Raw genomic sequence first — 57,671 nt, 5'->3', positions numbered from 1 at the left:
GAGAGTTACTGCATTGTTTGGTTATGAAAAAACAAAACCTGTCTCAGAGGCGTGGTATAAATTTACGGATCTACCTAGTGAAGATCAGTATCAATTTTTCTTGGATTCGGGACCTTTGAGTAATTTGGATCAATATTATAAAGAAGATAATGTGTTTTGGACGCAATTAAAGGAACACCCAAATTATGATGACTTCTGGCAAAAGAGAGGAATTATCCAACATTTAGAAAATATAAAACCAGCCGTCATGACCGTAGGAGGGTTATTTGATGCCGAAGATTTATATGGTCCTTTTGAGACGTATGAAAATATAGAAAAGAGAAGTGAAAACTACAATATAATGGTTTTTGGACCATGGAGTCATGGCGATTGGGCAAGAACTAAAAAACGTCAAGCAATTGGTAATATATACTTTGGAGATGATATTTCGCAAACCTTTCAAAGAGATATAGAAACAAAATTCTTTAACCATTTTTTAAAAGGTCAAGGCGATGAAAAAACAGGCTTGCCCGAAATTCAAATCTTTGATACCGGAAAAAAGGAGTGGAATGCTTATAAGAGTTGGCCTCCTGAAGGTATAGAGAAAAAGACATTTTATCTTTCGAATAATGAATCGCTAACGGCTACAAGTGGTACTGATTTTTCAGAATTTGTTAGTGATCCCCATAAACCAGTTCCATATTCAGAGGATATTAAGATGGTGTTTACGCCTAGAAAATACATGACAGATGATCAGCGATTTGCAGCCCGTCGTCCTGATGTGTTAGTTTTTGAAACTTCTGTACTTACAGAGGATATAACCTTGTCTGGCGAAGTCTTAGCAAAACTAAAAGTAGCTACAACCGGTACAGATGCGGATTGGATTGTGAAATTGGTGGATGTACATCCTAATGATGTAAAAGATACTCAGGAGACTCAGGAATATTTAAAAATGGCCAACTATCATATGATGGTACGAAGCGAAGTGATGAGAGGGAGATTTAGAAATGATTTTAGTAAGCCAGAACCATTTATTCCTAATCAAAAAACAGATGTAAACATAAAGCTGCAAGACATACATCACACCTTTAAGAAAGGGCATAAGATACAGGTACAGGTTCAGAGTACATGGTTTCCCTTGATTGATTTGAACCCACAAACGTATGTCCCCAATATCTTTAAAGCAAATGAATCTGATTTTACCAAACAAACACATAAGATATATCACGATTCGACAATAGAAGTTTCAATTTTGAAGTAACTAAATTAACCCTAATAATTGATATCATGAACAGAATAAAAATCAGTGTATTACTGTTTTCTTCTTTTCTTTCGGTCATCAGCTGTAAAGAAGAAGCAAAAGAATCAGAAAAAGATGTAGCGTCAATAGAACAAAGTATCGAAGACCACTCTAAAAACTTAAATGACTGGTTCGAAACCCAGTTTAAAGAAGAAGTTAGTAGATCTCCTATGACGCAAACATATTTGGGAATCAAAACAGAAGATTATGGTAAATGGGATGATATTTCTTCGAAAAGAGAAGCAGAAGACCTGGAGTTAGCAAAAGAGCGTTTGGCTTATTTAAAGGATTCTGTCGATATTTCTAAATTAAATGATGCTACAGCCCTTAGTTATAAGTTGATGAAACAGGATCTCGAAAACGAGATAGAAGATTTTCAATATAGGTTTTATGACTATCCTGTAAATCAAATGCACGGAATGCAAGCAGAAATCCCTGCTTTTATGATCAATATGCATAGAATAGAGAACAAAAGTGATGCAGAAGCATATATCTCTAGACTAAACGGTATGAAGGATATGTTTGCTCAAGCTATCGAAAACATGAAGATTAGAGAAAAGAACGGAATTCTTCCTCCAAAATTTGTATTTGCCAAAGTACTTGATGATAGTCGTAATATAATTACAGGACGACCCTTTGATAAATCTAATAAAGAGAGTACATTGTTGGGAGATTTTAAAGGAAAGATTGAGAAATTAGAACTCTCTGATGAAGAGCGTAAGGGATTAGAAGCTAATGCAGAAAAAGGTCTTGTAGAAGGAGTAAAACCAGCTTTTGAAAACCTTATCACATTATTAGAAGAACAACAACAAAGAGCCACTACAGAAGATGGTGCTTGGAAATTTCCTAAAGGTGATAAGTTTTATAACAATGCCCTAAAGCGAACGACCACCACGAATATGACGGCTGAGCAAATTCATGAGCTTGGATTAAAAGAGGTAGAACGTATTCACAATGAGATGCGTGATATTATGAAACAGGTTAAGTACGATGGTACTTTACAGGATTTCTTTACCTATATGAAAGAAGATAAAAAATTCTATTTTGAAAATGATGACGAAGGCAGGGCAGCATATCTTAAACAGGCAGTAGGGTTAATTGATACGATGAGGTCAAAATTAGACGAGCTTTTTATTACTAAACCAAAAGCAGATATTATTGTCAAAGCGGTAGAACCTTTTAGAGAGAAAAGTGCTGGAAAAGCTTTTTATCAAATGGGTTCTCCAGATGGAGAGAGACCAGGGACATATTATGCCAACTTATATGATATGGAAGCAATGCCTATATATCAAATGGAAGCTTTGGCGTATCATGAAGGTATACCAGGACATCATATGCAGATTTCTATTGCACAAGAGTTAGAGAATATTCCAAAATTCAGAAAATTTGGAGGATACACAGCATATGTAGAAGGATGGGGATTATATAATGAATTTTTACCAAAAGAAATAGGAATGTACAGTGACCCATATTCTGATTTTGGTCGACTAGCCATGGAATTATGGAGAGCCTGTAGATTAGTTGTAGATACAGGGATTCATAATAAAAAATGGACCAGAGAACAAGGGATTAAATATTATACCGATAATACTCCTAATGCAGAAAGCGATGCTATAAAAATGGTAGAAAGACATATCGTAATGCCAAGTCAGGCAACAGCATATAAAATTGGGATGAACAAAATCCTTGAATTAAGAGAAAATGCAAAAAAAGTACTTGGCGAACAATTTGATATAAGAGAGTTTCATGATGTAGTATTGACTAATGGAGCAGTACCGCTTACTATACTAGAAGAATTGGTAGCAGATTGGATCGCAAGTAAAAAAAATGCAGAACCCAAAAAAGAAGTAGGCTCTTAGCATTGTAAATGTTGACACTTTATAAAAATAGCTTGTAGCATAAATGCTGCAAGCTATTTTTATAGAATTTAATGTTACTTTTAGTCTAAGATTAATATGCCAAAGTAATCTGGAACATGAAATTGAGGAGCATTACTCATTGTACTATTCCAGCATCCAAAAGTGGAGTTGCTCATATCACTACTCCATTTTTTATCTGTGTGATCCACATTTGAAATTACTCTAAACATATTTAATCTATAGATATGATTAGGAGTAGGATCTGGATATTGTAACAGCTTTAGTGGAAGTTTTAAATACCCTTTCCAAATGTTATTTTTTACATCTTTTTCAACGTTATGCTTTATCCCCGATGTTCGAGTATCGATTAACTCTAATGCATAATGATGATCACTTTTGTATCGATTGGTTACTTTGCCTAAAAATAAAGCATTGTTAGGGTTTAACTGAATTTCAAGATAATTTTCTCTAGCTTCTTTTCCATTACTTATAAATAACTCAAATACTTCTTGTGTGAATATTGATGAATTGTCTTTAGTGTAATAATTTTGATTCAATCTTGGATTGTTTCTGCACTCAAACTTTATCTCCAAAAAATCAGCATCATATTTGAAGGATACCAAAGTTTCTTCTTCTATGGGGTTACCTCCAACGGAATGTTTAAAATGTAAATCGTCAATTTGAGTAAATTTCTCTTTACTCACCTTAATTGTAGGGATGTCTATACTATTGTTGTTATAAGTTGTCTGTCCTTGCTTTGTGTTGGCTATGTGTTTTTCTTTACAGGATAGCGACAAGAGAATAAACAATGACATTATAATTCTTCTCATTAAATGTTGTTTTGTGTCAAATTTGGGTAATAGAATTCTGTCTATAAGGAAACTATACTATAGTTAAGTTTTACGGTATTAATAAGGAACAGAACACTATCATAGTTTTAGTACAAACTTTTTTCGTTCTAACCAACCTGTAAAAATAACAACTACTATAGCAAAACCGAAAGATACTAGTAAACCAACTATTGAAGAATTTAAAAAATCGGGCAATTTGATATTTGTACTATTACGGATGGGGTATATAAAATAAGGAATCATATAGCAGGTTAATGTAGCCGTCCCTGCAGGGGCAATTATTTTTGCCCAATTCACTTGTTTTTTTACATCCGTAATGTAATACAAAATAACAAATACAAGAAAACCTATCCCAGTACATATAGCCAACCAGGATGGGGTTTCTTGTATTTTAGAAATACCCCAATATGATCTAGTAAGTAAACCATAAATTATATTAACAATTCCTAATACAATCAAAGAGATATAGCATTGTTTGATATTGGTTTTGGAGAATTTTTTAAATAATAAAGTAGCTACAATACCTGCAGCTGTAAATGCTGGTATTGTACCCGTGTATAATGTTGAAAAAGTTCGAATAAAGTTGTTTTCAAATGTGACTGTACTAGTATGGTTTACGATAGAAAGAACGTTAAAAACGAGCCATACTACAATCATTACTGTGATATCTTTTTTGCTATAAAGGTAGATGAGCGCATTGATAGCATAAGCCCATCCAATTAACCCAAGAATCCCCCACCATTGTGTTTTCATCCAGGTTTCTCCCTGGGGACCACCTTTGTATATAGCAGCTAGAAAAATTAGTATTACAAAACCTAAAATTTGAAAATAGATATGCCATTTTTTTGGAACAGGGCTTTTTTTCCAATTCATCCAAATTAGCACAACAGCAAAAGCCATTAAGACGCACCAGATATATTTACCAAAAAGAATGCTTTCATGATGCGCGGTTTCATAATTAACCATATAAACACCAATAATAATTAATGACAAAGAGCGTATAATAATGTGTTTAGCTATACTGTTTTTGCTATCTTTTTTTGCAAGTCTATTTTCTATAGCAAAAGGAATACTAAGCCCTACAATAAATAAAAAGAGAGGGAAAATAATATCAGAAAAACCAAGATAATCTTCGCTAGCATTGGCATGAGTAAGCCATTTAGGAACCTCAGTAAGTGTCCAGAAATCATTTACCCATATCATTAAGACCATTGTTAAAGCTCTTAAAATGTCTATTGATGCTATTCTCATTTTTTTTTGTATCTATATAAATTAGTATTCAGATTTTATTTAGCCTTATTCTTTTATGTACTCTGTATGAATAACTTCTTCTAAAACTTTCCAATGTGCATCAGTCATTCTATTGGGGGTGAATAAGCATATCCCAGTAGCTCCATTTTTCATAGATTCACTAATTGCAGCCTCTAATTCTTCGGGTAATAATCCATGATTTTCTGGATCGTCTTCTTTAGACTTGTTTTCTGGTTTTGGACAGATAAATAAGCCACTGTATATAGGCTTTTTATTAGAGATAGTGGATACTTCTTCTTTCGTTAGTTTACCAATCCATTTAGTATCCCCTAAGTAGAAATCATTATAATTCATGGGATAGAAAGCATCGAGGTTCCATTTATCCCATTCTTGTCGAACGAGTTTTTTTGCTATAGAATTAGGTCCTGGAAAAACAGCAGCATTAATAACTTTATTTTTGTCATGTACCACATCTGCCAGTCTATTGACCATTTTTGTTATTAAATCATAACGAAATTGCTTCCATCCTTCGATTTGAGAAGGGTCTTCTACATTTTTGATATCTATGCCAGACGACTCTTTGAAATCATGAACACATTTATCACAATAGCAATAGTCAAATTGGGGGTATTCTTTGTCCATAACTAAGTCGTATTTTTCCCAAAGACCTTCGGCAAGGATCACATCTGGAAAACGAATATAATCTAGATGTACTCCGTCTACTTCTTCAATTTCGGCAATGCTACTATATAAATTTTCCAAAAAATTATAAACTTCCTCCTTGTTAGGACAGAGGAATTGATAACTAGATACATACGCGGGTTTATCAAAAGCCGATTCACCTTTTCCGTTTATAGCATACCATTCTGGCTTTAACTTTGGATTGGTACGTTGCACCATGGTAGGGATCCATGTATGGAATTCCATACCCACTTGTTTGACAATTTTCCCCACTCTTTTGTAGACTGAAGGATCATGACCAGCAGAATACATTAAACCATCTATTCCTTTGTTTTTGAGATCTTGGAATTCAATTTTTAAATCTTCATCTGTAGCATCTTTAGATAATTGCATCCATGCATATAGGGGGATTTTATAAGGGGTAGTTGCTACCTCTTTTTTAACTTCATTTTTGCAAGCAGTTAACAAAAATGTAATGGTAAGAAAATAAATTATTTTTTTCATAAAAATTACTTTTGACAAAATGTATCAGAAGTAATTAAAAAAAAACTATGATTTAAATTTTTTTCTACCAACCACGTATTTTAGGCGAAGTACAACCTGTTTTTTGGTATATATGAATTGAGTGTGATAGATATTACTTTATATAAAATGATATAGTGAGACAGAAAAGAAGATCTTTTATAGTAAAAGCTTGTTTGTGTTATAGAACCTGATGGGTTTTAAGAAACCCATCAGGTTCTATAGTTTATTCAGAGTCTAAGTTTTTCCATTTGTTTAGGTTGATCACCAAGAAAATACTGGCAACAATCATTAGTGCAAGAATGAGAATTTCTGATATATTAGAAATTTCATGTAATAGTGCTTCAAGAAAATGATAAATGTTAAAAACACCTAGCAGAATTGCCCAGACAAAGGATGTCCATTTAAACCATTTTTTAGATACTTCTACAGTCAGAATTCCAAACAATAATGCAAATCCTTCAAAGAGTATTCTATATACATGATGAATGATCGGAGTCTCACCAGTTGCTCCTTCCATCATTAGGCTATCGTTATAGTATACGCCAAATAATCCATATATATGATGGATAATAAATCCTAATGCAATGAATATCCATAAAATGATGATTTTTGTTCTCATAGGTATATGATTATAATTTTTTTTTATTGATCTATTACTTCTTTCTTCGGCAAGTTCTTTTGCTCTAATTTCCTTTATTTTTTTATATAGATCTTTTGGATGTTTTCTTTTTGATTTTAATGCTATAAATAGTGCTATTGCCGAGAGAAAAATCCAAAAAAGATCTATTAGCAGAATTTCATATTCTTTGTTGAGATATGTATTCCATATCCAGTTTTCAGAAAAAATACCGTTAGCTATTGGAACAAGGAATCCAAATACACTTCCTATTAAAAGTGTATATTTATTAGTAAAATAATTATCTCTTTTTAGTCTAAAAAAAGCAAAAAGTATAAGCCATAAGCCAAAAAATGTAGCGTGGTATATTGAGTATTTTTGAGCTGCTAAATCTAAGGGGAGTATTTTTGCAAGAACAAATGAAAAGGCAATTACGGGAAACAGAGTCAAACAAATCGCCATATAAATATGCCCCACTCTTAGGTTGTAGAGTTGTTGTTTGGCAGGAACCTTCTTTTTGTTTCTGCTTTCTAACCATATTAATACTCCTGTGATGATTACGAAACAAGTGATAAATGCTAAAATGGAGTAGATAATCTTTAAAAAGACCCCTCCATAATTACCATAATGCATTCGTCTTAATGTTAGTTCTACACCTTCTAGGTAATCATCTTTGTACGGGTTTTTAATAGATACAATTTGATTTGTTGCTACATCGTAGACTACTCGACCATTACCAATAAATTTTTCTTGGGCATTTAATGATCCATCTACTTGCAATTTCATATTTGTCGTACCATAATTTTTTAGAGAAATGATAGAGGGGGTAAAATTATCCCATTCTGTAGAAGCTTTTTTGATGAGCGTATTTATCGTATATACTATATCAGATTTTTGGGCTAGGGGATAGGTTCTTGAGAAAGGTCGTAAATCCTCCATCAGTTTTTCCTGATCATTGTCATATAAAAAATTAGCAGGGATTAGCAATAAAATTGTAAGACAGATAAAGCAACTGGTTACGGCATATACAAATTGAAATGGCAGACCAATCATCCCTAATACGGTATGAGCATCTGCCCAAATATTTTTTAATTTAGATTTGGAACGGAAAAGATAAAAATTTGGGATAATTTTTTTCCAATGGATAATAACTCCAGTGATGATGGCAAAGAGAAAGAATAAGGCAATTAATCCAGATAAATATATTCCAATGTTGGGGATTTGACTAAAGAAATGTAGTCGATAGATAAACTCACCTATATGATAATTTTGGATATAGTCCGAAGTTTCAAAAGTGGAAGCATCGAGATAGAGGTATTCGAAATTTTTGGCTGTTTCGGGAGCTAAACTATCCTTTGAAGCGGTCATAGAAATGATAATCTGTTGCCCGACTTCTGGTAACATTATACTAATGTCACGCCCATAAAGCTCATAGTTTTTCTCTTTTAAATCTGTAATTAACGAATCATAATCTAATTTTTCAATATTTTCTTTTTGAACAGGAATTCCTTTTTCCCAAATGCTAATCTCATCTTTAAATAGTGCGAATACGCCACAAAAAAAAATGATGTATAAAGCAACGCTAATAACAATTCCACTTACGGTATGAGTGTGAAAAATTACATTGTGATTTCTTTTATTCATGTTTATACAATTGGATAGATTAGTTTCCCATAATAAATCATTACTCCAAAAATGAGAATAAGGAGTGTATATAAGATCCAAGCTTTCCAGCCATTTTTAAATAAAAATGGTAGTATGAGTAATACTACCCATAGAATAAAAATGCTGTAAAGCGACGTTATCAAAACAACTTTGTGATTAGTCCATATGGCTAGAGCTAAATGTAGTGTTGTAGATACAAAATAACCACCCAAGATACCAGAAGATACTTTAGCGAATTGTTGCCAACCAGATGACGTTAAATGTTTAGGATTTGCAGGCATAATTATATAAAGGATAGTTCTAGGGTTAATAGTAGTAATAAGAAACCTATTACATGCAGATAGTTGAAAATCTTAAGAGGAGACATTAAAATGACTAATCCAAGAATAATCATGACAAGTATTAACCAAATAAAAATTCCGGCAACCGAGCCAAATATTTGTAAAGTTATTAGTAATGAAATTATCATTATCAGTACTCCAACCCATTTACTGGGCATGATGTTTTTTTGAGCCCATTTTTCTATCCGAAAATCGGAATTTAGGATTGCTATTTTTGAAGTGTTATACAAAAACATAGATCCAGAGAAAATTAAAAATACAAGTAATGCTATCATAATATTTTTTTAGTAATGTAATAACTCTGGATAAGGGGAATCCAGAGTTATTACAGAAGAAATTGGCTAAAACAATTCTTCTTTGAAAATTTATTATTTCTTTATCTAGTTGTTTCTGGTTTTTTGAATAACCTCGGTTTCTTAATGTGAATTAATGACGGGTGATTTTTTATGTTCATTGATTATAAAATTGGTTCTATATCGGGTTCCATTCTTTTGGTTACTTCTTTTAAAATAGTATTAGCGGTATGATACTAACATTTTGTTGGTCTTCAATTTGTACTTTGAGTGTAATACTCAGTACTATTGAGCTTATTAATCCAAGAACAATAAAATTGAGACGCAAATAGGTTTTTATTTCTATTAATTTAGATTTATTAAAAATAATATTTTCGCAAATGTAATATAGAATTCAGTAAATAAAAAACTTATTTAAAATAATTCTAAACAATAATTTATTTATGGTTGTGCCGTAAAAAGAAGATGAGTAAAAGGAAGTGTTTTACTAAGTTGAAATGAAGAATTTTAAGAATAAATGAACTACCATTGGCTAAATTCTGTAAGGAAATGATGTTCTTTTTGTAGCTTTATAATAATGAAGAGTTCAAAAATGTCTTTTATGATTAAAAAAACGAGACCATATTTCTTTTTAAGTACTACTGAAAAAAAGAAAGGGCAGTAGGAAAAGTTAATACCATTCAGGATTAAAACGCTAAGGCATGGAGAAACAATATTCGATAGGCTAGTAGTTATAGCAAGGGGGAATTAAGCAAATATACTATTATTAGCATTGTTTAGAATTTAGACAACTTTACTAGCAAATAAATTTCTGTATATTACATCTTCAAGTACTTCAGGTTTATACGGTTTAAAAATATAATCGTTCATTCCCCAAAGGGTAAACTTTGTTTTTAAGCTTTCATCTATTACTGCTGTATGGGCAATAATAGGAACTTTACTATTAATATCTCTTATCAGTTTTGTTACTTCAAATCCATCTTTGTCAGGCATATTAATGTCCATTAAAATAGCATCTATTTTCTGGGTTTTTACAATCTCTAATACCTCTTTCCAATCTGTAGAAACAATAGGTTTGATATTAAAATTAACCAAAATACGGGATGCTACTAATAGGTTTACTTTATTATCATCAACTACCAAAACTGTTATGTCAGTATCTGACTGGTTTACTTTTTCTATGTAAGTGGCAATTGGTATTTTAAAATCAATATCAAAAGAAAACTTAGAACCTTTGTTAATATCACTATCTATTTTTATTTCGGATTTATATAGTTTTAACAAGTATTGAGTTATATAAAGACCAACACCAAGCCCCCCATAAATCTTATTGATACTTTTATTACTATTGTAATTGTTAAGTATATTATGCTGCTGAATTTTGGAAATTCCTATGCCGTCGTCAATAATTTCAAAATGAACAACAATATTTGATTTATTTTCAATTATAGTCTGTGTTTTTATTTTAACCTTTCCTCCTCCAGCAAACTTAATTCCGTTTCTAATTAAATTACTTAAAATTTGAACAAGCTTGTGAGCATCTCCGTAAACTTGTTGGGATAAACATACATTATTCTCATAATTTAGTTTTACAGAGTTTATTTGAGCTGTACTTTCTAAGGATTTAACAGTAGTAGAAACACACTGTTCTAAATTAAACAATTCATCATTTAAAGCAAGGGTATTTTTATCAATCTCATTAACAGAAACTATATTATCAATTAAAGATAAAAGTTCATACCCTGAATATTTTATAGCTTCAAGTTCTTTGTTTTTATCTATAGTATTTTTATTAAGTAAAAGCATACGTGTAAGCTCAATAACAGAATAAATAGGCGTTCTTAATTCATGAGACAATACAGAAAAAAAACGCTCTTTCTCTCTCTTAGCATGGATCAAATCTGTATTTTTAATTACTAATTCTCTATTAAGAACTCCCTTTTGTTTTTTGGATTGGTATAAATAGATTCCTAGTAAAAAAAGCCCACAAGAGAGTATGCTTAGTATTATAATAAAGGACCTTTGCGTTTTTGCTAATTTGACACTTTGCTCGTTTTTAATCTTATATACATAATTCTCATGTTCCTGTTTGGTAAGTTGCTTTTTCAATTCTGAATTTCTAGCATAAAAAAGCTCTATGTTTTTTATAAACCTTTTGTTAACTTCGAAAAACTTAACTTTATACTTGCCATATAACTTCTCATTCCCTAGTCTATCATATAGCGTCATTAAATGAAAATAGATACGGTTCAACTTTTCGTTATCTTGATAACGCAGGTAAAATGCCTCTGAGGTTTCGAGATACGATTTGGCCTGTTCATAATCTTCTGTTTCTAGATAAGATTTACCTAAGATTAATGAAATCACGTATGAGTTGTTATCTCTTAGATTTACAAATTCATAATCTGTTATGTTTTTCGAGTTAAAATACTTTAGATCTTCAAAAAATTTTTCCCCATAAAAAATAGCTTCTTTATAATTTTGTAAATCATAACTGTAAAATACAGCAATCTCATGTAAAATTTGAAGTGAATAGTAATGATCCGTTTTCTTAGCTAAGTCAACACTTTCTAGAAGCAATGATTCCATTTCCTTAAACTTCTCTTTATACCTATAAAATCTAGCAATATCTTTATTTAAATCTAATACATTTTCAAATCTTTTAATTTTAAAGAAAAGAGCTCTTGATTTAAAAAAATAATCTTTAGCTAATGTATCATCGCCATACGTTAATTGAAACTTGCCTCTAATTTGGTAAATTCTAGCAATTAAAAAAGTATCTTTAGTTTTACGAGCAATATTTTTTAACTGGCTAATTTGGGAAAACACATGTTGATAACTAGCTCTTGTATTAATTTTAGACCGAACACTATCAATTAAAACATCTACTTTATCGTATTGTTCGTTACTTTGTACAACTAAACTGTAAGGAGTTGCATTGATCTCCATGCTAAAAAGATGTATAATACAACTTATATATAGTGAATGAACCAAACAAGTCTTCATTATGGTCGTTTTATGTATAATTACTTACAAACCTTAGTTCGACGTAAGAAAAGTGTTTTTTAAATAAAAAAGCAGAATGTTTAGTGCGTTAAAGTATTTATATCCAAAATTTTGAAATAAAGCCTGCTTATAGTTTATATAGATAAAGCTACTAATATTTTTTGTTCCATTGATGGTTTTTGCCAAGTTTTTGATCCTGCTTTATAAAAGAGATCCATTTCTAATGGAAAAAAGAAAGGGACACTTTTAAAAACGTCTTTTAGTGAAATACTAACTATAACGGTTTTATTTCATGTTAGTGATTTTAGAATTTTCAACCACTTCTATATTTTTGTATACAAAAGTATTTAACAAAAGAATTTCCTAGCACGGTTTCAAATTCCATATTTTAAACCATGATAAAGAAGAACTTCTCAGTTCTATTATTATTCGAGCCAATGTAGATGATAGAACTCTAGTTAAAGAAAACAATTTTTTAAAAGAAATAGTCTAGATAATCGTTATCCTTTTTGGTTGTAACTTAGTTTATTTATCCATTTAAGGTTCTAAATTGATAGAAAAACCGTTCGATAAGTCTAAGGTCTTCTGTTATGATTTCTACAACTCCTCTCATTTCTTGCTTAAAGGGAATTTCTTTATTATAGGTAGTAATTAACTTTTCGGGTAATTCTACATCAATAAGATATAGTCCATCTTTGTCTGGTAGAAGAGAGATGTGTTTCACCTTGCCTTTTAGAGTACCAAATTCGTCATCAGGGAAATTCTCTAATCTAATATTGGCAGTTTGCCCAATCTTTATTTTACCGGAATTCTGAGAAGGAGCTTTAATCTTTGCTAAATATGAGGAGTATTCTGAAGGAATAATGATAAAAACAAGGTCTCCCGAAGACACTGTTTGGTTCTCTGTCCAGAAATTAAGAAAAGATACGCGCCCTTCTATATCTGATTTGAGGACATATTGTAACTCCCAATCTTTGATACTCTTTTTTAATTGTCCAAAAGATTGTAGTACTTTTTTAAACAAATTAATCTCTTCTTTTCTTTTGTTTATTTCGGTACCTTTTGAGGTTTTGTTGGCATTACTAATGCTCTCATTGATTTGTGATAGTTGTACGTCATTATTTTCATAATTACGTTTTACTTGTAGATAATCTAGTTCTTTACTTTCATATTCCTGAGCAGAGATAACTCCTTTGTCGAATAGGTTTTTTTGACGTTGTAGTTCTTTTCTTTTAAACTCCAATTCGGTTTTACCAAGTCTTTTTTGTGCTTTTAAACTTTCTAATCTTCTGTAGAGTTCTGATAAAGATATTTGATTAGCTATGGCTTCATTAGAAAAAGGCTGTAGCTCTTTGTTTAATATATATTCTGAATAGCTATTTTCGAATAAAGCAAAACTAGTTTCTATATCTCCTAAAAACAAGACGGGTAGATCATCGATGGGAAAAGTAAACGATTTATTATTTACCTTCATGGTGTCTACAATTGATTTGAGTAGAAATACATCTTTATAATTAGCACTACTTTGTAATATTGCCAAAGGAGTATCTTTTGGGACTATTTGATTGTCTTCAATTAAAATAGACTCAATTTTACCACTTACCTTGGCGTATTCTTTTTGTGGAGGTATTCTGGTTGTTATTATGGCTTCAGCGGGTATGACATCAGGGTACTTAACCAACCAGGAAAGGAATAATAGCATAAGGGCTAAGATCAAAATTAAGAGATTCCCCCATCGAATCATCCAATGAGGTACCCTAGTTAAGATTTCCTGTACTTCTTCACTACGTAATTGTATGTCTTCTAAAGTGTCTGGCATAGTGTATAATTCGTAATTCTTAATTTTATTTTCCTAATTCTAGTTGGTTTTTTACTAAGTTATAGTAGTTTCCTCTTTTTTCGATCAAAGATTCATGATTTCCTACTTCTACAATCTCACCTCTATCCAAAACTACAATTTGATGCGCATTTTTTACAGTACTTAGGCGATGCGCAATAACCATCACGGTCTTGTTTTCAAAAAAAGCATCCAATTTCTCCATAATTACTTTTTCATTATTAGCATCAAGAGCAGATGTCGCTTCGTCAAAGAATAAATACTTTGGATTTTTATAAACAGAGCGAGCGATAAATAATCGTTGTTTTTGTCCTGTACTGAGTCCAACACCTTCCATCCCAATTTTGGTATTATAGGAAAGGGGAAGAGATTCTATAAATTCTTTAATGTTGGCGACATCAACAGCATGCGCTAATTTTTTCTTATCCACATAATCCTCTCCTACAGCTATGTTATTAGCGATTGTATCATTAAAGATATATCCTTCTTGCATAACAACGCCAAACTGATCTCTCCATGCTTTTTGAGAAACATTCTTTAAATCATGAGAGCCAATAGAAATTTGCCCTTCGTCGGGTTCATAGAACTTAAGTAATAATTTCATCAAAGTAGTTTTACCACTACCACTAACTCCTACAACTGCAGTTATTTTATTTGCAGGAATAGAGAGGTTTAAATTTTCTAATACATGTTTGTCTGATCCCACGTATCTAAAACTTAGATCTTTGATATTGAAATCCGAATTCTCAGGTATATCTTTTATTTTTTCATCTCCTGCCTGCTCTTCATCTTCTTTATTATGTATTTCTCCTAGACGTTCAAGAGAAATTTGCGCATCCTGAAGCTCTCTTAAAAAATTGATTAATTGTGCTATAGGAGCATTTAGTTGCCCTACAATGGCGGTTATGGCAAGCATCATACCTAATGTAATATCTCCATCGATAACCAATTTTGCAGAGAATACTGTGATCAATATGTTTTTTAACTCATTTATAAAAGAGGAGCCAACACTTTGGTATTGTTCTAATGCTAAATTTTCTATTGATATTCTAAACAACTTTGCTTGTACAAACTCCCAATTCCATCTTTTTCTTTTCTCGGCGTTATGAAGTTTGATTTCTTGCATACCATTTACAAGTTCAATGACTTTACTTTGTTCTTCACTAATTTGCGAGAATCGTTTGTAATCTAGTTTTTTACGCTTTTTAAAGAAAATTAGTATCCAGGCAAAGTAAATTGTACTTCCTATTGCAAAAATCCCAAAAATAGGTATGCTATAGTAAATCAAAACAATACTAAATACGATAAGGTTAACCATCGAGAATAGCACATTCAAAGATGACATGGTTAATATTTGCTCTATTCGTTTGTGATCATTAATTCTTTGTAAAAGATCTCCAGTCATTTTTGTATCAAAATAGGAGATGGGGAGATTCATTAGTTTAATAAAAAAGTCTGATATCAATGAAATATTAATACGCGTACTAAGATGAAGTAAAATCCAACTTCTTAATACATCAATTAAGGTTCTACCAATAAACAATGAAAGCATGGCAATAAGAACAAGATATACAAAATTAAGGTCCTGGTTTTTGATACCGACATCAACAATACTCTGAGTTAAAAAGGGAGTAATTAACTGTAACAAACTACCAGCACCTAAACCTAAGGCAAGTTGAAAAAGAAAGGCTTTGTATTTGAATATATATTTGGATATAAATTTAAAACCAAATTTCTCATCTTCATCATCTAAATTGTCGTTATAAAATTTTGGAGTAGGTTCAACAAGTAGTGCTACACCTTCTTCTGTATTTTCATCGGCATTATTACCTATCCACGCCTTAATAAATTCTTCTTTGCTATAGGTAATCAATCCATGGGCAGGATCAGAAACGTAGATTGTCATATCCCCTTTACGGGTAGTCTTTATTTTGTATACTACAACATAGTGTACCTTGTTCCAATGTGCGATACAAGGAAGCGGTACTTCATCCATTTTTTTTAATGAAAGTTTTACACCAAGAGATCTAAAACCAATTTGCTCTACGGCATCACTTAATCCTAAAAGGGAGCTCCCTTCTCGGGTGGTTTCACTTAGGGTTCTAAGCTTTGGAGTGTTAAGAACTCTTCCATAATGTTTAGCAATAATCTTAATACAAGTAGGACCACAATCTTTTGATTCTGCTTGTTTATAAAATGGAAATTTAGGCATTAAGCTTTTTTAATTAAATTGATTTTGCGTGATGTATCTCCTTACAAAGAAAAGTAATTCTTTTTTATTATGCTTCTGAAGAATAAATTTCTATGATTTTAGTGGGTAGTATATATAAATTTTCACCTCTTTTTTGCGCATTTTTTTACTAAAACTTTAAGTATCCCTATTGTTTATTTTAGAGTTGTTCATTATTCATTTTTTATCAATACTTTATCTTATTCGCAAAAGACCGGATACCAGGATTGCTCACTTGTTCATGTATTTTTACTATATTTAGTATAATATTCTGAAAATCTATTATATAGTACATTTCTGATGTATTGTCATTTTCTCATCAAAACCAACTTAAATGAGCAGGAAACACACAAAGACATTTATTAGAGGAGAATGGTATAATACAATAAAGAATTATAAGACCAGACCAGAAAGATATCTGTTTCCTAAAGATCACGAAGATATAGCAAGATTTATTGTTGAAGCAGAAAAGAATAAAAAAACAATACGAGCCGTAGGTTCTGGTCATTCTTTTTCTAATGTAGCGATCGTAGAAGATGGAAATTATGTGATCAATACAAAAAAACTAGACAGAGTTAGTCCAGTCGTTAAATGCATATTAAAGGAGGAATATCAAAATGACCCTATGGTATGGGTACAAGCGGGTGTTTCTATCAAAAAACTTAATGAGCAACTAGACACTCTTGGGTTTTCGATCATGAATATGGGAGGGATTGATCATCAAACTATTTCGGGAGCTATATCTACAGGAACTCACGGTACTGGGCTAAATGTCCCTTCTGTACATGGTATGGTAAAAGCGATTCAGTTGGTTACCCTAAGAGGAGAAAAAATCCAGATAGAAACGTGCGAAGGGATTTCTAAAGATGATTTATATATCAATGGCGATTTTACGATAATTAAAGACGATGATTTGTTTAATGCAGCGCTGGTAAGTTTAGGTGCAATGGGAATTATCTATGCTTACATTCTTAGAGCAGAACATGAATACTGGCTCAAGGAAGTAAACACAATAGTTCCATGGTCAGAATTAGAATCGCAATTAAAAGAAGGAACAATACTCAAGCAATACAGAGGGGTGAAGATTATTATAAACCCTTATGCAGATCTTAATAAAGATCACTTGCAAGATCATACTGCGGTTATTAGTACACATAGCATTCTTTATAAACCTCATAAAATAAAGTTTACAGATCAGTTTAGAAATTTGATAAGTTCTATATTTTCTAATTGGAAGTTGATTAGAGCTTTAGGATTTATAACATTACAATATTGTAGTAAGAAGTACCCCGAGAAAATGCCAAATATTATTGAGGTAGCATTAAAAAATCAAAAGGATAGAGGGTATATAAATACAGCACATAAAGTGCTGTATCAAGGAGGTGACTATCTAAAAGAACGTGCCTATGACTGTGAAGTCGCTTTTGATATGAAGGATAATACATATATCGATGTAATCGATGCTTTAATCAAAAATGCTAAAACATTGAAAGAGAAAGGTCATTATCATACTGCTCCATTTGCCATACGCTTTGTAAAGAAATCGAATGCACTTATTAGTGCAGAATATAATAGAGATGTATGCTATATCGATACAGCTATGATTTTGGGGAGTAAAAGTGAAAAAGAAGTTATTTATTCAAGTTTACAATTAATGCTAGAAATGGGGGGAACTCCACATTGGGGGAAAATCAACGACGTATTACGTCAGGATAAGTATGATTTAGAAAAAATATACCCTGGATTAAAGAAATGGAAAGATATAGTAAAGGACTATAATCCTAATGGGACATTTACCAGTACATTAATGAAAGATGTAATTTATAAAACATAATTAGATATGTGCACATTCAGTATAAGTTTTCAATCAGATATTACAACCTTGATGGGGAAAGTCGAAGAAGAAATTGTAAGTAAAGGAGGTACATTCACTGGAAATCAACAAAATGGTCATTTTGCTATAAGAAGACCTGCAAAAATCAAAGCCTCTTATGAGATAGAAAACCAAACTATTACTGTTGTGATAACAAGAAAACCTTTTATAGCGCCATGTAGTGTTATTAGGTCTAAAATGGAAAATTTAATCTTAGCTTTTGATACTACTGAAGAAGACTTAATCGCATGAAATTAATATTGATAACCGGCTATACTAGAGAATAGTTATAAAACCTTTATCATTATGCATACTGTACACAATGGATTAACGATTTCTACCCAGATTAAGTCTGGACAGAGAGAATCTTTAGAACAATTACTCAATGAAATTAATGATTCAAAAGATCGTGAAGGTGCTATTTTCGAGTTTAATAAATTAGCTACAGTACATTTCATTACTTGGATTATTGTAAATGCAGAAGAAACTCCTGAAGGGAAAAAACTACCAGAAAGACTTTTACTAATGACCAGTTATACTGGTTCGAAGAAGGTACATTATGCAGAACTGGTAGAAATAGGAATAACCGCGTTGCATGAAGTATATTCTCATTGTGAAGATTATTCGTATGAAAATTGCCCCACTCGAGACCATATGGTTAGGTTTTTAAAAAGTTTTTCAAAAGCTAACACTTATTATACAGGCTTTCAGTATATCACTCATTTACAAGTGGTGCAGGAGAATCAATTACGGGATGCAATACAATTATACCTCGATAAGCAGCAAGATGATGAAGAGTTTCTATCTCTTGATGTAAGGAATATTAGAATCAAAATACAGGAGTTTGTCAAAAGTAAGCCAGAATTTGACTGGGCAACAAAACCTGTTAAAAAGACTTTTGGCAATTTCTGGAATCTGTATGGAGGTATGGTCATTATGTTATCAGTATTAGGTATTTTGATTCTACTATCAATTGCGCATATATTTATACCTGGTATAATCACATTGGTAGGGTTATGTTTATTGATAAGTTTAATACTATTTATTGCTTTTCTATTAATCGGTTTGAGAATAAATGAAAGTAATCCACATATACCTGTGACACCTGTATCCGATCAAAGAATTCATGAGATAGTTTCAAAAGAAACTTTTCCTGTAAAAAATGAGATGAGCGTTATAACACCTCTCAAAACAGGTAGTATTCGACCAATATTTCTGGCGGTAACCTTATGGCTTGTACAACGTGTCAGAGCATCTTCATATATACCTAGTGTGCATACTGCAAGATGGGTTCAGATAGATAAAGGGAAACGATTTGTCTTTATCGCATATTTTGATAATACATCAGAAGGCTACGCTCATGATTTTGTAGATTCTACAAAAAGAACCCGTAATCTCAACCTTATATTTGGTCATGCCCTTGGTTTTCCTGTAACTCGATTTGCCATTTTGGGTGGAGGAAAAGACCGAAAAGGGTATATCACAGGAGTTAGAGCAAATCAAAAGATTGCGCAAGTATGGTATAGTACCAATCAGACTTTAGGGATTCTCAATATCAAAAACAATAATGAAATACGTAAAGGTCTTTTCGGAAAGCTAAAGGAAGAAGAAATAGAGCAATGGTTATTGAAGTTATAATAATTTAATAATAACATCTTATGGAAATAGAGAAGGAAGATATTCAAGGGCTTATTGCCAGAGGGTATAAAAACCTACCTAGTTCGGCATACCTAATTTTGCAGTTTACATCAAAAAAAAGAGCTTCCCAGTATTTAGAGACAATAACTTCTCATATCAGCAATGCCATTGCTGCACCAGAAATTATAGCTACACATGCAGCTTTTACTTATAAGGGGTTAGAGTTTTTGGGAGTCCATAAGGATACTCTAAGTAGTTTTTCCAGACCGTTTAAGGAGGGAATGACAGAATCGCATAGACAATTTGTACTTGGGGATATAGAATATAATAATCCCAATACATGGAATTGGGGAGGAGCCAATAATCCTACTATACATATGGTATTAATGCTATTTGCTGTAAATGATACTAAACTTCGAGAAGTATATTCTAATCACCAGAATCTTTTTTCAACCCATGATATTCTTGAGATAAAGTACCTGTCAACAACCGTTCTAAAAGATAAAAAAGAACATTTTGGTTTTAGAGATAGTATTTCGCAACCTATCATGAGGGGTTTTGGTAAAAGCAATGAACTACCGAAAGAAGATACGACCCCTACTGGAGAATTTATCCTTGGCTATAAGAATTGGTACGATCAATACCCAGATAGCCCACATGTCAAAAAAGATAATGATATACGAGAAGTACTATCTAATAAAAAGGAAAATCAAAATTTAAAAGATCTAGGACGCAATGGCAGCTATATGGTCTTTAGGCAAATATCTCAAGATGTCCTTGAGTTTTGGAACTACATGAAATCTACTTCTAGCGAACCTAATGTTGATAAAAAGACAGAGAATGCTATACAACTGGCAAGTAAGATGGTTGGAAGATGGCCTAGTGGAGCCCCATTAATTAAGACGCCAGAAAAAGACAATCCCGATTATGCTACAGATAACGATTTTAAGTATTGGAATGAAGATTTTAATGGGCTTAAATGTCCATTAGGATCTCATATACGACGTACAAACCCAAGAGATTGGCTCCTAACCGAAAAAACAGATGTAGAGTCCAAAGAAATGTCTCAAAAACACAGATTATTACGTAGAGGGAGATCCTACGGAGATCCTTTGGTAGATAGTATGGTAACAGAAGATATTGTAAATGCAAATGATGATTCGCAACCAAGGGGGTTACATTTTATATGTTTTGTGGGAGACATTACCCGACAGTTTGAATTTATTCAAAACTCATGGGTTAAGTTTCATAAGTTTGGAGGGCTTTATGATGATTCTGACCCTTTGATCGGCACTCATTATAGTAATTCAGAAATTACTAGTGATACTTTTACGGTACAGTCTAAACCTTTTCGCAGACGATACTGCAACATGCCTGCTTTTACCAAAATAGAAGGAGGAGAGTACTTCTTTTTCCCTGGTATTAAGGCTTTTCAATATATCGCATCTATATAACCACTGCATTATGAGTATAAAAACATTAGAAAAAGAGGATATTCCCAAGGGAGAAGAAAGAGATATCTCAGAGATTATAACAATTATGAGAGATTTTCTTAAGAAAAAGTACCCTCCTGGTGAAACAGTGAGACATTTTCATCCCAAAATGCATGGTTGTTTAAAAGCACAATTTGTTGTAAAAGATACTATTCCCGATGACAAGAAGGTAGGTTTATTTAAAGAAGCAAAGACCTACGATGCATGGATACGGTTTTCTAATGCCCCTCCAACTAAAAAATCTGATAAAAGAGCAACAAGTAGAGGTATGGCTATTAAGGTGCTAGGAGTAGAGGGAGAAGTAATAGAAAAAGATGAGATAGAAGAAAAAACGCAGAATTTTCTAATGACTACCAGCCCAGTACTATCTGTAGGTAATGTTAAAAACTATAAAAAAGCGATTTATGCATTAACCAAAGGACCTTTACGGATGCTTCTGTATGGTATAAATCCTTTTAATTGGAGAGTAATCGCAATAACACTTTTAAGAGCTAAAAAACACACAAATTTATTAAATGTTGAATATTTTACGGGAAGCCCCTTTTTATTCGGAAATAAGGGAGTTGTTAAGTTTTGTGCTCGCCCTCAAAAATTAAGTTCAGATAAGAATCATAAAAAAGGAAGTTCACATTTTTTAAGGGAACGATTGGTTGAAGATCTCAGGTCAAGAGATGCTGTATTTGATTTTTTGGTGCAATTTCAAAATAACCCAAAGACAGAACCAATAGAAAATACTTCTATTGAGTGGAAGTCTACCTTTTATAAAGTAGCAGAAATACATATTCCTATTCAGGTTTTTAATTACCAGTCGAGAATAATTTTTGGTGAAAACCTATTTTTTTCGCCTTGGCAATGCCTAAAAGATCATAAACCATTAGGAGGTATCAATCGAGCAAGAAAAGCAGTATATCAATCCTTATCAGAATATAGAAAAAAAAGAAATGGAGTTAATAAAGAATGAATGATTTTTATTTAATAAATATGATTTAACAATTTGTTTTCTAGGTGATTATGTGTTTTTTAAAAAGTTTGGCACTATGATTGGTTATATAAAAGTAAAAAGAGGGGAAACATTAATAAAAAAAAACTTTTATGAAAACTAAATTACTATTAAAAAGCTCATATATTCCTAAAAGGAAGACAGATAACTTAGAGGATTGGAAACAATATATCGATGCAAAGATGAGAGAAATTAGATATGGTACACACCATAAATTACCTTTTAAAGGTTAATTATAAAATTTAGAGTTAAAAAACAAAGAGTGCCTTTCTGGCACTCTTTGTTGTATATGGCTAGTTTAGTAAAACGTAATGATATTCTATTCTTTGGCTACAGACCATACAGTATAGCTCCCGGCAGGGACATAAATAGTTGTGTTACCTTCTGCATCTGTTGTTGGGGTAGCTCTGGAGTTATCAGTATAATCTACCAAAGTTTTATTTGCCCAGTTAGTTTTTACAGTGCGTTGTTTTGACTGTTTACCAATATTCATATAAAGAATTAGCCCGGGATTATCTCCATCTCCGTTTCTTTTCATAATATATTCATCTTTACTAGCTTCAATTATTTCTATGTCACCAACAGCTAATGTGTTATAGATTTGAATTAAAGTTTTGAGTTGTTCTCTAAAAGCTTCATAATCAAGATAAAAAATGGTAGGATAACCATCATGAGTAAGAATATAAGAATAAGCTAATAGTTTGTTACCATAGCTAATTCTATTCTCAGGATTCTCATCTTTTTCTGTATCGTGATTCGCCGTAAAGGTAACCGCCATTTTTGGGTCTAGTTTTCTCAACATATTATCTGCATCTCCCAATGCAGTAAGATCTTTTGCTCTATCAAGGGTTTCATCTAATCTATAAAAACAAGCAAAATCAAAAGCTGGAGATCCAGATGCATCTACCCAGTCTTTCAATACTTGCTGGTTACCATCAAAATTTTCTCCAACAGAGAACCCTCCAATTTTAGTATTCCATGCTTTTACCCATTTTGGGGCAAAGCTTTTAACATAATCAAAACGCCAGCCGTCAAAACCAAGGGTGTTTTTATAGAATTCTGCAACAGAGTCATCTCTGCCCCATAACCAGTCTTGTACATATTGTTGATCGTGACAAAGATCGGTTTCGGCAAAAAACAAATTATCTTCATCATGATCATGGAGATCATTTGGATGGAAATGCTCATTAGAGCGGTTAAATTTACCAGAAGCATTTCCGTTTACTTCATTAAACAAAGAGTATACTTCTGTACCTCCCCGAAAAGGATTAGCTTGCAGACCTCCTCCTGAGTTATGACCTAAAACAATATCTGCGATAACCTCGATATCATTAGCATGTGCTTTCTGGATTAGATTTTCTAATTCTTGTCTTGATCCAAAACGTGTCTCTATAGTACCATGTTGATCAAACTCACCAACATCAAAGTAATCAGAGGGATCATATCCCATAGAAAAACCTCCGGAAGCACCTTTACCTGGAGCAGGCAACCATATTCTGTTTATTCCTGAAGCTGCATAATCTTCAATTTTGCTCCCTACTACCTCATACCATTCTCCCTTAGGTTCTACATCCCAATAGAAAGCTTGCATAAATACACCAGCATCTTCTTTTTTAAACTGGGAGAGATCCATCTTTAGAGATTGACTGGTAATAATAACCTCACTATTATTTGCATCATCATCTTCAGAACATCCGGTTAATCCAAGTACCAACCCTCCGAGAAGGAGGATGGTTTTGGTTGCTATATTTGTTATTTTTTTCATTTCAACTTTTTAAGTTTAGAAATTATTTAGTTTTGAATGATAAAAACATAACTTTTATCCAAGTCATTAAACCAAACATTATAAGTCCCAGCTGCTACTGGGATATTAGAACCACCATCGGTTCCGTATCCTGTAATAGCCGTATCTGACCCCCAGTTTACTGCCCAATCATTGTTGGTTCTAAACTTAGCTTCGCCATTCTCTAGTACAATCCCATTTATATACCATAAGTGAGGATCAAAAGTAGATTGAGTAAGGTCAGTATCGTTATCCCATCCTCCTGGGGTTGCATCACCAATAATACCTACACCATCAGCGGTATAATCAGTTGCTCCAGTAGCGTCAAATGAATTAATTGTATATGTTAAATCTTGGATGTTAACATCGATTGTATAATACCCATCTGCAGCAACAGAGAATGTATCTGGATCTGATCCAAGGATATCACTGCTAGTTAAACTACCACTACTTAAACCCCATTGTGGTTGCCAGGAACCTAGTATCTCAAGAAATTTAAATGCGTTATCTCCACCGCCTAAAAATTTACCTGTGAATTTAAATACATTTTGATCAGCGGGATTTCGAACCAGTGGTGGGTTGTTGTTATTGTTTTCCCATCCTGCTGCTGTAGCACTTCCTACAAAGAAAAGATCTTTTTGAGGGATTACAGTTGCATATGGGGTAACTGTTAGCGATGTTACATTAGATTTTATTGCATTTCCACCATTTGTTCCTACAGAAGAAATAACACGTAGGTCAATTGCACCCTCATTTTCTGGTTCAATACCTAATCCAATAGCGAGATTGTTAATTTCTCCTATGGTCCAGTTATAAAAACGGTCAGAAGTAGTAGCTATAACAGGGTTTTCTAATGTGGTTTCAAAATTAGTACCGCCCAAACCAGCTTCAATAGTATACGTAATAGGAGTATTTATATTGTATCCTGCATCTTCCCAAACCAATGTAAAGGCTTGTTCTTCTGCCAAATCTTTAATAAGGTTAATAGTAGAGTTAGCTGTTACAATAAGTGGTCCTTCTGATTGTGATTCCTGAATAACAAATGTAGGATCTTCATCTTCTACACAAGCATTGAAGCATATTGCAGCAACAAATGCAAATAGTATTATTGATATTTTTTTCATGACTGTATAAATTAAGTTTTGTAATAGTTGTTTTAGAATCCAGGATTCTGTCCTAATTCAGGATTTGCAGCTCTACTAGACGCCGGAACAGGAAATAATTTAAAATTATCCGAAATAGCAGATCCATTAGGAGTACCGCCTTTATACCTCCAGTTATAGGTTCCTCCAGTATATTTGCCATGCCTAATTAAATCTTGTCTTCTATGACCTTCCCAATACAATTCTCGAGCTCTTTCATCAAGAATAAAATCCAATGTGAGTTCTGCATCTGTTATATTACCAGAGGTGTCACCAAATGCTCTTTCTCTTAGGGCATTTACATACCCAAGAGCTATGTTTCGGTCACCAGTACCACTTTCAAGTTGTGCTTCGGCATACATTAAATATACGTCTGCAAGTCTAAACAATGGGAAATCTGTATCTGCAAATGTTATACTTTGTCCAGGCTCACCTGTTGATGTGATATTAGAATATTTTGAGACCAAATACCCTTTAGAAAAATCTGTGAAATCTGCACCAATCTCAATAGGTCTATCTACTGGGGGATCTGTATTGTCTGGATCAGAACTAATGTCCTGAGTAACCAATGTGTTTCTGTTATCATTTTGAAAAAGAGGATTGGTAACAAATAGTTCCGAGAATTGTTTTCTTGCTCGGTATAAAGTAGTAAAACCCTGAACTCCTAAAGAAGCAGGAGTTGGTTTAAATCCATCAGCATTTTGTTGTCCTTGGATGATTAGAGAGGCGCCTCCAAAGTTTCTTACATTGGCACCATCTCCAACAATGGGAAATATAATTTCATTTTGAGCGCCATTGGTATCATTATCTGCAATAAAATTGTATTTATAATTTGGTGTTAAAGAATAGCCACTATTAATAATTTCTTGGCAAACGTTTAAACAATCTGCAAAACGACTATTACCGTTTCCTAAATACACTTCAGCATTTAAATAGATTTTTGCTAATATCATTTTTGCTACACCCTTATTAGCGCGGGCATAATTCTGGCTTGTGTTAACATCCAAAAGGTCATTTTCTACAGCAAGTAATTCTCCTTCTATATAGTCAAACAATTCCTGACCTTTAATCTCAGGTATTCTCGCAAATCCTACCAAGTCATTCTCGGTAGCAAAAGGGGCACGACCATATAAATCTAAAAGGTGATAATAGGATAACGCTCTTAGTACTCGTGCTTCTGCTCTAAAGGTTTTAATTTCTGTTCTAAGATTACCAGAAACGCCTCTTTGATCCAATTTGGCATCGGTAGTTTGACGTAAAAATTCGTTAGCCAAAGAAATTTCAAAAGTAGCTCTTGCCCAAAAACCAAGAATGATAACATTATTGGCATCCCAAGTATTTCTTTGTATTTCACGGATACCAGGGTCATTCTCATAAGACCATATTACTTCATCTGTGGTCACATCTTGCATGGTGAATAAACCTCTTATATATTGGCTTGTTCCTGCGTCAATACCTGCAAGGTTAGATTGATCAGGTCCATCTAATCCAACTAATGATAGGTTGGCATATACCCCGCCCAAAGCTTTAAGATAGTCCTCTCGGGTATTAAATACATCACTGGCGAGTAAATCATCATCATCTTCTAATTCGATATCCAAATCTCCTTCACAAGAAGAGAAGATACCTATTGATAGAAATGCGTATAAAAAAAACTTATATAATTTCATTTCCTAATTTTTTAATATTTATAATTTAACCCTAGTAGGAGTGTTCGTCCTCTTGGAAAAATGGTGTTATCGACTCCATTATTTTGAATTTCAGGATCTAAACCAGAATAATCTGTGATTATAAATGCATTCTGCAGACCTGCCCAGAACCGAAGACTAGAGATCCCTTTCATAAGATTTCGCATTGTATATCCTACTGTGATATTATCCATTCTTAAGAATGATCCATCTTCTATATAATAGTCAGAAAGAATAACATCAGGAGTACTTTGAAAATTGGTATCAGATATCGATGTTGGTGTATTATTAAATACTGTTCTAAACACGTTCCCTAGTTGTGCATTTGAAGAAGCAACATTATTATAGATTTCGTTACCAATATTCGCTCTCATGCTAAAACTAAAATCAAAATTTTTGTAATTCATACTGGATTGAAGTCCCATGATTAGATCAGGAGCTCCTTTCCCAGAAATATACCTGTCATTGTTGTTAATAACTCCATCTTGGTTTAGATCGGCATAGGCTCCTTCAATCGGCTTACCATTAGTGTCATAGATTTGTGCATATGTAAAGAAAGAAAAAGGTGCTTCGCCTTGTCTTTGTATCTGAATAGTATTTCCCGTACCGCCACCAATACCAGTAGTCAAAATATCCTGACCAAAAGCCAAACTCTCTATTTCACGATCAATGAATGTAGTGTTATAACTTAAGTTCCAGTTAAAATCACTTTTTCTAATGACATCAGCACTAATAGAAAACTCTATACCTTCTGTTATAAATTTACCAATGTTTTGGAAACCTTGGTTAGAGAAGTTCGCTGCATCAGGGATTGGAGCCTGAGAAAGTAAATCGTCTGATTCTTTTCTGAAGATATCTATTGCGCCAGTAATTCGATCATTCCAGAAACCATAATCCAAACCAATGTTATACTCGGTTATCTTTTCCCATTCTATATCTTCATTTCTAAATTGAGGTTGTACAATATTGATAACCTCTCCATCAAGAATATACTGGGTAAGAGGGCTACTTCTTCTATATCTCTGTAAATATGCATACGCTTGATCGATATCTTGTTGACCGGTAATACCATATCCTAATCTTAATCTAAGATTACTTACAGTAGAAGAGTTTCTAAGAAAGTTCTCCTCACTAATTTGCCATCCAAAAGAGGCCGAGGGAAAATACCCCCATCTATTGTCTTCACCAAATCTAGAAGTTCCATCTCTACGGATAGACGCTGTTAAAAAGTATTTATCATTAAATTTTAAATTGGTTCTTAAAAAATAAGCCAATAGTACTTCATCAGGGTCAATGGTTCTTTCAGGAAAATTAATAGGGTCGCGTTGATCGCCAGTTTCGAATTTATCTAATTCAAATTTTTGGTATGAATATCCACCTGTAGCTTCGAGATCTAATCGACCTAAAGTCTTATTGTAGGTAAGGTAAGCATCTAAAAGTCTATTTTTGATTAGTAGGTCAGTATCTGATTTGAAACCTAAAAACTCTCCTTGAGTAGCATTAAAACCAGTTGCACTTTCGGTAGATCGTTCTTGAAATCTATCTGTTTCACTATCGTCAAGACCTAAGTTTAATACAGCGCGTAGATCAGGAAAGAAATGTAATTGATAGTCTAATTTTACATTACCAAAATATCTTCTTACGTTAGCGATTTCTCGGGTTTGTAAAAGCTGTGCAACTGGGTTTCTTTGTACATTACTAGAGGCAAACCCAGTACTAGAATCTCTATATTCAAAAAATCCGCCATAAGGAGAACTTGAATCAAAAACAGGTTGTGTAGGATCAAATGTAATTGCGGCACCTTCTACTCCAGGAGCAAATCTGTTTTTTTCAAAATTCAGATTGGCATTTATATCAATTTTTAAGTGACTATCAAATAGTCTTGGGTTTAGGGATAAAGAAGAGGTGGTTCTTTCAAATCGGGATGTTTTTCTAATTCCTTCCTGATCAGATCTCCCAATTGCAAGTCTGGCAGGTAGATCTTCTATAAGAGACCCTCTTATCGATAAATTATGATCACTAGAAAAGGCTGTTCTGTATATTTCATCTTGCCAATCTGTATTAGCAGTCCCTAGATCAGCAACACGATCAGGAAAATTATCAGCGATAAATGCTCTATACGTATCAGCAGAAAAAACATCTACAGTTTTATTCACACTAGTTGCACTAGTTTTAGAATCTAAGTTAATTTGTAAGTTTCTTTTCCCTTTTTTTGTAGTGATAATGATTACTCCATTTGCTCCACGGTTTCCATAAATCGCGGCTGCAGAAGCATCTTTTAGAATAGAAAAAGATTCAATATCATTAGGGTTTATAGAAGATAAAATAGATCTAGAACCATTAGCTAGGTCACCTGGGTCATTTAGAGGTAAGCCATCGATTACAATTAGAGGGTCATTTGAAGCGTTTAGTGATGCTCCACCTCTTATCCTAATTTCAGAATTGGCTGCAGGTCCTCCATTAGTATTAATAGATACACCAGCAACTCTACCATTAAACAGGTTCTCTGGGGTGATATTATTACCTGTATTAAAACTCTCTGAAGTTACCAGAGCAACTGCCCCTGTAAGATCTTTCTTTTTTGTTGTACCATAACCAATGAGTACCACTTGGTCTAGTTCTGCAGCATCTTCCTCAAATAGGATATCTACAGTGGCTTGACCACTGTATGTTATTTCCTGAGAAACAAACCCAACATAAGAGTATACAATTATATCTCCATTGTTAACATTGTTTAAAGAGTAGTTACCGTCAAAATCAGAAGTTGTTCCATTTGTAGATTCTTTTACAATGATATTTACACCAGGAATGGGTTGACCACTTCCAGCATCGGTAACTGTTCCATTTATGGTTGATTGAGCAAAAAAACTCATTGGTATCAACCAAAATAAAAACAATGTGCTTTTGGTAAATGTTTTCATAAAATTAAATTAGTTTTTGATTGTTTTACGTCTTATATTTTCACTTTCTGCAACCAAAGTATGTAAATTCTGTGTTAATTTTTCCCTAAGTTGTAGCTGCAACCTTACGAAAACGTTTGCGTGTGGAAAACTTTTAAAATTCTATTAAAGATTTAAGTATAATTCTAGCCATATGGCATTTTTTCATGCTTAAATTTGACTTTTATTTAAAAGAAGAAATGGGAGAAACATCATATATTTTATTGATTTTGTTTAATTCAAGGTACTTTTACAGTAAATCTAATGGTGTAGAACAATAATTTATAAGGAAAACATATGAAGCAAAAAGTTACATTAAAACATATAGCAAAAGAACTCGATGTTTCTATCTCTACAGTGTCAAAAGCACTTAAAAATAGTGCAGAGATAAGTTTGGATACGAGGCAAAAGGTAAAAGCATTTGCTAAATTGTATAACTATAAACCTAATAATATTGCTCTGAGTCTAAAGAATAGAAAAACAAAGACAATAGGTATCATTATACCGGAGATTGTTCATCATTTTTTTACTACTGTAATTGGAGGAGTGGAAAAAGTAGCTAATGAAGAAGGTTATAATGTGATCATATGTTCTTCAAATAACTCGTTTGATAAAGAGGTTATTAATCTAGAGATGTTAGCCAGTGGAAGTGCTGATGGATTTATACTATCTGTAGCCAAAGAGACGCAGCTAAAAAAGGATTATCACCATATCGAAGAAACAATGAGTCAGGGAATGCCGGTGGTACTTTTTGATAGGATTATTGATGAGTTAGTATGTGATAAAGTGATTATTGATGATGCCAAAGGAGCCCAAACCGCAACAAATCACTTACTTTCTATAGGTTGTAAAAAAATTGCAATTCTTACAACTGTAGATTATATTAGTGTAGGTAAGTTAAGAACTAGTGGATATTTAAAAGCATTAAGAGCTTATGATATTCTTGAAAATGAAGAGCTTATTCTTAAGATAGAGGATGTAGAAAACTGTGAGGTAGAAATTTCAAACTTCTTAAAAGATAAAGATATTGATGCCATATTTGCGGTGAATGAATTATTTGCAGTTACGGCGGCTAAAGTGTTGAATGAGCAAGGTAAAAATGTTCCTGATGATGTTTCTATAATTGGTTTTACAGACGGAATTCTTTCTAAACATTTTATCCCAAGTCTTACCACAATTAGCCAACATGGAGAAGATATGGGGGTACGAGCTGCAAGACTCCTAATTGATAAATTAGAAGCAGATGATACTACAGTAGAAGAATATAGAACGGTTATCATAGATACAAGTCTTATTCAAAGAAAGTCTACAAAAAAATAAATAGAGATATCTTATAATTAAAAAATTATAATATCTTTGGCTCAAGTCAAAACTTATATTTTCACTTTCTACTTAAATAAGTTTTGATAAGTAGTTTCGCTTATCATAGTAATAATTAAACATTTACTTGATGAACAAGCGTAAATTAAGTTTCTGGGAAATTTGGAACATGAGTTTCGGTTTTCTGGGGATTCAGTTCGGTTTTGCTTTGCAAGGCGGATTTATGTCCAGAATTTTTCAAACCCTAGGCGCAGAAAAGGATGCAATACCCCTGTTGTGGATCGCAGCTCCTTTGACAGGTCTTTTGGTTCAACCAATAATTGGATATTTAAGTGATCGTACTTGGAGTCCTAGATGGGGTAGAAGAAGACCCTATTTTCTGATTGGAGCAGTATTGAGCTCTATTGCTTTATTTCTGGTTCCTCACTCCCCTGTATTATGGGTAGCAGCAGGGTTTTTATGGATTCTGGATGCTTCTATTAATATTTCTATGGAGCCGTTTCGAGCTTTGGTTGCTGATAAACTACCAGAATCTCAGCGATCTTATGGTTTTGTTACCCAAACACTCATTATTGGTATAGGTACATGGGTGGCGAGTAATTTACCTTGGATGGTTTCTCAACTAGGAGTTAGTGATGCTGCCCCAACTGGTGTTATTCCGATGTCTGTAAAAGTAGCCTTTGCTATTGGAGCTTTTGTCTTCCTTATAAGTATTCTTTATACCGTATTTACGACTTCAGAATACCCTCCAGAAGATATAGAAGAGTTTGAAAGAGAAAAGAAAAAGAAGAATCAATTTATACCAGATATTATAAACAATATCGGTAAAATGCCACTTACGATGAAAAAACTGGGGCTGATTCAATTTTTTAGCTGGTTTGCTTTTTTTACAATGTGGAGCCTTGCAAATCCTGCATTAACAGAACATGTATTTAAAACCCCCGTGCCAGTTGAATCAACTTTTGATATGGAGGTTTCTGAATCTGCCAAAGCTTTTGAAGTTGCAAATACAGCATTCCAGAAATCATCTAATGATGTGGGTAGATACATGGGAACATATGGATTGTCTTCTATGGCTTTTGCCTTAATATTGACATTCTATACTTCGAGAAAAAGGATTAATAGAAAACTGGTTCATATGGGATCGCTGATCTTAGGAGGAATTGGTTTTATATCTATGTATTTTATTCCTTCTCCCCAATGGTTAACCCTTTCTTTTTCTTTAGTAGGTTTTGCCTGGGGGAGTATATTATCTATGCCTTATGCCATGTTATCTAGTTCTGTAGATCCTAAAAAAATGGGAGTTATCATGGGGATATTTAATATGTTTATTGTTATCCCCCAAATTATAGCAGCCCTGGGAGGAGTTAATTTTGCTTATAAACTTATAGGAAACGAAACCATTAATGCGATGATAGTTGCAGGAATAAGTTTAATCATCGCTGGATTTTGCAATTTATTGATCACTAATAAAGATGCAATAACATATAACCCAAAACAAACGGTACAGTAATGAAGAAAGCATTTATATTTGACCTGGATGGGGTTATTGTTGATACAGCAAAGTATCATTTTATGGCATGGCAGAACCTTGCTAATAGTTTAGGAATTTCTTTTTCTAAAGAACAGAATGAACAACTTAAGGGAGTAAGTAGAGTCCAATCTCTAGAAAAAATTCTAGACTGGGGAAACAAAACCATATCAGAAGAAGAGTTTACTAGGTTATTGTCAGAAAAAAATGAGGAGTATCTTAAATATATCTCAAAAATGGATACCACCGAGATTCTACCTGATGTACCAAGAATTTTGGATTATTTGATTTCAAAAAGACAAAGAATTGCTCTGGGATCTGCAAGTAAAAATGCCAGAGCAATTTTAGAAAAAGTAGAACTCTACACTAAATTTCATACAATAGTAGATGGAACCAATGTCTCTAAAGCAAAACCTGATCCCGAAGTATTTCTTATAGGAGCTAAAGAGCTAGAAGCATCTCCCGAAAATTGTATAGTATTTGAGGATTCGGTTGCCGGAATTCAGGCAGCAAATACAGCCAATATGATTAGTATAGGTATTGGTGATAAAGAAGTATTGCATGAAGCGGATTATATCTTTAAGAATTTTACAGAAATAACAGAAGAATTTATAAATCAATTGGTTAAGACCGAAAAAGCTTAGTTGTAGGATAAAACCATAGCATTTAGATTATGAGTACCCCAAAAAGGTAGGTGGTACATCCTATCTAACAACTAAAAATGAATAAAAAGAACAGATGAATCAAGATTATATAAAACCAGATAATTGGTCAATAATTGAAGAAGGGTTTGACCCAGAAAGAGTGAAATCCTCAGAAAGCCTATTTAGTATTGGTAATGGAGCAATGGGACAGCGTGCTAATTTTGAAGAAACATACTCAGGACCTACTTTTCAAGGAAGTTACATTGCAGGAGTGTATTATCCGGATAAAACCAGAGTAGGGTGGTGGAAAAACGGGTATCCAGAATATTTTGCAAAAGTTCTTAATGCGCCAAATTGGATTGGTATTAATGTAGAGGTTAATGGAGAGAGATTGGACCTTAATCTATGTAAGGCTGTAACCCATTTTCGTAGAGAGTTAAATATGAAAGAAGGTTGGTACCAACGTACATTTACGGCTGTTTTACAAAACGGAATAGAAATATCAGTAAAATCTACACGTTTTTTAAGCTTAGATATAGATGAGGTAGGTGCTATTAAATATGAAGTGACTCCAATTAATCAAGATGCAACAATCGTATTTATACCCTATTTAGATTCTGGTATCACAAACGAAGATACCAATTGGGATGATAAATTTTGGGATACGTACAATCTTTCACATGATGGAAATTCTGCACATGTTTTATCTAAAACAATGAAAACTGATTTTCATGTGTGTACCGGTATGCTAAATCAAATTTTTATTAATGGAAAGCTGAAGAATAGTATTCCCAAGGTAGCAATGTATGGTACCTATGTAGATTTAAAATATGCTGTTCAAACTACAAAAGAAAGTACAGCTAGTATTGTAAAATATGGTGGGTATACAGTATCTCTTAATCATAAAGAAGAGGATTTAGCACAAGCTAGTACAGCGGTACTTTCGCAAGCTTTGGAATCAGGGTTTGATGAATTGTTAAATCTACAAAAGAAAGCATGGTCAAAAATCTGGGAAATGGCTGATATTACTATTGAAGGAGATGTAAAGGCGCAGCAAGGTATCCGTTTTAATATTTTTCAATTGAATCAGACGTATCTAGGAAAAGATGCCAGATTAAACATTGGACCTAAAGGATTTACCGGAGAGAAATATGGTGGAAGTACATATTGGGATACAGAAGCATACTGTATACCATTTTATATGGCAACAAAAGATCAACTTGTGGCTAGAAATCTGTTAACGTACAGATATAACCATTTGGAGAAAGCAATTGAGAATGCCAAAAAACTTGGTTTTGTTAACGGAGCAGCTTTATACCCAATGGTAACCATGAATGGAGAAGAATGTCATAACGAATGGGAGATTACTTTTGAAGAAATACATCGTAATGGAGCAATGACATTTGCAATCTATAACTATGTTAGATATACTGGTGATTACAATTATATTGTAGAAAAAGGATTAGAAGTGATGATTGCGATAGCCCGTTTCTGGTATCAGAGAGCTACTTTTTCTACAGATAAAAATAAATATGTAATACTGGGAGTTACCGGACCCAATGAGTATGAAAATAATGTAAACAATAATTGGTATACTAATTATTTGGCAAAATGGTGTATTGAGTATTGTATAGAAAATATAAATAACATAAAATCAGAATACTTAAGTGATTATAATAGAATTATTAAAAAAACCAATTTAAGCAAAGAAGAAATTGATGCTATGTTAGAAGTAGCTGACAAAATGTATTTTCCATATTCAGAAAAACATGAGGTTTACTTACAACAAGACGGATTTTTGGATAAAGAATTGAATACAGTAGATCATCTTAATAATTCGCAACGCCCTATTAATCAAAAATGGAGTTGGGATCGAATACTACGTTCCCCATATATAAAACAGGCAGATATACTACAGGGGTTTTATATGTTTGAAGATAGGTTTACTAAAGAAGAACTAGCGCGTCATTTTGATTTTTATGAACCATTTACAGTACATGAATCTTCGCTTTCCCCTTGTGTCCATAGTATACAGGCTGCCGCTTTGGATAGAATGGATCAAGCGTATACCTTTTACTTGAGAACTTCGAGGTTAGATCTTGATGATTATAACAAAGAGGTCGAAGAAGGACTCCATATCACTAGTATGGCAGGTACCTGGATGAGTATTGTCGAAGGTTTTGGAGGTCTTAGAATAAAGAATGATACACTTTCTTTTACTCCCAAAATCCCTAAGGAATGGAGTGGGTATACTTTTAACGTTAATTTTAGAAATCAAATTCTTAACGTTAAGGTTTCTAAACAAGGCATCTCATTTAGTTTAGAAGGAAGCAAAGAATTGTTAATTTATGTAAATGATAAAAAGTTAACAATTTTTCCTAATTGTTTGATCACTGTGTGATTGATTACAGTGAAAGTAATACGTATAAACAAGTTTTGTCCCTAACCTTTTCTAAAGAGCAGAGTCGAGATATTTTAAAATGGAGAATTCTGTTTATCGACTCTGCCTATAGAAACTTCAATGTTTTTTGTTAGACGGATTGTTTTCAAAAGATATTTTTTACACATTTTTTCCAAATACAAAATACATAAAATGAGAAATAAACTAATTGTTCTTTTTTGTTGTTTAGTAGCTTTAATACAAGCTCAGGTAGAAAAAATAGAACCTCCATTTTGGTGGAGCAATATGCAAAATCCAGAACTTCAAATACTATGCTATGGAAAAAATATAGCTAAATACAATGTTGAGATTGATGGTGTAGTTATTAAAGATGTAGTAAAAACAGAAAACCCAAACTATCTATTTATAACTATAGATACCAAAGGAATTGAAACAAGTGCAGTTTCGATAGATTTCAAAGAAAATAATAATGTAGTGTTCTCACACCCTTATCAGTTTATCGAAAGAAAAGATAAATCTGCAGAAAGAAAAGGTTTTGACAGCAGTGATGTAATGTATTTAATTATGCCTGATCGATTTGCTAATGGAGATCCTGATAACGACTCTCATAAGGATACTGTAGAGAAAGTAGACCGCTCTAACCCAGGAGGACGCCATGGAGGAGATATACAAGGGATCATAAATCAGCTTGATTACCTAAATGACTTGGGGGTTACAGCATTATGGAGTACACCTCTACTCGAGGATGATGAACCAGTATATTCATATCATACTTATGCCCAAAGTGATTTGTATAAAATAGATCCAAGATATGGAACCAATCAAGATTATAAGCGTTTGGCTTCTGAGATGCACAAACTAGACATGAAACTAATTATGGATTATGTGACGAATCATTGGGGCTCAAAACACTGGATGATTAAAGATTTGCCAACCAAAGATTGGATACATCAGTGGCCAGAAGGCTTCAGGCGTAGTAACTATCGTATGACTACTCAGTTTGATAACAACGCATCTCAAATAGATAGTGAAGGGTGTATGAATGGATGGTTTGATACGACTATGCCAGATATGAATCAAAGCAACCCATTAATGCTTACATATATTACTCAAAATGCAATTTGGTGGATAGAATATGCAGATTTGGATGGACTTAGAGTAGATACCTATTCTTATAATGATAAAAAAGGGATTGCCAAATGGACCAAAGCTATAATGGATGAGTATCCTTATTTTAATATTGTAGGAGAAGTTTGGATGCACGACCAGGCACAGATATCCTATTGGCAAAAGGATAGTAAAATTGGTGCCATCGATAATTATAACTCATATTTACCTTCGGTAATGGACTTTACATTACATGATGCAATTACTGTGCTATTTAATGAAGATGAAAATTCTTGGGATAAAGGGATGATTAGAGCATATAATAATTTTGCAAATGACTTTTTGTATCCGGATATCAACAATATTCTATTGTTTTTGGGGAATCATGATACAAATAGAATTAATGAGATCTACCAGGGAGATATTAATAAGTATAAAATGGCAATGACATTATTGCTAACCACTCGTGGTATTCCTCAAATATATTACGGAGATGAGATTGGTATTTTCGGTAATAAAGATGAAAAAGGAGATGGTGATATCCGTAAAGATTTTCCTGGTGGATGACTCGGAGATACGCAAAATGCCTTTTTGCCGTCAAATACCAAAAATGGAAGAACCAAGGATCAGGAAGCTTTTTACTCTTTTACAAAAAAAGTGGTACAATGGAGAAAGAATACCACAGTAGTACATAAAGGAGAATTAATGCAATTTATTCCTTTTAACAATGTCTATGTATACTTTAGGTATACTAATGAAAAAATTATAATGGTAATCATCAATAATAATACTGAAAATCAAAAAATAGATGTTGCCAGATTTAAAGAAGGTATAAAAGATTTCAAAGTTGGAACGGATATTATTACCGATACTAACGTAGATATAACAGAAGACTTTGTAATACCAACAAAGACCTCTATGATACTCGAATTAAAATAAAGAAATAACCACGTATAAATTTATAATAAATGAAAAATATAGTTTTAGGTCTATTTGTAATTGGATTTCTATTTTCTTGCAAAAAGTCAAAAGAAGAAACTGCTACCGACACAGAAAATCTAATAGTAGAAGAAGTAATAGAGAAACTCCCACCGGTTACTGATGCTATCATGGAAAACGCAGTGATTTATGAAGCTAATATTCGACAGTATTCTCAAGAAGGTACTTTTAGTGCATTCACCAAAGATATTCCTGTTCTTAAAGAGTTAGGAGTGAAGATATTATGGGTAATGCCAATATATCCTATTTCTACAACCAAAAGTAAAGGGTCTTTGGGGAGTTATTATGCAATATCTGATTATACCAAGGTAAATCCAGAATTTGGTACAATTGAAGACTTTAGAGCATTAGTAAAAACAGCTCATGATAATGGAATTTATGTAATCTTGGATTGGGTAGCCAATCACACCGGTTGGGATCATGTTTGGCTAAAAGAGCATCCAGAATATTATACCAAAGATAAAGATGGTAAGATAACACATACAGTAGATACCGATTGGACAGATGTTGCAGATCTTGATTATGATAATATGCAGATGCGTGAGCAGATGAAAAACGATATGATATACTGGCTAAAAGAAGAAGGAATAGATGGGTTTCGTTGTGATGTAGCAGGAATGGTACCTATTGATTTTTGGAATAAAACAGTAGCAGAGCTAAAGAAGATCAAACCTGTATTTATGTTGGCAGAAGGATGGGAATCTGAGTTACTAGAAAAAGCTTTTGATATGGGGTATGGATGGGATACCCATCATAAGATGAATGATATTGCCCAAGGAAAAGCTAATGTAATCGAATGGGATAAAAGAATGACTCAGATTGATACCATGTATGCAAAAGATGATATCTTAATGAATTTTACATCAAATCATGATGAAAATTCTTGGAATGGAACTGTACAAGAAAGAATGGGAGAAGCAAAAGAGATGCTGGCTGCTCTTTCTTATCTTACTCCTGGAATGCCATTAATTTATTCAGGTCAGGAATATGATATGAATAAGCGTTTATTGTTTTTTGAAAAAGATACTATCCATAAGGAGAAGGGTAAGTTTTTTCCTTTGTATAAAAAATTGGGTGTACTCAAAAATACCAACCCTGCTATGCATGGAGGTAAAAATGCCGCTTCTTATACCCGTATCAAAACTTCAGATGATAGTAAAGTATTGGCATTTGCCAGAGAGAAAGAAGGGAATAAAATAGTTTTTATAGCAAATATGTCAAAAGAGAAGGTAAAGTATACTTTGGAATATGAAGGAAAGTTTACTGATTATCTTTCTAAAGAAGCTGTAGAAGTAAAACCAAAAAATGAATATGAGCTTAAGGCGTGGCAATACCGAATACTTATTTCAGAATAATCTAAAATGGAGTTAAGGATATAAACGTATAAAAACGGCTTGCTTAGGCAGGTCGTTTTTATATGAATACAATTTAAACTCATAATCTTCTAATAACCATTGTAATATTGTTTTTTATTAAAACAATCTGTAATAATATGTTAAAATCATGCTTTTTTTGTCAGTAAAAGCTGAATTTATTAACCGAAAACGTTTTAGTTTTTTAGCAAATTAGGTTATTACTATCAATAACGATAGATTTGACTCAATGACAAAAAAAGTTGAAAATATAGCTGTGCTAACTTCTGGAGGTGATGCCCCTGGAATGAATGCTGCCATTAGAGCAGTTGTTCGGGCATGTAGCTATTATAAGGTAAATTGTTTTGGTGTATATAAAGGGTATGAAGGTCTTATCCATAATGAGATTGAGCCTTTAAATGCACGTTCTGTACGTAACATTATAAATAAAGGAGGAACCTTTCTAAAGTCAGCTCGTTCAAAAGAATTTAGGACCATAGAAGGGAGACAAAAAGCTCACGAAAATCTTGTAAAGAATAACATTGATGCACTAGTAGTAATAGGAGGAGATGGAAGTTTTACAGGTGCTCTAAAACTATCAGAAGAATTTGATTTTCCAGTAGTAGGTATACCAGGAACGATCGATAATGATATTAACGGTACAGATTATACTATTGGTTATGATACAGCATTAAATACGGTAGTAGAAGCAATAGATAAAATTAGAGATACCGCAAGTTCTCATAATCGACTGTTTTTGATAGAAGTAATGGGGCGTGATGCAGGTGATATAGCATTAAATGCAGGAATAGGAGCAGGAGCAGAAGAAATTTTGATCCCAGAAGAAGATATGGGAGTAGAGCGACTTTTGGACTCTCTTAAAAAAAGTAAGAAAACTGGGAAAACATCAAGTATAATAGTAGTAGCAGAAGGAGATAAATCAGGTAAGAATATCTTTGAGCTTGGCGAATATGTCGAAGAAAATCTTGATGGTTACGAAGTAAGAGTATCAGTATTAGGACATATACAACGTGGTGGTCCACCAAGTTGTTACGATAGAGTACTAGCAAGCAAACTTGGTGTAGGTGCTGTAGAAACATTACTGGAAGGTAAAAGAGAAGTGATGATAGGAATTGTCCATAAGGTTGTTACTATTGTTCCTCTAACAACGGCATTGGATAAAAGATCCCATAAGCATGATGGATTAATAAAAGTAGCCGATATCACTTCGGTGTAATTTTATAAAAAAGATAACCACATTATAATTAAAAACAACTAAAAAATTAAATATGAGTACGTTAAAAATTGGAATTAACGGTTTTGGAAGAATAGGGAGAATAGCTTTTAGAATTGCTTCAGAACGTGATAATGTAGAGATTGTAGCAATTAATGATTTATTAGATGTAGAGCATTTAGCTTATTTATTAGAATATGATTCTGTACACGGAAAATTTGACGGTACAATTGAAGTTAAAAATGGAAACCTTGTAGTAAACGGAAAAGAAATTCGAGTAACCGCCGAACGCAATCCGGAAGATCTAAAATGGGATGCCGCCAATGTAGAAGTTGTGATGGATTGTACAGGTATTTTTACAACTCTTGATACTGCAGATGCTCACCTGAAAGCGGGAGCTAAGAAAGTAGTTATTTCTGCACCTTCAAAAGATGCTCCAATGTTTGTAATGGGAGTAAACCATAATGATGTTAAAGCTTCAGATACTATTGTTTCTAATGCTTCTTGTACTACAAATTGTTTGGCACCATTAGCAAAAGTTATTGATGATAACTTTGGTATAGAAGAAGGATTAATGACAACTGTACATGCAGGAACCGCAACACAAGCTGTAGTGGATTCTCCATCAAGAAAAAATTATAGATTAGGTCGTAGTGCTTTGAATAATATTATTCCTTCTACCACTGGTGCTGCTGTAGCCGTTACTAAAGTAATTCCTTCTTTACAAGGTAAATTAACAGGTATGGCTTTTAGAGTGCCTACGGCAGATGTTTCTGTGGTAGATCTTACAGTAAAGACAAAAAAATCGGTTTCTTATGAAGATCTTAAAGCAGTAGTTAAAAAAGCTTCTGAGAACGAATTAAAAGGAATTCTTGGATATACAGAAGAAGCTGTTGTCTCTCAGGATTTTGTAGGAGAATCTCAGACATCCGTGTTTGATGCTAATGCTGGAATAGCACTTAACGAAAATTTCTTCAAGTTAGTATCGTGGTATGATAACGAGTTCGGGTATTCTACCAAATTAGTTGACTTATCAACTCACGTAGGTAATTTATAAAAAAAACATGAAGTAATTCCGAGTTTGTCAAGGTATTTAGTACCCATGAAAATGAAAGTTATAAAGCTTTGACAAACTCTGTTATACAGACTAAAATGTACCTTTTTAGTACTATTTATTCTTTTTGCTAACCACATAACAAATTTTCAAAATGATTTTATTAGCTGATGGTGGTTCTACCAAATGTGATTGGATTCTTCTGGATGATGAAGGAGAAATCGTTTTTAAAACTCGTACAGAGGGATTAAACCCAGCGGTATTCGGGAAACCTCTGCTTGAAGAAAGAGTTAGAAAGAATGAAGAGCTTTCTTCGTATCGAGATAAAGTTGATATCGTTAATTTCTATGGAGCCGGATGTGGCACTATAAAGCCAGCAGAAATGTTGAAAAAAGTCTTTGAAGACTTTTTTACTAATGCCGCCGAGATTGTCGTTAAAGAAGATATGGTCGCGGCCGTTTATGCGGCCACAACAGAACCGGGTATCGTTTGTATTTTAGGTACAGGTTCTAATAGTTGCTATTTTGATGGAGATAATATTCATATGTCTGTTGATTCGTTAGGATATATTTTAATGGATGAGGCAAGTGGGAATCACTTCGGAAAAAGATTGATACGCGATTATTATTACAAAAGAATGCCACCTGAAGTTGCATCAGAATTTGAAAAACAATTCGACCTTTCGTCAGATGCGATCAAGGAAAACCTCTATAAAAGAGAAAATCCTAATACGTATCTTGCTTCTTTTGCAGAGTTTATATTTACCAGTGAGCGTAATGGTTATTTTTACAAAATAATTACTGAGGGTATTCAGGAATTTATAGAAACAAGAGTATTATGTTTTCCAGAATCACAAAATGTGCCTATACACTTTATTGGATCGATAGCCCATTTTAGCGAGGATATTATTAGAGCAGCTGTTTGGCCATATCACCTTACTGTAGGTAATATAGTAAGAAGACCAATAGATGGGATTATTGATTATTATCGTACTGAAGTAATAAAAAAAAAAACTGATAAGGTCTGAACTTATTCTTAGTTAGAGTATATAATTTTAAAACGATTTGGCTACTTTTTATTGTGATAGAATTAATCAAATTCTCCTATTTGATGTAGCCATAATCTTTTAATTTTGAAAGAATAAAGATACAGGGTGATTTAATTTTTTGAGACTATTTTTTTTAAGTCTTGTTTACAATTGGATGTTTACTCTAACTAGAGTTTCTATTTTATGATAAATAAAATGTAATATCCAGAATCGTTAGACTCTTTAAATGTTTAAATGAGCGGAAGTATTTAATTAAATTTCCTTACAATATTATCTATTAATTCAAATTCTTCTTTTGCATTGAATAGTAGATCAAAGTAAATTGTTGATTATTCGTCTAACGCTTGTTTAATAAGTTTTAATGCTTTTTCAGAATATGAAAGTTGTAAAGCTGATTGATGTCCTTTTTCAGACATTTTACGCCAGGTTTTTTGTAAAATATCGATTACCTTTTCTTCAGTATGTTTTTCTAAAAACTCTTCATAATAGAAATTAAGAAAGACAAGGCAAATTACGTCTTCGAGAATTTGGGTTTCCTCATCTTTTTTTAGTTTTTTCTTCTGTAACAAAAAGGAAACCCTGTCTATTGTTTGGGTATCATATCCTAAATCTTGAAGTATTTCTGATGCTTTTCTAGCATGGAACTTTTTTAAATCTTCTCTCCATTTAAGATATCCTATACGATCCATTGGATAACCAGAACGAGGTATCTCCCAACGACATATGTGCTGAGAACGTGCTGCTAATTTTAATGCGTCAGAAGCATCTGATTCAAAATCTTCTAACGTTTGAGTCATTCTCTGTCCGTAGATTAATTCTTTGGCAATAGGCTTGCCGTTTACAATTTCTGTATTAGGATCCTCGGCATTTGCCTGATCAAATAGTGTATATGCTTCAGTTATTATTTTGGTAGTCATATAGGCGTGTAGATTGATATTCCTACAAAGTTAGAGTTTTTTGAGGGAGAATATATGGTAGAGAATCAAATATCTTTTCCAATTCTATAAAAACTATATCATCTTTTGTAGAAAATATTAAAGACCAATAGGGACGTAGGTATCAATAAAGGTACTTTTGCTCGAAAACTGTTTATGTCTAAATTGCAGCCGAAGAGTATCTTTGGTAAGCTTGAGGATTTTTAAAAACTTATAATTTTTATCCACTTTCATAATCTCAGGAAGTTGATCACTGGTTATTTTAATATATGAATTCTCTACTTTGTTTTTAGTAATCTTCCAATTACCAGAGAGCGAGGAACCACAATCCTTATACTCACCATTATTATCTTTCATTGTCATATCGGGATAATAAGTAATCCTATAAGAAAGAAAGCAACCACTCATATTCATACGAGTGCCATTATTATATCTGTATGCGATTTTCCAGGTTTTTCCAGATTCTCCAGCTAATAGTTCTAGGGCATTTTGAGGTAGTACATTAGATTTCTTATTGGTTTTTGAACAAGAAACAGCACCAATTAGGGTAATTATGATTAGTATAGGCAATATAAATTTCATCATAGTAATCATTTGACATTACAATGTATAAAAAATTATAGTGAACTTATGTCAATACTTTGTAATTGTTAATACTTATGTGAAAAAGTATTCTAAAGGTTTATTTTTTAAGTAGGTTTTAAGCCTATTTTTACCGCGTAGTTTTAGTGTTATTAGATTTTGATTAATAACCTAAAGTATATGAAAATTGGACTAGCCTATGACAGAGTATGTACTTTTAACAGATGAGCAAAGTTATTTTGTTGAGTATCTTATTGGAGAATTGGTATTATCAAATAGTATCAGTGAAGCAATGAAATTTGATGATGAGCATCTTGCCTTAAAGTTTAAGAAGATGCTACATAATTCTTGTAAACTTACAACTAGTGTTAATACGTATATAGGGTAGGGTCAAAATAGATTTTAAGAGCTATTTACTTACCACTAATTAGTCTTAAAATGTAATCTAATTCAGAATCCTTACCAGAGATTAAATCTTGGACAGAGAGGATAATGTGTTTGTCTGGCGGGACACCTGATCCTTTGGGGATTGTTCTGTCTTTTACATAGTTGTTAAATCTTTCCATATACATGGACATGATTATTTTAGAATTTGGAAATTCATAATACACAGGGAAATCCCCATTAAAAAAATAATACCCGCCACCTGTTTCTTCACCCACTATAGTAATATTTGGATTGTTTTTAGCATTTAAAACAAAAGTAGACCCTGTAGAAAAAGTAGCCCCTCCTGCCAACACATATACATTACCTGTAAACCTATCTTTATCAGGAACCATAATAGCTTCCATATCATCAAAAGGAAGTTTCCAACCATCATAAATAGGGTGATTGTTATACTTGTCTTTTAAGAATTGTTTTTCGTTAAAAAATGTCCTGGTCACGTATTTTTTTTCAGGGATAGAGAGCGAAGCTACGTATTTACTAGAGACTTGCTTAAACAGATTATTAGAAATAAAAGAGTATAAATGAACAGCATTGGATCTAAAACCTCCATCGTTATGCCTAACATCGATGACTAAATGTTTGATCTTTTTTTGTTTTATCTCTTTAAAAATCTTTGTTAGATGCGATTCAAAAATTCTAGTATCACTATTAAACGAATTTACTATAAGTATAGCAGTTTTCAGTTTTTCTTTATAATAAACATGAGGTGTTTTATTGCTTATAAATGTATTGAAAAAATCAAAACCGCTTTCTTTTGTATGATATTTGGCAAAATAGCTGTTACGTTTTGTATTTCTGCGTCTTACTTTTGTAAAAGATTCGGCAGATAATGTGAGGTCTTTTTTTACACCATCAGGCTCAGTATATTCAATATGATACTTTTTTTTAATACCATATTCATATGCCAGATACAGACCCAATTTCAATTCTATTTCTCTATATTTTTTAGTGATACTATATCCATCTACAGGAACATATTTTTTTAATTTTTCCAGAATTATGGATGCTTTTTCTCCATTGATACTGTTAATTTTTGAACCAACCGGAATTCCAAAATCTTCAGTATCCGTATAAAAATCGGTATGGATCAATTTTAGAATCAAAGGAAAGTAATATTGATCTGTCTTTATCGTATTTGGAACGAACAATTGAAGATGTCCATCTTTAATATGATCAGTAATATGTAGCATTTTTTTATAAAGAGCAATATCCAATAGCTCTTTGGTAAAGGACTTTTTTGTGTTTTCAAAGACATAATCCAAAGAATCATTCGCGACATATTCATACAAACTAGGATGTCCCTTTTTTAGAATGTTTTCAAAGATTTTAAAATCTTCTTTAGCTCCTAATGAGTCAAGCTTTCTTTGTGCGGAAAGAGTGCATGAGATGATATAAAAAAGTACAAAATATTGTATTTTTTGCATTAGATAATTTTGAATGTATACCTTAATTAACTTCTTTAGACAAGGAGTTGTTGCATTTTTTGTTTTCCCTAGTGTAAAAATAGTAAAATTAGATTGCGAATTCTACATTAAAAACTGAACTTTAATAACAATAAAAAAAGAACATACAAACTGTATGTTCTTGTAGAAGCAGAAAGCATATTATTTTTTTAATTCAATTTACGCAATTGTCGTTGAATTTTTCTTATTGCCGATTCGATAGATTTTTCTGGCTCGATTACATTGTATTCTCCCCAGAATTTTGGGTCAGAGAAACCAGAAGCTTCATCGCTGATAACAACAGATGACTTTAATCGATCTTTTGGTTTGATGGTTTGGTTATCGATATTTTTTTTCCAATCGGTTATTGCCATTTCGACATTTAGCTTATATACCGAATTGAATAGTTTCTTTTTCCAATTTATTTTTACAGTGAGATCAATACGGCCATAGCCATAATACCATTTACCATTTTTTTGACGATAATCAATGTTGTATGACGCCTGAGTAGGTTGTACTTTTGCATTTCTTGGTTTTTTTCTTACAAACATTCTACTTACCTCTTCTTTGTCTTCCATATTTAGGCTATAGATAGCTTTGGTCATAGCAAGTGTTTCAGAGTCTATATAAAGTTTGCCAAAATACAAGGGTTCTTTTATATGCGAGCGTTGTTTAAACTTTAAGACATAAATATCTTTATTATTAATCTTAGTAGATTTATCAAAAGTAAAAATATAGGTATCGGTCATGTTTTCTGTAAAAAGAATTTCAGGGTTTTTCATCACATCTATATATAGTGTGCTCGTAGGTCCCCCTTGTAGCTTTAACGTCAAAGTGTCTAACTTTTTGTAATCTGCACTTTTTCGAGCTTTGAAGAGTTTTATAACATCTGTTTTTGGAGACTCGTATGGGTTTTTGTATACATCTACAACAGCTTCAGAAAGAGAAACATAAGTTCTTCTTTTTTTAATTGTTTCTCTATAAAAAGCAGTCATGATGGTATTGTCGTTTATATAGTTTGTTCCCTTTTTCTTTAATACTGCACGTATTAAAGCTTCTGGATCTTTGGGGCCAATATTAACTTCTCCTAATTCTGTTATAGAGACATCGAGTTTTATTTTTAATTTTTTTTCACCAAAATCAGAAAGAGGAATGATTTTGTCCAAATAGCCAAGATGAGAAATTACAATCTTGCCACTTGCCATATCTTTAGGTACTTTTAATAAAAATTCTCCTTCATCGTTAGTGATTGTAGAAATATTGGTATTATCAACAGTGATAGTTACAGAGATTAAAGGTCTATTTGTTTCCTTATCCAAAATATATCCATTATACTCGTTATAATTAACGGTATCTTCTTGAAAATAGGTAAATGCATTTATGTGTGTTGTAAATCCAAATATCAACAAAACAAATAACAAATGGTCAATGCGTTTTTTATAAAATATTTTCTTTTTAATAATCATCGCTCGGGCTTTTTGGTTGAGTATTTTTTTAGAAGAGCTTCGTCTTACTTTACAAGATAAGGATTTTTAGTAAAGAAATTTTATGAGATAAGTTAAAACCGGTGGTTTTACTTAATTGTGTAGTGTCTGAGAATACTGTTTAATGGTATTCATGATAGTTTCCAAACCAATTTTTGAGCTTAATATTTAAAATTTCTGTGGTAAAAGGTTTAGTTATATAATCATCAAGACCTTTGGCCATGTAACGTTCTGCATCGCCTGGTAATGCATTGGAGGTTAAAGCAATTATTGGTGGGACTTTTGTATGATTTTTGCGTATAAGATTAGATGTTTGAACACCATCCAATTCAGGTAAATTAATGTCCATTAATATAAGATTATAGGTGTCTTCTTTATACATGTTTACTGCTTGTCTTCCGTCTTTTGCGATATCTACTGTACACCCTAAATATTTTAAAATTTGTTTCGAGACAAGAATGCTAGTTTCAGAGTCTTCTACGAGCAGCACATGTAGATCGTATTTGTTCTTTTGTATACAAGCTGTCGTTTTTTCTTTTAGGATTACTGGTTTATGAGAGGCGTTTGCTTTAAAGGTAAACCAGAAGTTGCTACCTTTTCCAAGTTCACTTTTTACGCCTAATTCCCCATCCATTAGGCTTACCAGATTTTTGCAAATAGTAAGCCCTAATCCAGTTCCTTCTCCTGTTATAATAGATTCTTGATGGAATTGGCTAAAACGAGTAAAAAGTATTTCTAGATCCTTTTTATCAATCCCAATTCCGGAGTCCTTGACTTCTACTTTTATGGTTAACTCTTCATTTATTCGAGATAGAAGTGAAGCATGTATAGATATTGCTCCCGTATCTGTAAATTTTACAGCATTACCAATTAGGTTAGAAATAACTTGCGTTAATCGGCTGCCGTCTGCCATTATATTTTCTGGTAACTCTTCTGAATATATTGAGGTAATATCAATGCCCTTGGTAATAGCTGTTGCCAAAAAAAGATCAACATTTTGATTGACTATATTTTTAAAATTAACATCAGTAGGTAATAAATCAAATTTACCAGCCTCTATTTTTGCTAAATCTAAGATTTGATTCAGGATATCCAATAGATTGAGGGAGGAGTGATGAATCGTTGTTACATACTCTTTTTGAAGATCATTTAACTTGGTATTTTTATATAATAAATCTATCATACCCACAACACCAACCATTGGGGTTCGGATTTCATGACTCATATTGGCAAGAAACTCTTGTTTAAACTTTGAAGCTCTTAGTATTTGTTTATTCTTCTCTTTTAACTTGTCAAGATTTCTACCTCCGAACATAGCGAATAATCCTAAAAAAATAGGAGCTGAATCTATTATGTAGTGAATTGGATAGTTTTGTTGTACATAGGTAAATGACTTCCATGTATATTCAAGATCGAGTCTTGCTATATCTATGCCAGTTGCCAAAATTGGAAATAGAAAACCAAATAACATACCATAGAGAGTGTATTTACTCGCTTCAGATTTGAACCATGATATTCTCATCATACTAATTTATTTGGTTAGGTCCTGTTTGTTAATTTAGTGTTTTAGAGTTGGTAGTAAAAGGGTATGATTAGAGGTTAATTGTTATATATGCATTGTCTTAATACTGGTATTGATGTTTATAAGGTATTGAATAATCTACAAAAAAAGAAAAGGTTTTTAAAAAATCCACGACAGAACTTTGCCGTGGATTTTTAACCTTACTTCTAATGATTGAATTATAATTTAAAAACTATCTTTCTTAGTTTGTATCCATCAACTTTTATTAAATAGGTCTTTGGATCTACATAATTTTGAATATACTCATCAACTTCTCCTTTGTCTAGTAATCTTCCAGACATATTATATAAACTGTAGTTTACTCCTAAAGGAACGTCTTTTATATGTTTAAAAGTTTTTTGATCTGTACTTTGTTGACATGTATCATCAGCCAGAAATCTATTGATAAAAGTAATTCTTCCTTGCTCTTCTCCTTCTAAAGTAACAGTAGCACTATCATCAATATCTATGATTCCGGTACCTGTTAAATCTCCAAGAATTATTAAACATGCGTTTCTTACTTTTATACGAACTCCATCTTCAAGATGTAGGCTTTCTGTAATAAAAATAACACCTTCTTCAGTGTTTTCATCCAAACCATCAACAATAGTGTTTTCTGTAACTGACATTAACTTGTAAGAGATGTCAATTTTGGTATTTGCAAAAGTAATACTTGTTAAAAACAAGACTAGTAGGGGTAAAAATCTTTTCATGAGTTTGGTTTTGGGGTTGAACTTATATTTTTTTGTAAGATTTATCTTACTTGATTTGATTTTTTATCGTTGTAAAACACATAATCAACGACAATATACAATATTTTATGTTAAAAACGTAATTTTATTGTGTTCAATATTGAGTATTGTTAAATATTTTGGAGTGAAACTTAAGGGAAACCCCTTTGATTACTGGAAATTTTCCGAAATGACTTTTTTTTATTTTTTTTTAAATTATTCAAGTAATCTGCTATTTATTTGATTATTAGTAGGTAATAAATAAAAACGAATTAAAAATTAGGAGTATTTGTTTTATTAAGTAGATTTATAATATTCTTAGAAACCTAATTTTTACTGTAAATGATAGAACTGTTGTTGTTTTTTCAACGCTTTAGCACATGGTTCAAAATACTACTGACCGAATTGTCTAATAATTTTATTAGCCTCTTTTTTATTATAGCTTTATATTTTGCTTTATGGCACTTTCCTCAAACCACTGATTTGTTATTAATACTAAATCAAGCAGATGCTTTTTTATTCGAAGTTCCTTTGTATTTTTTTCTTCTTATGACTTCAGCTTTCTTAATCTGGAATATTCCTAAATATTTCTATTATTATAATTATAAAGATATCTCATTCTCTAATCTAATAGGTTTTATACCAAATCAGCATTACAAATATCAGGATAAAAATAGCGGAGTAAGTTATAGTTATATAGTTAGAATGCATATGAGAAAGGTAGTACCCAGGATTTTGGCACTATTATTATTAATTATTTCGGCTTTAAGTATTCTTAATGCTATGGTCTTGTTTGGTCTTAGTAATACATATACTAATTTCCTGGATCCTGCAAACTCCTTAATTTTTAGCATCTTTTTTTTGCTGTTATTCTCAGAGCCTATTTTATATGATCATCTGAGAGCATCTTTTAATAAGATTCCAAAAACTAATGTGTTTTTAATATTGTTAGCCTTTGGATTAGTTATATTTATTATATCTCTGGGTACTTTAAATACTCAAACAGAAAAAGATTTGGGAAATCTATTTTTATCTAATTGTGCCCTTGCCTTATTCTTCTTTATCCTGTCTTTTAACAGTTATCGTTTCTTAAAAGAATTCCCAATAAAGTGGTTTTATGGAATTGTGCTGGTAACAGGTTTTGTTTTATTGATTTTGTCTTTGATTCTTAGTCTAATTCCTGTGTGGGCAAGTAGAATAAACCCCTTATCTATTTTGATATTATCATTTATAAGTTTGTTTATGATAAGTTTTGTGTTGATTCTTTTAGGTAAAAAAGTTAAGCTACCCTTGTTCACAGTCGTTGTTGTTTTGTGTTTATTCTCGACAAGATTTTTCTCAAAAAATTCGGACCACTATCAGCTTATTTTAAAACCAACAGAAACAGCTAGACCTATGATGGAAAAATACATTTATCAATGGATAGTCGATAGAATTGATATTATTAAAGAACAAAAAGGACAATTCTCTGTATTGTTAGTTTCATCAGAAGGAGGAGGGTCAAGAGCTGGGCTTTGGTCATTTTTGGTACATAGTTATTTGTATGAAATGTCTGACGGGAAGTATTTTGAAGAAAATTTGTTATCATTATCCGGAGCCTCGGGAGGTAGTGTTGGTAATGCCATGTTTTTTGCAGAAGCTCGATATGCAACACTACACAAAAAACAAGCTAACTTTAAAACGATACCTAATCATACCAAATTATCTACAAAATATAAAGCTAGTTCTGTTTATAGGCAAAATTACCTATCGACATCTCTACTCTCATTATTAGGGAGAGATTTGTTTAAAGAAGTAACTGGTTTGTTTAGTTTTAAGAATAGAGGGCAGTTATTAGAAGAGCAATGGAGTAATGCATTCAAAAAAAACTTTTTCAAAAAATCTAATGATGAGATTTTACAAAAAGAATTTTTGTCTTTTTATCAAAATACTTTTAATAAAGATAAAAAGATTATAAGTAATAACTTACCTCCTCTTTTGTTGATCAATACCACACACACTCAAACAGGTAATTATAATATTATAAGTCCGGTTAAATACACTCATTTAAAACCTTTAATTGGTATGGAGGATTTTATCGAAAACCTACAAAGCAGTTATCCAGGTAATTCAATCGGATTGTCTACAGCAATGAGAATAAATGCTAGTTTTCCCTATATAACGCCTGTTGGAGAAGTAAGGAGAATTACCAAATCAGGTGAATTATACTCTGATCAGTATGCAGATGCAGGATATTACGATAATATTGGAGGTAGGGTTTCAAAAGGAATTGAAGAGGTTTTGAATAAGGTAGTACAAGATTCTTTTCCTGAATTACAAAGCAAGATTAAAATTAAACATTTGATTATAGCCAATGATGAAGAACGTAAAATAGTAAAAACACAAACGCAACTAGAAGCTCCTTTAACAACTTTACAAAATGTTAGATATGGTCACACTCAAGAAATGATTAAAAAACTGGGAACCGCTTATATTGTTAAACTAAAACCAACAATAATACCACTGTCTTCATCAAGATCACTGTCTAAAAATTCTGAAGAAACTATAATGATTAAGCCTGTCTTGCCATTAGGGAGATATTTATCAACAGTAGCTATTAGATCAATGGAAGCTAGATTAGATATGGTAAAACCGCAATTAGATTCGATTTTAGTTATAAAATGAGACAATTGTCATTATTTTTTGTATTTTTGTCATAAATTATAAAGCTATGAGTGCAGTATCTCCATTAGATTTTGACAGTTTTGAAAATAAAGGGCTATTACGATATTTAAATATAGACATTCCTCTAAGAAATATGTATGATTTTATTGAGTTGTCAAGAAACGGAATAGATAAAAAAGCATTGTTACATCTAGCAAAAACTATTGATTTTGATCTTAAAGAGTTAGCACATATTCTTCATATGTCTGAGCGCACTATCCAACGGTATGATCTTAATAAGAAATTAAATACAGAGGCAAGCGCCAGAGTTTTGCAATTAGCTAAACTTTATGCAAAAGGAGAAAATATTTTTGGAGACCTTAATCGATTTAAAAGTTGGATGGAGCATCCAAGTGTAGCACTAGCTATGAAAAAACCAAAAGAACTTTTGGACACTACTTTTGGATTTCAATTACTTAATGAAGAATTGGTTCGTATCGAACATGGAATTTTTGTATAATGCAGGTATACCGAATAGCAAAACAAAAATATATTAAAGACCTCACCGGGATTGGTGCAAAAACAGTAGGAGGAAGATGGAATCCCAAAGGTGTTGCAGTTTTGTATACAAGTACTACGGCTGCACTTTCTACATTAGAAGTTTTGGCTCATTTGCCAGCGGCATATTTTCCAGATGACATGGCACTGGCAACTATAACTGTACCTGATGAATTAATAACTACAATAGATATAAAAAAAGTACCAGATAATTGGAATAAAATTCCAGTACCAATAGAAGTACAGAACTATGCCATGCACTGGATAATTGAAGAAAAATACTTAGGTCTAATGGTGCCAAGTATTATAATTCCTATGGAACAAAACCTTCTTGTTAATCCATTACATCCAGAGTTTCACCAAGTAAAACTTCTCAATATAGAACCGTTTTCTTTTGATACCAGATTATTAAAATAATAGTTTCAGGGAGGAGGCAACTCAAATATTGCAAGTTTATTGTGTTTAGAATCTTATTTTTTCGTTAAAACTACATCCAAAAACCGGTAACATATTTCATTTTGTATAAATTACGCGCTCTATATACGTAACGAATTCTCAATTCAAACGTCATATGGAAGATAACTAATCTTAATTTAATAACAGAATGATTATAAAAATGAAAAAAATACATTTTTTGGCGGTACTCATTCTCGCTTTTGTAAGTTGTAAAAATGAAACAAAAAAAGAGGATGTTGATACTAAAGCTATAGCCGAAGTTGAAAAAATTCCAGGAATAGTTCTGGAAAATATGGATTCTACCGTGAGTCCAAAAGAGGATTTCTACAATTACGTTAATGGTAATTGGATGAAAACCACAGAAATTCCCGAAGATAGAACACGATGGGGTGGTTTTGGTGTTTTGAGAAAAAAAACTGATGATGATGTTCTAAAGATTTTGGAAGAAGCAAAAGCTAGTGGTAAATATGCAGCAGGTACTGATCAGCATAAAGCGTTGTCCATTTTTGAATCAATAATGGATACTACAGCAAGAGATAAGGCAGGTGTTGCACCATTACAACCTACCTTAGATAAAATTGCCACAATAAAAAACATTAAAGATCTACAAGAAGTATTAGCTACAGAAACTGCTGTAACTGCACCATTCTTTGGATTTACTTCATTTCCTGATTTAAATAATAGTGATATCAATGCTCCATATGTTACTACTGGAAATTTAGGGTTACCTGATCGTGATTACTATTTAGATCAAGATGATAAATCAAAGGAAATCAGAGGTCAATACCTAGATCATATCACTAGAATGCTTCAGTATATCGGTGATACAGAACAAGAAGCACGTAAATCAGCAGAGACTATTTTGGCTATAGAAACTAAACTTGCCGAGCCTAGATTAGATAAAGTACAGAGTCGTGATGCTCGTAACTTCAATAATCCTAGAAGTGTTACTCAACTTTCAGAAATGACACCATCAGTAGATTGGATTAAATTAATGAAAGACCTTGGAGTAGAAAAACAGTTGGATACTGTTATGGTTTTAGAACCAAAATATATGAAAGCTCTACAAGGAGTGTTGGCAGATACAGGAATTGAAGACTTAAAAACAGTATTAAAGTGGTCTACATTGAATAATGTAACAGGAGCACTTTCTACAGAAATAGAAAAAGCAAACTGGGATTTTTATAGCAAAACACTTAGTGGAGCTAAAAAACAAAGACCATTAGAAGAACGTGCATTAGCTAGAGTAAATGGTTCTGTAGGAGAAGCTATCGGTCAATTATATGTTGATGCTAAGTTTCCGCCAGAAGCTAAAGAAAAAGCTGAAAAAATGATAGCAAATGTCATTAAAGCTTACCAAAAAAGAATTGAAGCTTTAGATTGGATGAGTGACAGCACAAAAGCAAAAGCTATTGAAAAACTTGATAAATTTACGGTTAAGATTGGTTATCCTAATAAATGGGAAGATTACTCAACATTGGGAGTAAAAGAAGAAAACTCTAATTTTGAGAACACTATGGCAGTGTCTAAATGGTCTTTTGATAAATCCATTTCAGAAATTGGAGAACCAGTGGATAAAACCAAATGGGGAATGTCTCCTCAAACAGTAAATGCATATTTCAACCCCTTGTTTAATGAAATTGTTTTTCCTGCGGCAATACTTCAACCACCTTTTTATAACTACACAGCAGACGATGCCGTTAATTATGGCGGCATAGGAGCAGTAATTGGACATGAAATATCCCACGCATTTGATGATTCTGGAGCTCGTTTCGATGCAGAAGGAAATCTTTCTAATTGGTGGACAGAAGATGATCTTACTAAATTTACAGAAAGAGGGAATGCTTTAGCAGAACAATATAGTGCTATAGAAGTATTAGATAGTGTTTTTATCAACGGGAAGTTTACTCTAGGTGAAAATATTGGAGATTTAGGAGGAGTACTTGGTGCTTATGATGGGTTACAGTTGCATTTTGCAGAAAACGGAAGACCAGAAGATATTGATGGATTTACTGCAGAACAGAGATTCTTTATGTCTTGGGCAACTGTATGGAGAACAAAGATTAGAGAAGATGCTTTGAGAACTCAAATCAAAACAGATCCACATTCTCCAGGAGATACAAGAGCGATACAACCGTTATTAAATATCCAGGCATTTTATGATGCCTTTGACATTAAAGAAGGTGATAAGATGTATTTAGCGCCAGAAAAAAGAGTACATATCTGGTAATTCTAATCATTTGAATTATAAAAAAAACCCTGCTAATTCAGCAGGGTTTTTTATGTATAGATTGATACCAAATGGTATTAACTTTCTTTTATTTCATTCATCAATAGGAAAGCTTTGTTCACGTATTCTTTTTCCAAAAACAGGGTAAAGTAATTTGAGGTAGAGATAACTTCAAAAACAGGGATACCTTCGTAAGCCAAAAGCTTAAAAATATAAAAATACAAACCAATTATCTTAGAATTATCTTCAGACAAGGCTATAGAGATAGATGATAAATCATCGGTTACCGAAATACATGTTTCATTTTTGAAATGCTTTTCAACAGTATTTTTAAGTGTAGAAGTCACTAGTATATTACTCTCCTGAAAATTACTTGAATAAGTAAAATAAGCCTTAGCTTCATCTTTAACACTATCCAAAAGGTTGCTCTGACTTGTTAGTATGCTGTTAGAGTTTAGGAATGTATATTCTGTAATTCCTGACCTAACAACAATATCACCCAAGTTCCTTAAATTATCAAGATTTTTAATCCTCCTTGGATGATAACGTCGTAATGCCATTACGATAGAACCTGGTTTAACAGGTTTTTTCATAACTTTTTCAACTTTTGGTAATAAGTCAACAGCTAGAGAACTAAAATTAATAATATCCCTAGATAAAGCATCTTCAAGAAAAGGCTGGTGCCGTAGTATATTATGCACACAATCAGTAATTGTTTTCATTGTTACATATTTAACATTCTGTGCAAATTTATGCTTTTTCTTTTAAAATATTTATTATTTGTACATTATTAATTAATTATGCACTGTTGAAAAATTGAAAAATCAAGATTGATGAAAGTTTTAAAGTTTGGTGGTACTTCTGTTGGGTCTGTAGAAAACCTAAATAAAGTTAGAGAGATTTTAACGGCAGATCAAGAAAATAAAATTGTAGTTTGTTCTGCAATGTCTGGAGTTACAGATCAACTAGTTCGATTAGTCGAAAATATAAAATTTGATGATGCAGAGGCAATTACTAGAAACTTACACCAGCTAGAGAGTAAACATAGTGATGTTATTGATGAGCTAATTGAAGATCAAGAAACAAGAAATGCTCTTAAGGACGGTTTATCTACTATGATAACTGAAATGTTTGAGATAGCAAGCCAAGAATATTCTGAAATAATAAATTCAAGAATCATAACGTATGGAGAAACTATTTTAACTTACATTTTCTCTGGTTTTTTAACTTCGATAGGAATACATAATGTGTTGTTGGACGCCAAAGAGTTTATGCATGTAGATTCTATAGAAAACCCCAATATTGAAAAGGTAGGCACAAGACTGAATAATGTTATTGAGAATAGTGAACAAGCTTCTTTATACATCACGCAAGGATTTGTTTGTAGAAATGAAAAAGAACAAATCAGTCATTTAAAAAGAGGAGGAAGCGATTATACATCAACTATAATAGGTGCGGCATTGAATGCTTCAGAAGTACAAATATGGACAGATATTGATGGGTTACATAATAACGATCCTAGATATGTTGATGAAACACGCCCTATTTCTCACCTTACATACAATGAAGCAGCAGAATTAGCATATTTTGGGGCCAAAATTCTTCACCCCCAAACTGTATCTCCAGTTGTTGGTAAAGATATACCTGTACTTCTAAAGAATACGTTTGCTCCAGATGCGCCAGGAACCGTTATTTCTAATAAAACATATCAGAAAGGATTGAAAGCAATTTCAGCAAAAGATGGAATTACAGCTATCAAAATCAAATCTAATCGTATGTTGATGGCTCATGGATACCTAAGAAGAATTTTTGAAGTTTTTGATAACTATCATACTTCAATAGATATGATTACGACATCAGAGATCGCAATATCATTAACAATTGATGATACAAGTAATCTGGATAAAATTGTTAAAGAAATA

General features: G+C 32.6%; 41 protein-coding genes and 1 pseudogene (2 of these 42 cut by a window edge). 23 read left to right on the top strand and 19 right to left on the bottom strand.

From position 1 onward, the window contains the following. Positions 1-1,240 carry the 3' portion of a CocE/NonD family hydrolase gene (locus tag C1X07_RS17875; protein WP_103071405.1) on the top strand. It extends 611 nt beyond the left edge of the window, so 1,240 of the gene's 1,851 nt are visible here — the last part of the coding sequence; its start codon lies off the left edge, out of view; its stop codon occupies positions 1,238-1,240. Positions 1,241-1,266: 26 nt separating this feature from the next. Further along, complete coding sequence (locus C1X07_RS17870; protein ID WP_103071404.1) at positions 1,267-3,138, top strand: DUF885 domain-containing protein; 1,872 nt, start codon at positions 1,267-1,269, stop codon at positions 3,136-3,138. Positions 3,139-3,218: 80 nt separating this feature from the next. Here C1X07_RS17870 and C1X07_RS17865 read toward each other — a convergent pair whose 3' ends face one another. From C1X07_RS17865 to C1X07_RS17825, 8 genes are all read right to left on the bottom strand, one after another. Further along, positions 3,219-3,968 carry a carbohydrate-binding family 9-like protein gene (locus C1X07_RS17865; RefSeq protein WP_103071403.1) on the bottom strand — a complete coding sequence of 250 codons (750 nt, stop codon included), beginning with the start codon at positions 3,966-3,968 and terminating at the stop codon, positions 3,219-3,221. Between the two features lie 99 nt (positions 3,969-4,067). Further along, a complete protein-coding gene (locus C1X07_RS17860; RefSeq protein WP_103071402.1) occupies positions 4,068-5,240 on the bottom strand; it encodes a heparan-alpha-glucosaminide N-acetyltransferase domain-containing protein in 1,173 nt (390 codons plus the stop codon). 45 nt (positions 5,241-5,285) lie between these two features. Next, a complete protein-coding gene (locus C1X07_RS17855) occupies positions 5,286-6,425 on the bottom strand; it encodes a lipoprotein (RefSeq protein ID WP_103071401.1) in 1,140 nt (379 codons plus the stop codon). A 244-nt stretch (positions 6,426-6,669) separates the two neighbouring features. Beyond that, positions 6,670-8,706, bottom strand: a complete 2,037-nt coding sequence (locus tag C1X07_RS17850; RefSeq protein WP_103071400.1) for a PepSY-associated TM helix domain-containing protein — start codon at positions 8,704-8,706, stop codon at positions 6,670-6,672. Between the two features lie 304 nt (positions 8,707-9,010). After that, positions 9,011-9,343 (bottom strand): hypothetical protein, encoded by a 333-nt coding sequence (locus tag C1X07_RS17840; RefSeq protein WP_103071398.1) that lies wholly within the window; start codon positions 9,341-9,343, stop codon positions 9,011-9,013. Between the two features lie 801 nt (positions 9,344-10,144). Then, positions 10,145-12,310: a tetratricopeptide repeat-containing hybrid sensor histidine kinase/response regulator gene (locus C1X07_RS17835; protein WP_164914194.1), complete on the bottom strand. Its 2,166-nt coding sequence runs from the start codon at positions 12,308-12,310 to the stop codon at positions 10,145-10,147. 586 nt (positions 12,311-12,896) lie between these two features. Beyond that, positions 12,897-14,186, bottom strand: coding sequence for an HlyD family secretion protein (locus tag C1X07_RS17830; protein ID WP_103071396.1), 1,290 nt, complete (start codon positions 14,184-14,186; stop codon positions 12,897-12,899). Between the two features lie 25 nt (positions 14,187-14,211). Continuing rightward, positions 14,212-16,416, bottom strand: coding sequence for a peptidase domain-containing ABC transporter (locus tag C1X07_RS17825; protein WP_103071395.1), 2,205 nt, complete (start codon positions 16,414-16,416; stop codon positions 14,212-14,214). A 352-nt stretch (positions 16,417-16,768) separates the two neighbouring features. Here C1X07_RS17825 and C1X07_RS17820 point away from each other — a divergent pair, with 352 nt between their 5' ends. The 6 genes from C1X07_RS17820 (at position 16,769) to C1X07_RS25075 (ending at position 22,671) form a co-directional block, all read left to right on the top strand. Continuing rightward, positions 16,769-18,268: an FAD-binding protein gene (locus tag C1X07_RS17820; protein WP_103071394.1), complete on the top strand. Its 1,500-nt coding sequence runs from the start codon at positions 16,769-16,771 to the stop codon at positions 18,266-18,268. Positions 18,269-18,274: 6 nt separating this feature from the next. After that, positions 18,275-18,559 carry a hypothetical protein gene (locus C1X07_RS17815; protein WP_128755316.1) on the top strand — a complete coding sequence of 95 codons (285 nt, stop codon included), beginning with the start codon at positions 18,275-18,277 and terminating at the stop codon, positions 18,557-18,559. Between the two features lie 54 nt (positions 18,560-18,613). Further along, positions 18,614-19,945 (top strand): hypothetical protein, encoded by a 1,332-nt coding sequence (locus C1X07_RS17810; protein ID WP_103071392.1) that lies wholly within the window; start codon positions 18,614-18,616, stop codon positions 19,943-19,945. Between the two features lie 20 nt (positions 19,946-19,965). Then, positions 19,966-21,399 carry a Dyp-type peroxidase gene (locus tag C1X07_RS17805; RefSeq protein ID WP_103071391.1) on the top strand — a complete coding sequence of 478 codons (1,434 nt, stop codon included), beginning with the start codon at positions 19,966-19,968 and terminating at the stop codon, positions 21,397-21,399. Positions 21,400-21,409: 10 nt separating this feature from the next. Next, complete coding sequence (locus C1X07_RS17800; protein ID WP_103071390.1) at positions 21,410-22,399, top strand: catalase family protein; 990 nt, start codon at positions 21,410-21,412, stop codon at positions 22,397-22,399. A 131-nt stretch (positions 22,400-22,530) separates the two neighbouring features. Next, a complete protein-coding gene (locus C1X07_RS25075) occupies positions 22,531-22,671 on the top strand; it encodes a hypothetical protein (RefSeq protein WP_164914193.1) in 141 nt (46 codons plus the stop codon). Between the two features lie 86 nt (positions 22,672-22,757). Here the strand turns inward: C1X07_RS25075 and C1X07_RS17795 are convergent, their stop codons facing one another. The 4 genes from C1X07_RS17795 to C1X07_RS17780 are packed head-to-tail and all read right to left on the bottom strand — an operon-like array spanning position 22,758 to position 29,972. Further along, positions 22,758-24,203: an alpha-amylase gene (locus tag C1X07_RS17795; protein WP_103071389.1), complete on the bottom strand. Its 1,446-nt coding sequence runs from the start codon at positions 24,201-24,203 to the stop codon at positions 22,758-22,760. A 26-nt stretch (positions 24,204-24,229) separates the two neighbouring features. Beyond that, positions 24,230-25,345: a SusF/SusE family outer membrane protein gene (locus C1X07_RS17790; RefSeq protein ID WP_103071388.1), complete on the bottom strand. Its 1,116-nt coding sequence runs from the start codon at positions 25,343-25,345 to the stop codon at positions 24,230-24,232. A 32-nt stretch (positions 25,346-25,377) separates the two neighbouring features. Further along, complete coding sequence (locus C1X07_RS17785) at positions 25,378-27,033, bottom strand: RagB/SusD family nutrient uptake outer membrane protein (RefSeq protein ID WP_103071387.1); 1,656 nt, start codon at positions 27,031-27,033, stop codon at positions 25,378-25,380. Positions 27,034-27,044: 11 nt separating this feature from the next. After that, on the bottom strand, positions 27,045-29,972 hold the full coding sequence (locus C1X07_RS17780; RefSeq protein ID WP_103071386.1) for a SusC/RagA family TonB-linked outer membrane protein: 2,928 nt from the start codon (positions 29,970-29,972) through the stop codon (positions 27,045-27,047). A 315-nt stretch (positions 29,973-30,287) separates the two neighbouring features. Between C1X07_RS17780 and C1X07_RS17775 the strand changes: the two genes are divergently transcribed. From C1X07_RS17775 to C1X07_RS17735, 9 genes and pseudogenes are all read left to right on the top strand, one after another. Continuing rightward, a complete protein-coding gene (locus tag C1X07_RS17775; RefSeq protein ID WP_103071385.1) occupies positions 30,288-31,310 on the top strand; it encodes a LacI family DNA-binding transcriptional regulator in 1,023 nt (340 codons plus the stop codon). A 130-nt stretch (positions 31,311-31,440) separates the two neighbouring features. Further along, positions 31,441-32,823 carry an MFS transporter gene (locus C1X07_RS17770; RefSeq protein WP_103071384.1) on the top strand — a complete coding sequence of 461 codons (1,383 nt, stop codon included), beginning with the start codon at positions 31,441-31,443 and terminating at the stop codon, positions 32,821-32,823. Beyond that, the gene (gene pgmB / locus C1X07_RS17765; RefSeq protein WP_103071383.1) at positions 32,823-33,485 is read left to right on the top strand and encodes a beta-phosphoglucomutase; all 663 of its coding nucleotides are present in this window, start codon (positions 32,823-32,825) and stop codon (positions 33,483-33,485) included. Before C1X07_RS17770 ends, pgmB begins: the two co-directional genes overlap by 1 nt. A gap of 94 nt (positions 33,486-33,579) precedes the next feature. After that, complete coding sequence (locus C1X07_RS17760; protein WP_103071382.1) at positions 33,580-35,886, top strand: glycoside hydrolase family 65 protein; 2,307 nt, start codon at positions 33,580-33,582, stop codon at positions 35,884-35,886. Between the two features lie 192 nt (positions 35,887-36,078). Next, positions 36,079-37,932, top strand: a pseudogene (locus C1X07_RS17755) (glycoside hydrolase family 13 protein). 29 nt (positions 37,933-37,961) lie between these two features. Continuing rightward, positions 37,962-39,347 carry an alpha-amylase family glycosyl hydrolase gene (locus C1X07_RS17750; RefSeq protein ID WP_103071381.1) on the top strand — a complete coding sequence of 462 codons (1,386 nt, stop codon included), beginning with the start codon at positions 37,962-37,964 and terminating at the stop codon, positions 39,345-39,347. 247 nt (positions 39,348-39,594) lie between these two features. Continuing rightward, positions 39,595-40,581, top strand: a complete 987-nt coding sequence (gene pfkA, locus C1X07_RS17745) for a 6-phosphofructokinase (RefSeq protein WP_103071380.1) — start codon at positions 39,595-39,597, stop codon at positions 40,579-40,581. A 52-nt stretch (positions 40,582-40,633) separates the two neighbouring features. Then, a complete protein-coding gene (gap, locus tag C1X07_RS17740) occupies positions 40,634-41,635 on the top strand; it encodes a type I glyceraldehyde-3-phosphate dehydrogenase (RefSeq protein WP_103071379.1) in 1,002 nt (333 codons plus the stop codon). A 151-nt stretch (positions 41,636-41,786) separates the two neighbouring features. After that, entirely contained in the window at positions 41,787-42,659 is an 873-nt protein-coding gene (locus C1X07_RS17735) for a BadF/BadG/BcrA/BcrD ATPase family protein (RefSeq protein ID WP_103071378.1), read from the top strand. 350 nt (positions 42,660-43,009) lie between these two features. Here C1X07_RS17735 and C1X07_RS17730 read toward each other — a convergent pair whose 3' ends face one another. Then, on the bottom strand, positions 43,010-43,597 hold the full coding sequence (locus tag C1X07_RS17730) for a DUF4202 domain-containing protein (protein ID WP_103071377.1): 588 nt from the start codon (positions 43,595-43,597) through the stop codon (positions 43,010-43,012). A gap of 117 nt (positions 43,598-43,714) precedes the next feature. Beyond that, positions 43,715-44,200 (bottom strand): lipocalin-like domain-containing protein, encoded by a 486-nt coding sequence (locus tag C1X07_RS17725; RefSeq protein ID WP_164914192.1) that lies wholly within the window; start codon positions 44,198-44,200, stop codon positions 43,715-43,717. 196 nt (positions 44,201-44,396) lie between these two features. Here C1X07_RS17725 and C1X07_RS17720 point away from each other — a divergent pair, with 196 nt between their 5' ends. Next, entirely contained in the window at positions 44,397-44,585 is a 189-nt protein-coding gene (locus C1X07_RS17720) for a hypothetical protein (protein WP_103071375.1), read from the top strand. A gap of 25 nt (positions 44,586-44,610) precedes the next feature. Here C1X07_RS17720 and C1X07_RS17715 read toward each other — a convergent pair whose 3' ends face one another. The 4 genes from C1X07_RS17715 to C1X07_RS17700 form a co-directional block, all read right to left on the bottom strand. Beyond that, positions 44,611-46,068, bottom strand: coding sequence for a S41 family peptidase (locus C1X07_RS17715; protein ID WP_103071374.1), 1,458 nt, complete (start codon positions 46,066-46,068; stop codon positions 44,611-44,613). A gap of 188 nt (positions 46,069-46,256) precedes the next feature. Then, positions 46,257-47,552 (bottom strand): carboxypeptidase-like regulatory domain-containing protein, encoded by a 1,296-nt coding sequence (locus tag C1X07_RS17710; protein WP_103071373.1) that lies wholly within the window; start codon positions 47,550-47,552, stop codon positions 46,257-46,259. Between the two features lie 139 nt (positions 47,553-47,691). Further along, complete coding sequence (locus C1X07_RS17705; protein WP_103071372.1) at positions 47,692-49,095, bottom strand: ATP-binding protein; 1,404 nt, start codon at positions 49,093-49,095, stop codon at positions 47,692-47,694. Positions 49,096-49,310: 215 nt separating this feature from the next. After that, complete coding sequence (locus tag C1X07_RS17700; protein ID WP_128755315.1) at positions 49,311-49,844, bottom strand: hypothetical protein; 534 nt, start codon at positions 49,842-49,844, stop codon at positions 49,311-49,313. Between the two features lie 360 nt (positions 49,845-50,204). Here C1X07_RS17700 and C1X07_RS17690 point away from each other — a divergent pair, with 360 nt between their 5' ends. The 4 genes from C1X07_RS17690 to C1X07_RS17675 all read left to right on the top strand — a co-directional run bounded on the left by C1X07_RS17690 (position 50,205) and on the right by C1X07_RS17675 (position 55,749). Continuing rightward, positions 50,205-52,526, top strand: coding sequence for a patatin-like phospholipase family protein (locus C1X07_RS17690; RefSeq protein ID WP_103071369.1), 2,322 nt, complete (start codon positions 50,205-50,207; stop codon positions 52,524-52,526). A 46-nt stretch (positions 52,527-52,572) separates the two neighbouring features. Next, the gene (gene parS / locus C1X07_RS17685; protein ID WP_103071368.1) at positions 52,573-53,025 is read left to right on the top strand and encodes a type II RES/Xre toxin-antitoxin system antitoxin; all 453 of its coding nucleotides are present in this window, start codon (positions 52,573-52,575) and stop codon (positions 53,023-53,025) included. After that, on the top strand, positions 53,025-53,480 hold the full coding sequence (locus C1X07_RS17680) for an RES family NAD+ phosphorylase (protein ID WP_103071367.1): 456 nt from the start codon (positions 53,025-53,027) through the stop codon (positions 53,478-53,480). The genes parS and C1X07_RS17680 overlap by 1 nt, the downstream gene beginning before the upstream one ends. Before the next feature lie 199 nt (positions 53,481-53,679). After that, positions 53,680-55,749, top strand: a complete 2,070-nt coding sequence (locus C1X07_RS17675; protein ID WP_103071366.1) for a M13 family metallopeptidase — start codon at positions 53,680-53,682, stop codon at positions 55,747-55,749. Between the two features lie 77 nt (positions 55,750-55,826). Here the strand turns inward: C1X07_RS17675 and C1X07_RS17670 are convergent, their stop codons facing one another. Next, the gene (locus C1X07_RS17670; protein ID WP_103071365.1) at positions 55,827-56,471 is read right to left on the bottom strand and encodes a hypothetical protein; all 645 of its coding nucleotides are present in this window, start codon (positions 56,469-56,471) and stop codon (positions 55,827-55,829) included. Positions 56,472-56,582: 111 nt separating this feature from the next. Here C1X07_RS17670 and C1X07_RS17665 point away from each other — a divergent pair, with 111 nt between their 5' ends. Beyond that, positions 56,583-57,671: the 5' portion of an aspartate kinase gene (locus tag C1X07_RS17665; RefSeq protein WP_103071364.1), read on the top strand. It continues 246 nt past the right edge of the window; 1,089 of the gene's 1,335 nt are visible here — the first part of the coding sequence; its start codon is at positions 56,583-56,585; its stop codon lies off the right edge, out of view.

The organism is Aquimarina sediminis (genome assembly GCF_002895435.1).
In the GTDB taxonomy this organism is placed as follows: Bacteria; Bacteroidota; Bacteroidia; order Flavobacteriales; family Flavobacteriaceae; genus Aquimarina; species Aquimarina sediminis.
The sequence above is the reverse complement of the archived record's forward strand: the minus strand, read 5'-3'. Positions and strand labels throughout refer to the sequence as shown.

Bases quoted from the DNA above. Each gene is read 5' to 3' on its own strand.
- C1X07_RS17870 (WP_103071404.1), top strand. From the start codon at position 1,267: ATGAACAGAATAAAAATCAGTGTATTACTGTTTTCTTCTTTTCTTTCG.
- C1X07_RS17865 (WP_103071403.1), bottom strand. From the start codon at position 3,968: ATGAGAAGAATTATAATGTCATTGTTTATTCTCTTGTCGCTATCCTGT.
- C1X07_RS17860 (WP_103071402.1), bottom strand. From the start codon at position 5,240: ATGAGAATAGCATCAATAGACATTTTAAGAGCTTTAACAATGGTCTTA.
- C1X07_RS17855 (WP_103071401.1), bottom strand. From the start codon at position 6,425: ATGAAAAAAATAATTTATTTTCTTACCATTACATTTTTGTTAACTGCT.
- C1X07_RS17850 (WP_103071400.1), bottom strand. From the start codon at position 8,706: ATGAATAAAAGAAATCACAATGTAATTTTTCACACTCATACCGTAAGT.
- C1X07_RS17840 (WP_103071398.1), bottom strand. From the start codon at position 9,343: ATGATAGCATTACTTGTATTTTTAATTTTCTCTGGATCTATGTTTTTG.
- C1X07_RS17835 (WP_164914194.1), bottom strand. From the start codon at position 12,310: ATGGAGATCAATGCAACTCCTTACAGTTTAGTTGTACAAAGTAACGAA.
- C1X07_RS17830 (WP_103071396.1), bottom strand. From the start codon at position 14,186: ATGCCAGACACTTTAGAAGACATACAATTACGTAGTGAAGAAGTACAG.
- C1X07_RS17825 (WP_103071395.1), bottom strand. From the start codon at position 16,416: ATGCCTAAATTTCCATTTTATAAACAAGCAGAATCAAAAGATTGTGGT.
- C1X07_RS17820 (WP_103071394.1), top strand. From the start codon at position 16,769: ATGAGCAGGAAACACACAAAGACATTTATTAGAGGAGAATGGTATAAT.
- C1X07_RS17815 (WP_128755316.1), top strand. From the start codon at position 18,275: ATGTGCACATTCAGTATAAGTTTTCAATCAGATATTACAACCTTGATG.
- C1X07_RS17810 (WP_103071392.1), top strand. From the start codon at position 18,614: ATGCATACTGTACACAATGGATTAACGATTTCTACCCAGATTAAGTCT.
- C1X07_RS17805 (WP_103071391.1), top strand. From the start codon at position 19,966: ATGGAAATAGAGAAGGAAGATATTCAAGGGCTTATTGCCAGAGGGTAT.
- C1X07_RS17800 (WP_103071390.1), top strand. From the start codon at position 21,410: ATGAGTATAAAAACATTAGAAAAAGAGGATATTCCCAAGGGAGAAGAA.
- C1X07_RS25075 (WP_164914193.1), top strand. From the start codon at position 22,531: ATGAAAACTAAATTACTATTAAAAAGCTCATATATTCCTAAAAGGAAG.
- C1X07_RS17795 (WP_103071389.1), bottom strand. From the start codon at position 24,203: ATGAAAAAAATAACAAATATAGCAACCAAAACCATCCTCCTTCTCGGA.
- C1X07_RS17790 (WP_103071388.1), bottom strand. From the start codon at position 25,345: ATGAAAAAAATATCAATAATACTATTTGCATTTGTTGCTGCAATATGC.
- C1X07_RS17785 (WP_103071387.1), bottom strand. From the start codon at position 27,033: ATGAAATTATATAAGTTTTTTTTATACGCATTTCTATCAATAGGTATC.
- C1X07_RS17780 (WP_103071386.1), bottom strand. From the start codon at position 29,972: ATGAAAACATTTACCAAAAGCACATTGTTTTTATTTTGGTTGATACCA.
- C1X07_RS17775 (WP_103071385.1), top strand. From the start codon at position 30,288: ATGAAGCAAAAAGTTACATTAAAACATATAGCAAAAGAACTCGATGTT.
- C1X07_RS17770 (WP_103071384.1), top strand. From the start codon at position 31,441: ATGAACAAGCGTAAATTAAGTTTCTGGGAAATTTGGAACATGAGTTTC.
- pgmB (WP_103071383.1), top strand. From the start codon at position 32,823: ATGAAGAAAGCATTTATATTTGACCTGGATGGGGTTATTGTTGATACA.
- C1X07_RS17760 (WP_103071382.1), top strand. From the start codon at position 33,580: ATGAATCAAGATTATATAAAACCAGATAATTGGTCAATAATTGAAGAA.
- C1X07_RS17750 (WP_103071381.1), top strand. From the start codon at position 37,962: ATGAAAAATATAGTTTTAGGTCTATTTGTAATTGGATTTCTATTTTCT.
- pfkA (WP_103071380.1), top strand. From the start codon at position 39,595: ATGACAAAAAAAGTTGAAAATATAGCTGTGCTAACTTCTGGAGGTGAT.
- gap (WP_103071379.1), top strand. From the start codon at position 40,634: ATGAGTACGTTAAAAATTGGAATTAACGGTTTTGGAAGAATAGGGAGA.
- C1X07_RS17735 (WP_103071378.1), top strand. From the start codon at position 41,787: ATGATTTTATTAGCTGATGGTGGTTCTACCAAATGTGATTGGATTCTT.
- C1X07_RS17730 (WP_103071377.1), bottom strand. From the start codon at position 43,597: ATGACTACCAAAATAATAACTGAAGCATATACACTATTTGATCAGGCA.
- C1X07_RS17725 (WP_164914192.1), bottom strand. From the start codon at position 44,200: ATGATGAAATTTATATTGCCTATACTAATCATAATTACCCTAATTGGT.
- C1X07_RS17720 (WP_103071375.1), top strand. From the start codon at position 44,397: ATGACAGAGTATGTACTTTTAACAGATGAGCAAAGTTATTTTGTTGAG.
- C1X07_RS17715 (WP_103071374.1), bottom strand. From the start codon at position 46,068: ATGCAAAAAATACAATATTTTGTACTTTTTTATATCATCTCATGCACT.
- C1X07_RS17710 (WP_103071373.1), bottom strand. From the start codon at position 47,552: ATGATTATTAAAAAGAAAATATTTTATAAAAAACGCATTGACCATTTG.
- C1X07_RS17705 (WP_103071372.1), bottom strand. From the start codon at position 49,095: ATGATGAGAATATCATGGTTCAAATCTGAAGCGAGTAAATACACTCTC.
- C1X07_RS17700 (WP_128755315.1), bottom strand. From the start codon at position 49,844: ATGAAAAGATTTTTACCCCTACTAGTCTTGTTTTTAACAAGTATTACT.
- C1X07_RS17690 (WP_103071369.1), top strand. From the start codon at position 50,205: ATGATAGAACTGTTGTTGTTTTTTCAACGCTTTAGCACATGGTTCAAA.
- parS (WP_103071368.1), top strand. From the start codon at position 52,573: ATGAGTGCAGTATCTCCATTAGATTTTGACAGTTTTGAAAATAAAGGG.
- C1X07_RS17680 (WP_103071367.1), top strand. From the start codon at position 53,025: ATGCAGGTATACCGAATAGCAAAACAAAAATATATTAAAGACCTCACC.
- C1X07_RS17675 (WP_103071366.1), top strand. From the start codon at position 53,680: ATGAAAAAAATACATTTTTTGGCGGTACTCATTCTCGCTTTTGTAAGT.
- C1X07_RS17670 (WP_103071365.1), bottom strand. From the start codon at position 56,471: ATGAAAACAATTACTGATTGTGTGCATAATATACTACGGCACCAGCCT.